At 71.9% G+C, this 57,050-nt stretch carries 49 protein-coding genes and 4 pseudogenes (1 of these 53 running past the window's edge); 30 read left to right on the top strand and 23 right to left on the bottom strand.

What is annotated here, in order from left to right; translation table 11 throughout:
• Positions 1-235, top strand: the end of a protein-coding gene (locus tag RM590_RS31630) for an SAM-dependent methyltransferase (protein WP_311708221.1). Its footprint begins 578 nt before the window's first position; the window shows 235 of its 813 coding nt (coding positions 579-813); its start codon lies beyond the left edge, outside the window; it ends in the stop codon at positions 233-235.
• Between the two features lie 49 nt (positions 236-284).
• Here RM590_RS31630 and RM590_RS31625 read toward each other — a convergent pair whose 3' ends face one another.
• Positions 285-3,215, bottom strand: coding sequence for a glycoside hydrolase family 2 TIM barrel-domain containing protein (locus tag RM590_RS31625; protein WP_311708220.1), 2,931 nt, complete (start codon positions 3,213-3,215; stop codon positions 285-287).
• Positions 3,216-3,492: 277 nt separating this feature from the next.
• Between RM590_RS31625 and RM590_RS31620 the strand changes: the two genes are divergently transcribed.
• On the top strand, positions 3,493-4,302 hold the full coding sequence (locus RM590_RS31620) for an SGNH/GDSL hydrolase family protein (protein WP_311708219.1): 810 nt from the start codon (positions 3,493-3,495) through the stop codon (positions 4,300-4,302).
• Between the two features lie 15 nt (positions 4,303-4,317).
• On the opposite strand, the gene RM590_RS31615 is transcribed toward RM590_RS31620, so the two are convergent.
• Together RM590_RS31615 and RM590_RS31610 are read right to left on the bottom strand one after the other, a co-directional pair.
• A complete protein-coding gene (locus RM590_RS31615; protein WP_311708218.1) occupies positions 4,318-5,586 on the bottom strand; it encodes an SWIM zinc finger family protein in 1,269 nt (422 codons plus the stop codon).
• Positions 5,583-8,474, bottom strand: a complete 2,892-nt coding sequence (locus tag RM590_RS31610; RefSeq protein ID WP_311708217.1) for a DEAD/DEAH box helicase — start codon at positions 8,472-8,474, stop codon at positions 5,583-5,585. Before RM590_RS31610 ends, RM590_RS31615 begins: the two co-directional genes overlap by 4 nt.
• 218 nt (positions 8,475-8,692) lie before the next feature.
• On the opposite strand from RM590_RS31610, the gene RM590_RS31605 reads away from it, so the two are divergent.
• The 4 genes from RM590_RS31605 to RM590_RS31590 all read left to right on the top strand — a co-directional run bounded on the left by RM590_RS31605 (position 8,693) and on the right by RM590_RS31590 (position 11,533).
• Complete coding sequence (locus RM590_RS31605) at positions 8,693-9,754, top strand: fatty acid desaturase family protein (RefSeq protein ID WP_311708216.1); 1,062 nt, start codon at positions 8,693-8,695, stop codon at positions 9,752-9,754.
• A gap of 91 nt (positions 9,755-9,845) precedes the next feature.
• On the top strand, positions 9,846-10,028 hold the full coding sequence (locus RM590_RS31600) for a hypothetical protein (protein WP_311708215.1): 183 nt from the start codon (positions 9,846-9,848) through the stop codon (positions 10,026-10,028).
• 233 nt (positions 10,029-10,261) lie between these two features.
• Entirely contained in the window at positions 10,262-10,654 is a 393-nt protein-coding gene (locus tag RM590_RS31595) for a roadblock/LC7 domain-containing protein (protein ID WP_311708214.1), read from the top strand.
• Between the two features lie 102 nt (positions 10,655-10,756).
• Entirely contained in the window at positions 10,757-11,533 is a 777-nt protein-coding gene (locus RM590_RS31590; RefSeq protein WP_311708213.1) for a DUF6397 family protein, read from the top strand.
• On the opposite strand, the gene RM590_RS31585 is transcribed toward RM590_RS31590, so the two are convergent.
• Positions 11,530-14,043 (bottom strand): DEAD/DEAH box helicase, encoded by a 2,514-nt coding sequence (locus tag RM590_RS31585; RefSeq protein WP_311708212.1) that lies wholly within the window; start codon positions 14,041-14,043, stop codon positions 11,530-11,532. The genes RM590_RS31590 and RM590_RS31585 overlap by 4 nt on opposite strands.
• Before the next feature lie 121 nt (positions 14,044-14,164).
• Between RM590_RS31585 and RM590_RS31580 the strand changes: the two genes are divergently transcribed.
• The 4 genes from RM590_RS31580 to RM590_RS31565 all read left to right on the top strand — a co-directional run bounded on the left by RM590_RS31580 (position 14,165) and on the right by RM590_RS31565 (position 17,694).
• The gene (locus RM590_RS31580; protein ID WP_311708211.1) at positions 14,165-14,953 is read left to right on the top strand and encodes a metal-dependent hydrolase; all 789 of its coding nucleotides are present in this window, start codon (positions 14,165-14,167) and stop codon (positions 14,951-14,953) included.
• Between the two features lie 200 nt (positions 14,954-15,153).
• A complete protein-coding gene (locus RM590_RS31575) occupies positions 15,154-15,312 on the top strand; it encodes a hypothetical protein (RefSeq protein ID WP_311708210.1) in 159 nt (52 codons plus the stop codon).
• A gap of 520 nt (positions 15,313-15,832) precedes the next feature.
• On the top strand, positions 15,833-16,885 hold the full coding sequence (locus tag RM590_RS31570; protein WP_311708209.1) for a DUF6192 family protein: 1,053 nt from the start codon (positions 15,833-15,835) through the stop codon (positions 16,883-16,885).
• A 383-nt stretch (positions 16,886-17,268) separates the two neighbouring features.
• Positions 17,269-17,694, top strand: coding sequence for a transposase (locus RM590_RS31565; RefSeq protein ID WP_311708208.1), 426 nt, complete (start codon positions 17,269-17,271; stop codon positions 17,692-17,694).
• On the opposite strand, the pseudogene RM590_RS31560 reads toward RM590_RS31565, so the two are convergent.
• From RM590_RS31560 to RM590_RS31530, 7 genes and pseudogenes are all read right to left on the bottom strand, one after another.
• Positions 17,695-17,916, bottom strand: a pseudogene (locus RM590_RS31560) (hypothetical protein); the annotation flags it as partial.
• 78 nt (positions 17,917-17,994) lie between these two features.
• Positions 17,995-18,192, bottom strand: a pseudogene (locus RM590_RS31555) (response regulator transcription factor); the annotation flags it as partial.
• Positions 18,193-18,246: 54 nt separating this feature from the next.
• A complete protein-coding gene (locus tag RM590_RS31550; protein ID WP_311708207.1) occupies positions 18,247-18,978 on the bottom strand; it encodes a hypothetical protein in 732 nt (243 codons plus the stop codon).
• A gap of 121 nt (positions 18,979-19,099) precedes the next feature.
• Positions 19,100-19,564 (bottom strand): hypothetical protein, encoded by a 465-nt coding sequence (locus RM590_RS31545; RefSeq protein ID WP_311708206.1) that lies wholly within the window; start codon positions 19,562-19,564, stop codon positions 19,100-19,102.
• 16 nt (positions 19,565-19,580) lie between these two features.
• Entirely contained in the window at positions 19,581-21,023 is a 1,443-nt protein-coding gene (locus RM590_RS31540; protein WP_311708205.1) for an NF041680 family putative transposase, read from the bottom strand.
• A gap of 583 nt (positions 21,024-21,606) precedes the next feature.
• Positions 21,607-23,388: an ABC transporter ATP-binding protein gene (locus RM590_RS31535; protein ID WP_311708204.1), complete on the bottom strand. Its 1,782-nt coding sequence runs from the start codon at positions 23,386-23,388 to the stop codon at positions 21,607-21,609.
• Positions 23,385-25,157, bottom strand: a complete 1,773-nt coding sequence (locus tag RM590_RS31530) for an ABC transporter ATP-binding protein (RefSeq protein WP_311708203.1) — start codon at positions 25,155-25,157, stop codon at positions 23,385-23,387. The genes RM590_RS31535 and RM590_RS31530 overlap by 4 nt, the downstream gene beginning before the upstream one ends.
• Positions 25,158-25,392: 235 nt before the next feature.
• On the opposite strand from RM590_RS31530, the gene RM590_RS31525 reads away from it, so the two are divergent.
• The 7 genes from RM590_RS31525 (at position 25,393) to RM590_RS31495 (ending at position 31,476) form a co-directional block, all read left to right on the top strand.
• On the top strand, positions 25,393-25,710 hold the full coding sequence (locus tag RM590_RS31525) for a hypothetical protein (RefSeq protein WP_311708202.1): 318 nt from the start codon (positions 25,393-25,395) through the stop codon (positions 25,708-25,710).
• 388 nt (positions 25,711-26,098) lie between these two features.
• Positions 26,099-26,614 (top strand): DinB family protein, encoded by a 516-nt coding sequence (locus tag RM590_RS31520; RefSeq protein WP_311708201.1) that lies wholly within the window; start codon positions 26,099-26,101, stop codon positions 26,612-26,614.
• 232 nt (positions 26,615-26,846) lie between these two features.
• On the top strand, positions 26,847-27,203 hold the full coding sequence (locus RM590_RS31515; RefSeq protein ID WP_311708200.1) for an ArsR/SmtB family transcription factor: 357 nt from the start codon (positions 26,847-26,849) through the stop codon (positions 27,201-27,203).
• A 147-nt stretch (positions 27,204-27,350) separates the two neighbouring features.
• On the top strand, positions 27,351-27,908 hold the full coding sequence (locus tag RM590_RS31510; protein WP_311708199.1) for a DUF6886 family protein: 558 nt from the start codon (positions 27,351-27,353) through the stop codon (positions 27,906-27,908).
• Positions 27,909-28,196: 288 nt separating this feature from the next.
• Positions 28,197-28,424: a hypothetical protein gene (locus tag RM590_RS31505; RefSeq protein WP_311708198.1), complete on the top strand. Its 228-nt coding sequence runs from the start codon at positions 28,197-28,199 to the stop codon at positions 28,422-28,424.
• 542 nt (positions 28,425-28,966) lie between these two features.
• Positions 28,967-30,886, top strand: coding sequence for a glycoside hydrolase family 9 protein (locus RM590_RS31500; protein ID WP_311708197.1), 1,920 nt, complete (start codon positions 28,967-28,969; stop codon positions 30,884-30,886).
• Positions 30,883-31,476: a hypothetical protein gene (locus RM590_RS31495; RefSeq protein WP_311708196.1), complete on the top strand. Its 594-nt coding sequence runs from the start codon at positions 30,883-30,885 to the stop codon at positions 31,474-31,476. Before RM590_RS31500 ends, RM590_RS31495 begins: the two co-directional genes overlap by 4 nt.
• A 71-nt stretch (positions 31,477-31,547) precedes the next feature.
• Here the strand turns inward: RM590_RS31495 and RM590_RS31490 are convergent, their stop codons facing one another.
• A complete protein-coding gene (locus tag RM590_RS31490; protein ID WP_311708195.1) occupies positions 31,548-32,141 on the bottom strand; it encodes a lytic polysaccharide monooxygenase auxiliary activity family 9 protein in 594 nt (197 codons plus the stop codon).
• Between the two features lie 270 nt (positions 32,142-32,411).
• Between RM590_RS31490 and RM590_RS31485 the strand changes: the two genes are divergently transcribed.
• From RM590_RS31485 to RM590_RS31475, 3 genes are all read left to right on the top strand, one after another.
• Entirely contained in the window at positions 32,412-33,482 is a 1,071-nt protein-coding gene (locus tag RM590_RS31485) for a LacI family DNA-binding transcriptional regulator (RefSeq protein WP_311708194.1), read from the top strand.
• Positions 33,483-33,531: 49 nt separating this feature from the next.
• Complete coding sequence (locus RM590_RS31480) at positions 33,532-34,203, top strand: class I SAM-dependent methyltransferase (protein WP_311708193.1); 672 nt, start codon at positions 33,532-33,534, stop codon at positions 34,201-34,203.
• Between the two features lie 281 nt (positions 34,204-34,484).
• Positions 34,485-34,685, top strand: coding sequence for a hypothetical protein (locus RM590_RS31475; RefSeq protein WP_311708192.1), 201 nt, complete (start codon positions 34,485-34,487; stop codon positions 34,683-34,685).
• A 92-nt stretch (positions 34,686-34,777) separates the two neighbouring features.
• Here the strand turns inward: RM590_RS31475 and RM590_RS31470 are convergent, their stop codons facing one another.
• The gene (locus tag RM590_RS31470) at positions 34,778-35,887 is read right to left on the bottom strand and encodes a DUF4037 domain-containing protein (RefSeq protein ID WP_311708191.1); all 1,110 of its coding nucleotides are present in this window, start codon (positions 35,885-35,887) and stop codon (positions 34,778-34,780) included.
• 80 nt (positions 35,888-35,967) lie between these two features.
• On the opposite strand from RM590_RS31470, the gene RM590_RS31465 reads away from it, so the two are divergent.
• Entirely contained in the window at positions 35,968-36,543 is a 576-nt protein-coding gene (locus RM590_RS31465) for a uridine kinase family protein (RefSeq protein ID WP_311708190.1), read from the top strand.
• 28 nt (positions 36,544-36,571) lie between these two features.
• Here RM590_RS31465 and RM590_RS31460 read toward each other — a convergent pair whose 3' ends face one another.
• Positions 36,572-37,621 (bottom strand): LacI family DNA-binding transcriptional regulator, encoded by a 1,050-nt coding sequence (locus RM590_RS31460; protein ID WP_311708189.1) that lies wholly within the window; start codon positions 37,619-37,621, stop codon positions 36,572-36,574.
• Between the two features lie 214 nt (positions 37,622-37,835).
• On the opposite strand from RM590_RS31460, the gene RM590_RS31455 reads away from it, so the two are divergent.
• Positions 37,836-39,857 carry a glycoside hydrolase family 127 protein gene (locus RM590_RS31455; protein ID WP_311708188.1) on the top strand — a complete coding sequence of 674 codons (2,022 nt, stop codon included), beginning with the start codon at positions 37,836-37,838 and terminating at the stop codon, positions 39,855-39,857.
• Between the two features lie 98 nt (positions 39,858-39,955).
• On the opposite strand, the gene RM590_RS31450 is transcribed toward RM590_RS31455, so the two are convergent.
• From RM590_RS31450 to RM590_RS31435, 4 genes are all read right to left on the bottom strand, one after another.
• Positions 39,956-41,536 carry an aldehyde dehydrogenase family protein gene (locus RM590_RS31450; protein WP_311708187.1) on the bottom strand — a complete coding sequence of 527 codons (1,581 nt, stop codon included), beginning with the start codon at positions 41,534-41,536 and terminating at the stop codon, positions 39,956-39,958.
• Between the two features lie 5 nt (positions 41,537-41,541).
• On the bottom strand, positions 41,542-42,873 hold the full coding sequence (locus RM590_RS31445; RefSeq protein WP_311708186.1) for a TrpB-like pyridoxal phosphate-dependent enzyme: 1,332 nt from the start codon (positions 42,871-42,873) through the stop codon (positions 41,542-41,544).
• Positions 42,874-43,113: 240 nt separating this feature from the next.
• Positions 43,114-43,797 (bottom strand): transglycosylase SLT domain-containing protein, encoded by a 684-nt coding sequence (locus RM590_RS31440; protein WP_311708185.1) that lies wholly within the window; start codon positions 43,795-43,797, stop codon positions 43,114-43,116.
• A gap of 329 nt (positions 43,798-44,126) precedes the next feature.
• Positions 44,127-44,927 (bottom strand): SAM-dependent methyltransferase, encoded by an 801-nt coding sequence (locus tag RM590_RS31435; protein WP_311708184.1) that lies wholly within the window; start codon positions 44,925-44,927, stop codon positions 44,127-44,129.
• Between the two features lie 364 nt (positions 44,928-45,291).
• Here RM590_RS31435 and RM590_RS31430 point away from each other — a divergent pair, with 364 nt between their 5' ends.
• Complete coding sequence (locus tag RM590_RS31430) at positions 45,292-45,810, top strand: NlpC/P60 family protein (protein WP_311708183.1); 519 nt, start codon at positions 45,292-45,294, stop codon at positions 45,808-45,810.
• A gap of 83 nt (positions 45,811-45,893) precedes the next feature.
• Here the strand turns inward: RM590_RS31430 and RM590_RS31425 are convergent, their stop codons facing one another.
• Both RM590_RS31425 and RM590_RS31420 read right to left on the bottom strand, forming a co-directional pair.
• Positions 45,894-46,670, bottom strand: a complete 777-nt coding sequence (locus RM590_RS31425; RefSeq protein ID WP_311708182.1) for an SAM-dependent methyltransferase — start codon at positions 46,668-46,670, stop codon at positions 45,894-45,896.
• Between the two features lie 120 nt (positions 46,671-46,790).
• On the bottom strand, positions 46,791-47,399 hold the full coding sequence (locus RM590_RS31420; RefSeq protein ID WP_311708250.1) for a maleylpyruvate isomerase N-terminal domain-containing protein: 609 nt from the start codon (positions 47,397-47,399) through the stop codon (positions 46,791-46,793).
• Between RM590_RS31420 and RM590_RS31415 the strand changes: the two genes are divergently transcribed.
• Positions 47,336-47,968 carry a MerR family transcriptional regulator gene (locus RM590_RS31415; protein ID WP_394814010.1) on the top strand — a complete coding sequence of 211 codons (633 nt, stop codon included), beginning with the start codon at positions 47,336-47,338 and terminating at the stop codon, positions 47,966-47,968. The two genes, RM590_RS31420 and RM590_RS31415, sit on opposite strands and share 64 nt — an antisense overlap.
• A 25-nt stretch (positions 47,969-47,993) precedes the next feature.
• Here RM590_RS31415 and RM590_RS31410 read toward each other — a convergent pair whose 3' ends face one another.
• Positions 47,994-49,211: a hypothetical protein gene (locus tag RM590_RS31410; RefSeq protein WP_311708180.1), complete on the bottom strand. Its 1,218-nt coding sequence runs from the start codon at positions 49,209-49,211 to the stop codon at positions 47,994-47,996.
• Between the two features lie 110 nt (positions 49,212-49,321).
• Positions 49,322-49,492: pseudogene (locus tag RM590_RS31405) on the bottom strand (AfsR/SARP family transcriptional regulator); the annotation flags it as partial.
• A 141-nt stretch (positions 49,493-49,633) separates the two neighbouring features.
• Here RM590_RS31405 and RM590_RS31400 point away from each other — a divergent pair.
• The 4 genes and pseudogenes from RM590_RS31400 (at position 49,634) to RM590_RS31385 (ending at position 53,466) form a co-directional block, all read left to right on the top strand.
• Positions 49,634-50,661: pseudogene (locus RM590_RS31400) on the top strand (NADP-dependent oxidoreductase).
• A 3-nt stretch (positions 50,662-50,664) separates the two neighbouring features.
• A complete protein-coding gene (locus RM590_RS31395) occupies positions 50,665-51,273 on the top strand; it encodes an NAD(P)H oxidoreductase (protein WP_311708178.1) in 609 nt (202 codons plus the stop codon).
• A 45-nt stretch (positions 51,274-51,318) separates the two neighbouring features.
• On the top strand, positions 51,319-51,972 hold the full coding sequence (locus RM590_RS31390; protein WP_311708177.1) for an ABC transporter ATP-binding protein: 654 nt from the start codon (positions 51,319-51,321) through the stop codon (positions 51,970-51,972).
• 3 nt (positions 51,973-51,975) lie between these two features.
• Positions 51,976-53,466: a hypothetical protein gene (locus tag RM590_RS31385; RefSeq protein ID WP_311708176.1), complete on the top strand. Its 1,491-nt coding sequence runs from the start codon at positions 51,976-51,978 to the stop codon at positions 53,464-53,466.
• A 55-nt stretch (positions 53,467-53,521) separates the two neighbouring features.
• Here RM590_RS31385 and RM590_RS31380 read toward each other — a convergent pair whose 3' ends face one another.
• Complete coding sequence (locus RM590_RS31380; RefSeq protein WP_311708175.1) at positions 53,522-54,592, bottom strand: cellulose binding domain-containing protein; 1,071 nt, start codon at positions 54,590-54,592, stop codon at positions 53,522-53,524.
• Between the two features lie 584 nt (positions 54,593-55,176).
• Between RM590_RS31380 and RM590_RS31375 the strand changes: the two genes are divergently transcribed.
• Both RM590_RS31375 and RM590_RS31365 read left to right on the top strand, forming a co-directional pair.
• The gene (locus RM590_RS31375; protein ID WP_311708174.1) at positions 55,177-55,734 is read left to right on the top strand and encodes an RNA polymerase sigma factor; all 558 of its coding nucleotides are present in this window, start codon (positions 55,177-55,179) and stop codon (positions 55,732-55,734) included.
• 555 nt (positions 55,735-56,289) lie between these two features.
• Positions 56,290-56,676, top strand: coding sequence for a hypothetical protein (locus RM590_RS31365; RefSeq protein WP_311708172.1), 387 nt, complete (start codon positions 56,290-56,292; stop codon positions 56,674-56,676).
• The last annotated feature ends 374 nt before the right edge of the window (positions 56,677-57,050 follow it).

The following is a 57,050-nucleotide window of genomic DNA, read 5'->3' as shown; positions in this document are numbered from 1 at the left end:
CCTCGACTTTCACCGCGCCGACCAGATCGCGGCGGTGCGCGAGGTGTACCGGGGCGCGACAGCCACGCTCAACCTGCGGCCGCGCGACCAGGTCATGGCGTTCTTCGAGGGGTTCGACCTGATCGACCCGCCGGGGCTGGTCCAGCCGCCGTTCTGGGCCCCGGAGGCGCCGGTGCCCGACGACCCCATGCTGCACGGACTCGGCTTCTACTGCGGAGTCGGCGTCAAGCGCTGAGGCCGCACCGGGCGGTGGGGACGCGGCTCCCCACCGCCCGGGAGCGCCCTCAGGAGCCGGTCACCTCGCGGAAGGCGAGGGAGAACTCGGCGGCAGCCACGTTCAGTACATACTGCGGCAGCGGGCCGGGTCCGCACGACTGGCTGCCGATGCCGTGCTGGGCGTGGTCGATGTTCACCCACACCGTGTCGCCCGGCACTAGATCGGTGGTGTGCTCGGCGGCGTCGAGCTCGGCGCTGGTCCACCGGCGCGCGGTGAACCAGAACGGCGCCGAACCCGCCGTGACCCGCAGCCCCCCGCCGTCGTCGGCGCGCAGCTCGGCCCAGCGCACATCGGACCGGGCGCCGTTCTCCTGTGGCCGCACATACGGCGTCTGCAACGCGTCGACCGGCATCGCGTAGCGGCCGAGGCGGGAGGCGGCCCGGGTGTCGGGGTACGCCTCGCCGGGGCCGCCGCCATACCAGGACGCCTGCCCGAAGGCGGCCGGAAGCCCGAGGCGGATGCCCAGCCGGGGCAGCGGGCAGGACCACTCGCCCTCCGGGGTGACCGTCACCGTCAGCCGCAGCTCGTCTTCGCTCGCCGTCCACCGGTAGTCGGCGCGCAGGCCCAGATTTGAGGCGGCCGGCGCGACCCTCGTCCGCACGGTGAGCGCGTCGCCGTCCGTGGCGACGCCGTCGATCCGGTGCCGCATCCGGTGCAGGCCCAGCTCGGCCCAGCGCGGGCCGTACCGCAAGTCGGCCTGCCAGGCCGCGCCCATGTCGTTGTCCGTCGGGGCGCGCCAGACGTCCAGGCGCACCGGCTCGTCGAGCGTGATCCCGCCCAGCCTGACCAGCGCCCCGCTGGCCGGGTCGAAGAGGCCGCGGCCGAGCGCGATGCCGTCGGCGCCGCGACTCGGGGCCACGGCACCGCCGGCGGGTGCCGGCCGGGGCGCGGCCTTGACGGCCGACTGGCCCCAGGCCACGACGTGTCCGGCGGCCGCCCACGGGGTGTCGTGGGCAAGGACGGCACGCACCGTCCAGACGGCCTCGCCCTCGCCCCCGGCGGCGGGCGGAGCGGGCAGCTTCACCTCGGCGGACGCGCCCGGAGCCAGCGCGGGAACGGTCAGCGGACCGCTCGCCACCGCCTCGCCGTCGATCTCGTGGACCCACTCGAAGGCGAGGTGCGACAGGTCGGCGAAGTCGTGCCCGTTGGTGATGGTGACGGTGCCCGCGGCCGGGTCGCCGGTGATGCGGACCGGCTCGATGACCTTCTTGTACTCGATCAGGCCGGGCGAGGGGGTGCGGTCGGGGAAGAGCAGGCCGTCGCAGACGAAGTTCCCGTCGTGCAGCTCCTCGCCGAAGTCGCCGCCGTAGCCGAAGTAGACGCGCCCGTCCGGCGTCCGCCGCGGCAGGCCGTGGTCGATCCACTCCCAGACGAAGCCGCCCTGGAGGCGCTCGTAGGTCTCGAACAGCCGCTGGTACTCGGAGAGTCCGCCCGGGCCGTTGCCCATCGCGTGGGCGTACTCGCACAGGATGAACGGCAGCGAGCGCCGGTGCGCGTCCAGCTCCGGGTCGGCCAGCGGCTCCTCCTCGCGGCGGCCGATCAGCTCCACCTCGGCGTGGGGCGCGTACATCCGGGAGTAGAAGTCGCTGTCGGGGTAGTCGTAGTCGTTCTCGTAGTGCACCGCGCGCGACGGGTCGCGGTCGCGGATCCAAGCGGCCATGGCCGAGAGACCGGCGCCGGCGCCGCACTCGTTGCCCAGCGACCAGATGACCACCGACGGGCGGTTCTTGTCGCGCTCGACCATGCGCTGCGCGCGGTCGACCAGGGCGGGGGTGAAGCGCTCGTCGGCGACCGGGTTGCCGCGCCAGTCCTCGAAGAAGCAGAAGCCGTGGGTCTCCAGGTCGCACTCGTCGATGACCCACAGACCCAGCTCGTCGCACAGGTCGAGGAACGCCGGGTGCGGCGGGTAGTGGCTGGTGCGGACGGCGTTGATGTTGTGCCGCTTCATCAGCAGGATGTCCTCGCGCATGGTGTCGAGGTCCAACGCCCGCCCGGTCTCCGGGTGGAACTCGTGCCGGTTCACTCCGCGGAACAGGATCGGCCGCCCGTTCGCCTTGAACACCCCGTCCTCGACGCCGACGGTGCGGAAGCCTATGCGGAGCGGTATCCGCTCGCCCTCGGTGTCCAGTTCGCCGTCGTAGAGGCGGGGCGTTTCGGCCGTCCACGGCTCGACCGGGGCGGTGGCCTCCTCGCCGGTGGCCAGGTCCAGGCCGAGTTCGGGCACGGTGACGCGGCCGGGCACGTCGCAGTCCACGCGCAGGGTGCCGGTGCCGGTGGTGTGGTCGTAGCCGGCGTGCACGAAGAAGTCGGCGGGCGAGTGCTCGGGACGGTGCAGCAGGGTGACGTCCCGGAAGATGCCGGGCAGCCACCACATGTCCTGGTCCTCCAGGTAGGACCCGGCCGACCACTGGTGCACGCGCACGGCCAGCACGTTGCCGCGCTCCCGCAGCAGATGGCCCACGGCGAACTCGTGCGGCAGGCGGCTGCCCTGGAAGGTGCCCAGCTCCTGCCCGTTCAGCCACACCCGGGCCGCGGACTCCACGCCGTCGAAACGCAGCACGCACTCGCCGGCGGCCGGCCAGTCGGCGGGCAGGTCGAAGACGCGGCGGTGGTCGCCGGTCGGGTTCTCGGTAGGGACCCGCGGCGGGTCCACGGGGAAGGGGTAGTTCACGTTGGTGTAGGCCGGAGCGCCGTGGCCCTGGAGCACCCAGTGGCCGGGCACGGTCACCTCCTGCCAGCCGGCGGTGTCGGCGTCGTCCGCGGTGAAGCCGGTGTCCGCGCCCTCGGCGGTGCCCGAGAGGCGGAACGCCCAGGCACCGTTGAGAGACAGCCGGGCGGCATCGGACGCGGAGTACCAGGCGCGGGCGGGGAGCGCGCCGCTGCCGGGGGAGGGGTCCTCGTAGTAGGGGAGCCGCGCGTCCTCGGACCGGGTGTCCATGTGCCTCCTCTGACGTGCCGGCGCGGGCGCCGGATCGTGCCGTGGTGTGTTGATATCTGTTCTTCGTTGTTCGAACACGCTAGAGGTTGGGTCTGCTTCGGACAACCCCTGGGGAAAGTGGGTTGTCCGGATTTCGTCACCCCTCCCGCGTCACCTCCCGCGGTGGTCGGTCGTTCGTGTTCGTGAAGGCGTAACACCCTTGGCATGGACGCGACTTGGTGGGGGTAAGGCGCCCATGCGCCACTTGTCCCCCCACTGACCTTCCTTGGGAGGTTCCATGAAACCGCGCCGTCTTCTGACGGCGGTCGCCACCGCGGCCGTCGCCGTCGGCGTATCCGCGCTCGGCCCCGCCACGGCCGCGGCCACGGAGACCCCGTCCGCCGCCGTCGCCTATGTGGCCCTGGGCGATTCCTACTCCTCCGGCGTCGGCGCCGGAAGCTACGACAGCGCCAGCGGCGACTGCCGCCGCAGCACCGTCGCCTATCCGGAGCTGTGGGCCGACCGGAACGCCCCCACGTCGTTCGCGTTCACCGCCTGCTCCGGAGCCACGACCACCGACGTTCTCAACGATCAGTTGGGCCCGCTGGACGCCGGCACCACCCTGGTGACCATCAGCATCGGCGGCAACGACGCCGGCTTCGCGGACACGATGCAGACCTGTGTGCTCCAGGGCACCGACGCCTGTCTGTCCGCCGTGGCCACGGCCAACAGCTACATCACCAACACCCTGCCCGGCCGGCTCGACGCGACCTACGAGGCCATCCGCACCCGGGCGCCCAACGCGCAGGTGGTCGTGCTGGGTTACCCGCGCATGTACGAGCTCAACGGCAGTTGTGTCCTCGGCATCAGCGAGGAGTCCCGGGCCGCGATCAACGGCGCCGCGGACCACCTCAGCGAGGTGACCAGCAAGCGGGCGGCGGACCACGGCTTCGCCTACGGCGACGTGCGTCCGGCGTTCACCGGGCACGAGATCTGCTCGGGCGACGAGTGGCTGCACAGTGTCACCCTGCCCATCGAGGACTCCTACCACCCCACCGCCGCCGGCCAGTCCGGCGGTTACTACCCGGTGCTGGAGACCCTGGCCTGACGCCCGGCCCGCCGCTCAGTCCCGGCCGCCGCCCTCGTCGCCCCGCGCGGAGACCAGGGCGGCGGCCGGATCGCTCTCCGCCGGCCCGGCGGGCCACCAGCGGCCCCGCGACTTGCGGAACGGCCACCACCGGCCGTCGGGCCCGCACCGGATCTGCGTGTCCTCGCCCACCACGGTCCAGCGATTGCCCGAACCGCGCAGCGCGGGACGGGACTCCTCGTCCTCCCAGGCTGCGGCCAGCGCCTCCCGCGCCCGCCCGGGCACCGGGAGCTCCGCGTCCTCCAGTACGGCCAGCGCCGCACGCTCGCCGAACCGCCAGGCGCCGGCGGCCATTTCGAGCTCGCGAGCCGAGCGCGCACAACCGGCGGCCAGCCGCCCGGCAATGCGCGCCGGGGCTCCACCCGCCGCCATCCGGACCGCGTCCTCCCACTCGCTGAGCGGAGCGGGCGGCTCCTGCGCCGCGTGCCCGGGCGCCAGCGCGGCGGCGAGCAACCGCCGGGCCCGGGCGGCGGTGTTCGCCACCAGGAACTCCAGCGCCGTCACATCCAGGCCGGGCGCCGGCGGCGTACCGCCGCCCAGCGCTGGCCCGGCGCCCGGCTCCTCGACGAGCGGGGGCGGGGCGGGCAGCGCAAGGGGCGCCGTCGCGAACCGCGCGTACGCCTCGGCGGCCGGCACCCCAGCCGGGACGGGCGCGCGCGCCGGCTCCGCCCGCGCGGCACTGCGCCGTTGCAACTCCTCGATCAACTCCCGCTCCCCGCGCCCGCGCAGCAGCAACAGCACGAACGGGTCGGTGTCCAGCAGCCGCGCCACCTGGTAGCACAGGGCGGCGGTGTGCGCGCAGTGGTCCCATTCGCCGCACTCGCAGGAGGCCTCCAGGTCGCTGATGCCGGGCAGCAGGTCCACGCCCGCCGCCGCAGCGTCCTCCACGAGACGCGGCGGCATGTCCCGGTCGAGCAGCGCGGCGATGTGCCCGCCCTCGCTCGCCACGGTCTCCAGCAGCCGGTCCCACTCGGGCCCCGTCAGCCGGCGCAGCAGCACGTCGGCGCGGTGCTGCGTGCCGTCGGTGGCCCGCACGACGGCGGTCAGCCGCCCCGGCCGGACCGAGACCGCGCCGACGGCGCCGCCCCGCGCGTGGCGCCGGCCCTGCCGGAGCCGTTCGCCGTCCAGCGCGGTGTCCTCCAGCGCCTTGAGCCAGCTCTGGCCCCACCAGGTCACCGCGAAACCGCGCCCGCGCGCGGGCGGCAGCGCGTCGAAGACCAGTTCGTCGGAGGTCGCTCGGTTCATCGTTCTCTCCCCAGGCGCTCCGCCCCGCGCAGGGCCACGAGGTCGGCGAGTTCGGCGTCGGACAGTTCGGTCAGTGCGGCCTCGCCGGAGCCGAGCACCGCGTCGGCCAGCGCCCGTTTGCGCTCCAGCATGGCCGCGATGCGGTCCTCGATCGTGCCCTCGGCGATGAGCCGGTGGACCTGCACGGGGCGGTCCTGGCCGATCCGGTAGGCGCGGTCGGTGGCCTGCGACTCGACGGCCGGATTCCACCAGCGGTCGAAGTGCACCACGTGCTCGGCGCGGGTGAGGTTGAGCCCGGTGCCCGCCGCCTTGAGGGAAAGCAGGAAGACCGGTACCTCGCCGGCGGAGAAGCTGCGGACCATCTCCTCGCGCCGGGGCACCGGCGTCCCGCCGTGCAGCAGGAGGCTGCGCACGCCCCGTGCGGTCAGATGCGTCTCCAGCAGCCGCGCCATCCGCACGTACTGGGTGAACACCAGCACGCTCGCGCCCTCGGCCAGGATCGACTCCAGCAGTTCGTCGAACAGCTCCAGCTTTCCCGAACGGCCGGGCAGCCTCGGGCTGTCCTCCTTGAGGAACTGCGCGGGGTGGTTGCAGATCTGCTTGAGCGAGGTCAGCAGCTTCACCACCAGGCCGCGCCGGGCCAGGCCGTCCGCGTCCGACACGGCGGCCAGTCCCTCGCGGACCACGGCCTCGTACAGCCCCGCCTGCTCCGCGGTGAGCGCGACGGCGCGGTCCGTCTCGGTCTTGGGCGGCAGTTCGGGCGCGATGCCGGGATCGGACTTGCGGCGGCGCAGCAGGAACGGCCGGATCAGCCGCGCCAGCCGCTCGGCCGCCACGGGGTCGGCGCCGCTCTCCACCGCGTCCGCGTACCGCGTCCGGAAGGTGGCCAGCCGGCCGAGCAGGCCGGGAGTGGTCCAGTCGAGGACCGCCCACAGTTCGGAGAGGTTGTTCTCCACTGGGGTGCCGGTGAGTGCGACCCGGGCCCGGCCCGGGATGGCGCGCAGTTGGCGGGCGGTCGCGGAGTGGGGGTTCTTCACGTGCTGGGCCTCGTCCGCGACCACCAGGGACCAGTCGGCCGCCGCGGCCAGCGCGGCGGCGTCGCGGCGCATCGTGCCGTAGGTCGTCAGCACGAACTCGTCCCCGGCGAGATCCGAGAGGTCGCGGGCGGCGGCGTGATAGCGGCGCACCGGAGTGCCGGGCGCGAACGCCGCGATCTCCCGCTGCCAGTTGCCGAGCAGCGAGGCCGGGCAGACCACCAGAGTGGGGCCCGCCGTCCCGGGGGACGACTGCCGGTGCAGGTGGAGCCCGATCAGCGTGATCGTCTTGCCCAGTCCCATGTCGTCGGCCAGGCAGCCGCCGAGCCCCAGTGACGTCATCCGGTGCAGCCAGTTCAGGCCGCGCAACTGGTAGTCGCGCAACGTGGCGGCGAGCGCCGGGGGTTGTGCGACCGGCTCGGCGACGCGTTCGGGGTCGGACAACTGGTCGCGCACCGTCGCGAGCCAGCCGGTCGCCGTGACCTCGACCCGTTCCCCGGCGACCTCCGCGCTGCCGGTGAGCGCCGCGCCGAGCGCGTCCAGCGCGCCGATCTTGAGGTCCTGCCGCTCCTGGGCCCGGCGCATCTCCTCGGGGGCCACCAGCACCCACTGGTCACGCAGCCGCACCACGGGGCGGCCGGCCTCCGCGAGCCGGTCGAGCTCCTCGCGGGTCAGCTCGGTGCCGCCCACGGCGAACCGCCAGTCGAACGCGAGCAGGGCGCCGGGGGAGAGGAACGACGGCAGCGCCGACTCCGGCCGCTCCGGGCCCCCGTCGGCCTCGCCCGGCCCGACCATCGCGCGCGCCGTCAGGCCGCGCGCCAACTGCCGTGGCCAGTGCACCTCCAGACCCGCCGCCGTCAGCGCGCGGGCGACCGGCGCGCCCAGCAGTTCGCCGATCTCCTCGTCGGCCAGTTCGACCGCGTCCGGCACGGCCGCGGTGAGCAGCGGCGTCAGCGGCTCCCACGCGGCCGCCGCGCGGCGCAGGGTGAGGAGCGCGTCGGTGCGGGCGCGCGGCCCGAACGCGCCGGCCGCCGGGGACGTGCCCGCCCACACATCGGCGGCGTCGGCGACCGCGGTGGGATCGCTGAGACTGTGCAGTTGGAGCACCGCCCGGAACCGCGGCCCCGGCCCGAGCGCCGCCTCCGTAAGCCCTCGCACCTCCACGCGCAGCGACAGGCGGACCCCGGCGTCGTGCCCGGCCGCCACGCCCTCCGCCCAGGGGCGCTGTTCCGGCAGCCGGCGCGGGGGCCGGGCCGCGAACGCGGGCCCCCCGGTGGCGAGCGCGGCGGCCGGGGTGCGCGGCAGCGTGTCGGCGACCGCGTCGAGGAACGCCCGCAGCAGCGCCTCGGGGCGGGGCAGCAGCGGCCCGCCGTCGTCCGCGGTGTCCGGCAGCGGCACGGCGTGCGCGTGTGGCGGCATGGCGTCGGCCAGTGCCCGCAACCGGTCGGCGTCGGCGGCGTCCAGCGGGCCGAGCCGCCAGGCGTCGTGGTCGGTCGCGGTGAGACCGGGCAACAGACGGCCGCGCGCGGCGAGTTGAAGGGCCAGCACGGCGGCGGCGCCCCAGCATGCCGCGGCGCCGTCCGCGCCCGCCGTGGCCCTGGCCCGGGTCAGCACGGGCAGCGCCACGCCGATCGGCAGGACGACGGCCGGGAGGCTCTGGGTGCGCACCGAGCCGTCCGGGCCGGGCAGGGCGACGGTCAGCTCCTCGTCCGGCTCCTCGCCGGGCACCGGGGACTCGCCGTCCGGGCGCCAGAAGGCGACCCGCGAGGCGCGCGGCGGGTCGGCGGGCAGGAAGACGGCCGCGCAGGCGGTCAGGGCGGAGATCTGGGCGGGGGTGGCCGGGCTCGTTGTCACGCGCTGACGCACTCCTCAAATTTGACTAGTCGTGTTGCGACGGCGAGGGTACCTCAACCCCGCCCCGTTCCGGAAACGATGACTGCAAAGCGGGGCGAACCCACCCATGGATAGGGGGGTTGAGTACACCCCCGGCCCGGGGGCTGCGGCCATGGTGCTCACCGGCCGGTCATTCCAGGGTTGGACGCAGAACTTCATCCATCAGCCCCGGAGACGACATGCCCCAGGCTCCCGCCGCCCCAGCCCCACCGCGCCTCAGGACCAAACCGGCGGAGGAATTCTCCCCGCTGCTGCGGCAGATAAAGGGGCAGGAACTGCTCGGCCGGCGCACCGGCTGGTACGCGGCGGGCCTCACCGTCAACTTCGCCGTGCTCGCCGCGCTGGTCTCCGGTGTGCTGCTGGTGGGCGACTCCTGGTGGACACTGCTGCTGGCCGTGCCGCTCGCGCTCTTCTCCACCCGCACCGCGTTCTACGGCCATGACGCCGGACACTCGCAGATAGCCTCCTCCCGCCGGATCAACCGCGGGCTCGGGCTGTTCCTGGGCAACCTGCTGCTGGGCATGAGCTCGGCCTGGTGGAACGACAAGCACAACAAGCACCACGCCAACCCCAACCACCTCGACAAGGACCCCGACGTCGGGGAGGGCGTCCTGGTGTGGACCCAGGCCCAGGCGGCCAGGCGCGCCGGATTCAACCGCTGGCTCACCCGGAACCAGGCGTGGCTCTTCTTCCCGCTGCTGACGCTGGAGGGCATCGCGCTCAAGGTCGCCAGCGTGCGGATGGTGCTCTCCGCCGAGGGCTGGGAGCGCCAGGGCCGCGCCCGCGTCGTGGAGGGCCTGCTGCTGCTCGGCCACTACATCGGGTACGTCGCGTTGCTCGGCGCGGCCATGGGGCCGGGCAAGGCCGTGCTCTTCGCGCTGATCCACCAGGCCCTCTTCGGCCTCCACCTGGGCTGCGTCTTCGCGCCCAATCACAAGGGCATGGAGATGCCCGACCCGGAGAGCGCCGAGCGCTGGGGCCACCTGCGCCGCCAGGTGCTCACCTCGCGCAACGTGCACGGCAGCCCGCTGACCGACTGGATGATGGGCGGCCTCAACTACCAGATCGAGCACCACCTCTTCCCCAGCATGCCCCGGCCGCACCTGCGGCTCGCCCAGCCCCTGGTCCGCGAGTACTGCCGGGAGATCGGGCTGTCGTACGCGGAGACCGACCTGATCGACTCCTACCGGCAGGCGCTGCGGCACATGCACGACGTCGGCGCCCCGCTCCGCCAGGGTTGACGCGGCCCGGGCGGTTCGTCCCGGAACGGTGGACACTGGAGATTCGTTCACTTATCGGGGCGGCGAGCGCCGCCGCGAAGGAGGTGTCCCGATGTCCCGTGGCGCGAAGATCGCGATCGGCGCGGTGGGCGTGGGCCTTGTGCTGTGGGCCCTGACCAACTTCTGGATCGCGGCGTTGGTGATGATCGGTGTCCCTGCCGCCGCCTTCCTGCTGCTCGACCCGGCGCAGCGGCGCCGGCTGCGGCGGGTCGGGCGCAAGGAGCTCGGCCGCTGACCGTCGTGGGGCCGGCCCCTCACCCCGCCGAAAGGGCGAGGTGAGGGGCCGGCCTCTTGCCGCTCCCTGTCTCCGTGTTCGGTTCTCGCCCGCTTATGCGACCCGGTGGCGGGGCTGACCAGAGGAAACGGTACGGTCCCTTCCGGATAGCGGTACCGCACGGGTGGTTGCCGACAGCCACTTACTGGGGAAGGCTGACACAGCAGTGGCCTTACGAGAAGGGGGAGCTGGGGATGGCACTGAGCACCACGCTTGACTGGCTGCTGGACGATCTGGCACAGCGGCTGCCGCACGTGCGGCACGTTCTGCTCCTGTCGAGCGACGGCCTGGTCACCTCGGTCAGCCGGGGGCTGAAGCGGAGCAGCGCCGAGCATCTGGCGGCCGTGGCCTCGGGGTTGCACAGTCTCGCCAAGGGCGTCGGAGAGCATTTCCGGTCCGGTGGGGTCCGCCAGACGATGATCGAGTTCGATGACGGTGTGCTGTTCGTGACCGCGGCGGGCGACGGTAGCTGCCTGTGCGTGCTCGCCGGGGCGGACGCGGACATCGGGCAGGTGGGGTACGAGATGACCCTCCTGGTGAACAAGGTGGGCGAGCACATGGGGCTGGCGGCGCGGGACCTGCTCTGATCGCGCTCGGCAGCCAATTCATTACTCAGAGTTGCCAAAGCGGGGGCTTCGCGGCTACGGTGATTACAGACAGTAATCGCCGCTGCTGTGAGGAGACCCATCATGCCCGTGCAGAACACCGAGGCCGCCCGGCGCCCCGACACCGTCGTCACCGCGCGCCGGGCCGCCAGGGAACTGGGCCTCGCGCCCGGCGAGTTCGACGCCGCGGTGCGGCTGGAGCAGATCCCCACGGTCGGCTCCGCCGTCCCCTGGCAGCGCAAGGTGCCGCGCGCCGAGCTCGACCGGCTCCGCACCGGCGCGTTCTCCTCCGCGGCGCTGCGTGAGCGGGCCCCGTTGGTCCATGCCGCCGGCGGCGCCGAACTGCTGGGCATCGGCCCGGCCCGCTTCGCCCGGCTCGCCCGCGCCGGATGTTTCAGCCCGGTCGACGTCCGGCTCAATCGCCATCGCGTGCTCGTCTGGCGCTACGCCGCGGCCGAGCTGCGGGCGTTCGGCGAGCGGTCCCCTGCACTGCTCGCCGGGCCACTTCCCGAGGAGCTGAGGCGCACCCTGCTCCGGTGCGAGGACCGGCGGCCGCGCCGCTGGCGGGCCCGCCGCACCACCCTGCTCGCACGGCAGGTCGCCGACCCGTGGCAGCGGGCCGCGGTGTCGGCGGCCGTCCTGGAGCCGCCCGCGCTGGAGGCCGAGGTGCCGGACCTCGGGGAGCGGGCCCGGCTGCAGCGGCTGCGCCCACCGCTGATCGCGCCCCGCCTGGTCGAGTACCAATGGGACATCGTGGGTCACCTGCTGACGGCCACGGAGCCCGAGGAGGTCCGCTGGTATCGCGCGGGCCTGGCCCGCGCCCTGCGCGCCGCACGCGAGACCGGCCCCAGTGACTCCTAGAACTGGCCGACGTCGATGACCTTGATCACGGCGCGTCCCTCCGCGTCCGAGGCGGTCAGATCCACCTCGGCCGAGATACCCCAGTCGTGGTCGCCGGCCGGGTCGGCGAACGTCTGGCGCACCCGCCACAGCCCGTCCTCGGGACGCTCCTCGATATGCAGCAGGCGTGGCCCCCGGGCGTCGGGCCCGGTGCCCAGCTCGTCGTACTCCTCCCAGTAGCCCTCCAGGGCGGTGGCCCACGCCTCGGCGTCCCAGCCGCCCTCGGCGTCCAGCTCGCCCAGTTCGTCGGTGCGGTCCAGTGCCGCCAGCTCCACCCGGCGGAACAGGGCGTTGCGCACCAGCACCCGGAAGGCCCGCGCGTTGGCGGTGACCGGCCGCACCTGGTCGGCGCGCTCCTGGGCCTCCGAGGCGTCCTCCGCCTCGGGGTTGGCGAGCTGCTCCCACTCGTCCAGCAGGCTGGAGTCCACCTGGCGGACCAGCTCCCCGAGCCAGGCGGTGATGTCCTGGAAGTCCTCGGACTTCAGGTCCTCCGGCACGGTGTGCTCCAGAGCCTTGTAGGCCCCGGCCAGATAGCGCAGCACGATGCCCTCGGTGCGCGCCAGCTCGTAGTACGAGACGAACTCGGAGAAAGTCATGGCCCGTTCGTACATGTCACGCACGACGGACTTCGGAGACAGCGGATGATCGCCGACCCATGGGTGGCTCTTGCGGTACAGACCGAAGGCGTGGAAGAGCAGCTCGTCCAGGGGCCGGGGGTGGCTGATGTCCATCAGCCGCTCCATCCGCTCCTCGTACTCGACGCCCTCGGCCTTCATCGCGGCGACGGCCTCCCCCCGCGCCTTGTTCTGCTGGGCGGCCAGGATCTGCCGGGGATCGTCCAGCGTGGACTCCACCACGGAGACCATGTCCAGCGCATAGGAAGGAGATTCGGGATCGAGCAGCTCGAACGCGGCCAGCGCGAACGTGGACAGCGGCTGGTTGAGCGCGAAGTCGGCCTGGAGGTCGACCGTCAGCCGCACGATGCGGCCCTGCGGGTCCGGCTCGTCCAGCCGCTCCACGATCCCGCCGTCCAGCAGCGAGCGGTAGATGGCGATGGCCCGCCGGATGTGCCGAAGCTGCTGCTTGCGGGGCTCGTGGTTGTCCTCCAGCAGCCTCCGCATCGCGTCGAAGGCGTTCCCCGGCCGCGCGATGACCGCCAGCAGCATCGCGTGCGTCACGCGGAACCGGGAGGTCAGCGGCTCCGGATCGGCGGCGATCAGCTTCTGGAAGGTGTCCTCGCTCCAGTTGACGAAGCCCTCGGGCGCCTTCTTGCGGACCACCTTGCGGCGCTTCTTCGGGTCGTCCCCGGCCTTGGCCAGGGCCTTCTCGTTCTCCACGACATGGTCGGGCGCCTGCGCCACCACGAACCCGGAGGTGTCGAAGCCCGCCCGCCCGGCACGCCCGGCGATCTGGTGGAACTCCCGGGCCCGCAGCACCCGGACCCGGGTGCCGTCGTACTTGGTGAGCGCCGTGAACAGCACCGTGCGGATCGGGACGTTGACGCCGACGCCGAGGGTGTCGGTGCCGCAGATCACCTTCAGCAGCCCCGCCTGCGCCAGCTTCTCCACCAGCCGCCGGTACTTCGGCAGCATCCCCGCGTGGTGCACGCCGATCCCGTGCCGTACATAGCGCGACAGGTTCCTGCCGAACTTCGTGGTGAACCGGAAGTTGCCGATCAGCGCGGCGATCTCGTCCTTCTCGGCGCGGGTGCACATGTTGATGCTCGTCAGCGCCTGTGCCCGCTCCACCGCCTGGGCCTGCGTGAAGTGCACGATGTAGACCGGTGCCTGATGGGTCTCCAGCAGCTCCGTCAGCGTCTCGGTCAGCGGCGTCGCGCGGTACTCGTAGCTCAGCGGCACGGGCCGGGTGGCCGAGCGCACCACGGCGGTCGGCCGTCCGGTGCGCCGCGTCAGATCCTCCTCGAAGCGGGACATGTCGCCGAGCGTCGCGGACATCAGGACGAACTGAGCCTGCGGCAGCTCCAGCAGCGGGATTTGCCACGCCCAGCCCCGGTCCGGCTCGGCGTAGAAGTGGAACTCGTCCATCACCACCTGGCCGACGTCGGCCTCCGCGCCGTCCCGCAGCGCGATCGAGGCCAGCACCTCGGCGGTGCAGCAGATCACCGGGGCGTCGGCGTTGACGGAGGCGTCGCCGGTGAGCATGCCGACGTTCTCGGTGCCGAAGAGCTTGCACAGGTCGAAGAACTTCTCGGAGACCAGGGCCTTGATCGGCGCCGTGTAGAACGTCACCTCGTCCCGGGCCAGGGCCGCGAAGTGGGCGCCGGCTGCCACGAGGGACTTGCCGGATCCGGTGGGCGTGGACAGGACGACGTTCGTCCCGGAGACCACTTCGATCAGCGCCTCCTCCTGCGCGGGATACAGCGAGATCCCGCGCTCGCCGGCCCACGACACGAAGGCGTCGAAAAGGGCGTCGGGGTCGCTGTCGGTCGGCATCTGATCGATAAGGGTCACCGCTCCATACTGCCCGCAACCGGCCCCGGATTGGGAACCGGCCCGTCGTCCGAAGATCGCGTGGCACTACGCTGTCCCGCCTACGGGGAAGTTGAGAACCGAAGAAGGGGCGGGCGCAGCCATGATGGGACCGGCGCACTCACTGTCGGGAGCGATGGCCTGGCTGGGGGTGGGCGCGGCGGCTGCGGCGGCGGACCACGCCATGCCCTGGCCCGTGCTCCTGGTGGGTACCTTGATCTGCGCGGGCGCCGCGCTCGCACCCGACCTGGACCAGAAGTCGGCGACCATTTCCCGAGCCTTCGGGCCCATATCGAAGATGCTGGCGGGCATCATCGACAAGCTCTCCGAGGCCGTCTACAACGCCACCCGGGGCAAGGGCGAGAGGCGCCGCACCGGGGGCCACCGCACCCTCACCCATACGTGGGTGTGGGCCGTGGCCATCGGCGCGGGCTTCTCCTTCGCGGCGATCACCTGGGGCCGCTGGGCCGTGCTGGTCACGCTCTTCATCCATGTGGTGCTCGCCGTGGAGGGGCTGCTGTGGCGAATGGCCCGGGTCTCCAGCGACGTCCTCGTCTGGCTCTTGGGCGCGACCAGCGCCTGGCTGTTGGCCGCGGTGCTCGATGAGCCGGGCAACGGCTCCGACTGGCTGTTCGAGAGCGAGCCCTATCTGTGGCTCGGGCTGCCCATCGTGCTCGGCTCGGTCGTGCACACACTGGGCGACGCGCTGACGATCTCCGGCTGCCCGATGCTGTGGCCGCTGCCCATCGCGGGCAAGCGCTGGTACTCGATCGGCACCCCGCGCTTCATGCGCTTCCGGGCCGGCGCCTGGGTGGAGAACAGGGTGCTGATGCCGGCATTCATGGTGATAGGCGCCGCCAGCGGCGTGGGGGCCGTCGTCCTGACGGCCTGAGAATGAGTGTTCACCACGGGTGCCCCGCCGTGATTCACCGTCACGCCTCCGGACGAGCGGGAGATCGCGGATCGGGGTCGCTGCGCTCCGGATTCCGGTCCGCGAGCGGCGTATCGGGTGACGAGTCGCGGCGTGAGCCGTCCTGCGCCCCGCGCCGAGCGTCCAGCTCGCGAGAAGGCTCATCGCCTCAGGTCACCGTCGTGGAGCCCGGCTACTTCCGCACCGACTTCCTCACCACGGACTCCCTCGCGCTGCCGGCCGAGACGACCGGCGGCTTCGCGGGCAGCCGGGAGATGACGCGCAACCATCCGGAGCCCCAGGGCAGCCAGCTCGGCGACCCTGTCAGTGCCCGTTTTTGAAGTCGCTGAAGTGATCTTCGGAGAGGGCTAGCCTTGCGGTGTGGCTGGAGGTGACGGGCCGTTGCCTGTCCGGTACTGCCCGGCCTGCGGCGGACGGCTTCGGTCTGATGTCGGCCCGAGGGCCCGGTTCTGTTCGGCGGTGTGTCGAGATCCAGGCAGTGGCATCGGGCCCGTCGGGTGCGAGCCCGGGTTGCGGCTTTGCGGGACGAGCGGGACGCGGCGGAGTGTCCGGTGTGCGGGACGTGTTGGACGCCGGGTCTGGAGCATCCGGCCGGGACGGTCTACTGCTCGGCCAGGTGCCGCACGAGGGCTTGGCGGCACCGACAGGAAGCGTTCAGAACAGCGTCTCAGTGACGATGATATGAACGGTCTGTTTATTCAGGTCCGACCGAGTTTGACCGAGTTGACGCCGTGTCTTGTTGACGATCTCGCGACGGGTGGACTCTCAGCTTGAGCAGGGGATCGGGTCCCCCTCGCGGCCCGGAGTGCCGCACCCAGTCCCCTCGGGATGGTGATCACCATGCCCACGAAGATCGGTCAGGTTACCCAGCAGCGTTATGACGAGATCATCGCCGGAGACCGTCAGCTGGTCGCCCAGATGGGGCGGGCCCAGTTCACCATTGGCGACCACGCACTGGAGACCGAGCCGATGCGGCCTCAAGGCGGCTCGACGGCTCGTGCCGACGAGTTGTTCGGGGTGAACACCTCGTTGCAGATCTATGCCGATGACATCGGGCTGTCGCTGAGCACGGTGCTCAACTACCGGTTCACGGCCCACCGCTGGCCGGCTGATCAGCGCCGCGAGGGCATATCCCACAAGGTCCACACGATCCTGGCGTCGATCCCGGACGCCGCCGAGCGGTTCGAGGCGATCGACCATCCGCCGGTGAACGACCTGACCGGGCTGCGGTGCTGGACGACGAACCTGGCCAAGAAGCACGTCGGCCGGCGCCCGGACAGGCCCGGGACGGTCCAGGAGAAAGTCGAGCGCATCCACGACCTGGCCGCCGACGAAGAGGTCGCGGTCCAAGTGACCACGGATGTCCTGCGCCGGCCGGCGGTGGTCGCGAAGGTCCTGGCCGACACCACCACACGCCAGGCGGTCAACCAGGCCCAGACCACCGAACACCGCACCGAGGTCATGCACAGCCTGGTCCAGGACGATGCGGTCGCGGCGAAGGTGGCTTCCGATGTCCTGAGGCGGCCGGAGGTCGCCGCCCGGGTCGCGGCGGACGACACCGCACGTCACATGGTCAACCGCGCGCAGGCCGACCGCTCCCGCCAGCAGGCCGATGCCTTCCGCCGGGAGTCGCCCGTCGCGCCGACGATCCGGCAGATCGAGCGGACCGAGGAGTTCGTGGACCTGCTCGGCGTCGCCTTCCACCGGTTCGTCCGCGAGGCCGGCAAGGCGGTGCCGAAGATGCGCGACCGCAGCTGGTCCGGCGATGAACGCGAGGTGCTGCTGTCCAACATCGCACGCACCCGCGCAACGCTGGACTGGATCGAAACTGCGGTGGAGACCGGCCAGGTCGACATGGACGAGGAACTGGCCCGCATCCTGCGGGGTGAATAGCGGTGCGCAAACGCTCCCCGACCGCGGAGCGTCACGCCGAACTGATCCGCCTCGCCCTCTTGGAGGCAGCCCCGGCAGGGCTCCCGCTCAAACGCCTGATGGGGGCGTGTGGGCTGAGTGCGTTGTGGCAAACCGGATCTTGTTCGAGCAGCAGTGGGTGATCATCTGGACGGAGGTTCGGGTGTGGTCGCGGACATGAGAGAACGGGCCCCTTGGTAGTGACGCGGTTACGACACCAGCACGACCAAGGAAGCCCGTTGCCTGATCAGTTGAGCAGTATCTCTGCGTATGCGTCCACCGCGGCCACCCCTGGGTGTGACTGCTACGTCCACAGGTTCGGTTCGATCGCTCCGGGACAGCGGGCACGGTGCTATCCGAGTGACATGACGGATGCGGAGTGGGCCGAGGTCCGCGCCGCGATGCCGGTGCCGGCCTGGCTGCTCAAGCAGGGCGGGCGTCCGGAGGCGTACTGCCACCGAGAGATGCTCGACGCTGTGCGCTACCTGGTCGACAACGGCGTGAAGTGGATGGCCATGCCGTTCGACTTCCCGTACTGGCGGGCGGTCTACGACTTCTTCCGCCGCTGGCGGATCTGCGACTACGTGCGTGAACTGCACGAACGCCTCCGCCGCACGGCGAGGGAACGCTCAGGCCGCAGCACCGAGCCCAGTGCGGGAGTCATCGACAGCCACCAGCACTCCGAAACGCTGATCACGTGGGCTGCGATCACGCTCATGACCTGCCGCCTCACCCGGCGCCGCCCAGCCAAGCCGCCGATGACGCCGGGCGACCTCGCGCAAGCGGCCTGATCACATCCCATGGACCGTCGCCGTCAGACGCCGCCGCCCCGGCGTGACAGACCGGCGGCTCAGCCGACGCCGTGGACGACATCGCCGTTCCGCACGGGCCCAGATCTCGACGGCTTCGACGACGTCGTGGCCCAGGTCGGTGAGTTCGAGCTGGTGGCCTCGACTCGCGCGGACCAGCAGAGGGCCGCCCAGGTCCGACTCCAGGCGTTTGAGCTGCATGGTGAGCGTGGAGGGGTGGTTGCCGTGGGTCTACCGACCGCAGGTCGTAGGTGGTGAATTCGAAGAGATCCAGTGGGCGCGTCAGGTGTGGCGTGGAGTTCCCCGGCCCGATTCGTAGGTGAGGACCACGAGTTGAGCGCGGTCCCGGGCGTGGACCTTGGCCATGGCCCGGTTGACGTGCGTCTTCGCGGTCAGTGAGCTGATCACCATGCGGTCCGCGATCTGGTCGTTGGCCAGGCCCTGCGCGACCAGGGCGACGGCCTCGCGTTCGCGTTCAGTAGGGTCGGGGACTGGGAACGGAGCGGAAGCCACCACGCCAGTCCCCGACCCTACTCAGCTACTCTCCGCCAGCGCGGCCACCATGGCGGCGTGGATTTGCGGAAGGTAGGTATCGGCGACCCACGTCGCTAGCTCCTCGTCCGTGAAGGGATAGACCTGCTCCTGCTGGTCCTGGGCCCACGCCACCGGGTCGGCGTCGTAGATGATCTCGCATGAGACCGACCACGAGTCGTCGAACACCTTGCCGATCACGATGCGGTCGCCGAGGTACTCGTCGGGGGCGTCGCTCCCCAGGAAGAGCGAGCCCTCGTCCCAGTCGCCTTCCAGGGTCCGCTCGTCCACCACGTGGCGCCCCTGGACCGTGGTGCTGCCCTCCGCCCATTCGTTGTGGGCGTTCTGGTAAGCCCCGGCGAAGGTTTCCTGCGTTTCGTAGTAGTTCACGCGCAGGTACATGTAGCCGGCGAGGTGGTCATCGGTCACCGACTCGCCCAGGACGTTCGTGTACTCCCACAGCGGCATGTCGAATTCGGTGACGTCGCAGTTCACCACGTTGGTGCTGAAGCCGCCGCCCGCCTCGCCCGCGCCCGGCTCGACCCCGAACGCCCGGATGCCCATGAACTGCCTGATGGCCTCCACGTCGTGCACCGCGCAGGCGTTGTCCCACGCGGAGATGATCCCGCTCGCCGAGGGGGGCAGGGGCGAGGCGTCGTCGCCTGTGCCCCCGGCCGAGCCGCCCGAATCGTCGGACCCGCACGCGGTGATTCCGAAGAGCAACGCGGTGGCCACCGCCCCGGCGAACTTCCCCTGAAACACTCTATGACGACTCGATGCCATTCCTTGCACTCCCTGCACAACTACCGATGTAGGTACTGAGAGCGAGTCTGGCCAGGGCGCTTTCACGGCCCTTTCATGTGCCCGTTGGGCTGTAGAGATCAGCCGGGAAGATGAGCGCCATGTCGGGCGACGTGTCGGCCTCGGACCGGAGGCCCTCCGCGGAGCCGGTGTCGCTGAAGCACAGCAGGCGGGCAGCTTCAGCGCCATGGCGGCCCTGGTGGGTGAGGACGTCGCAGATGTGGCGGAGGCGGTCGAGGTGGGGGATGCCCATCGTCTCGCGCCACTTGGCCTCGCCGATGGCCAGGAGCGACTGGCGGTTGTCGTCGTCGAGGCCAAAGACGCTGGCTACAGGGCGGCGAGGCATCGCCGCCGTCGCGAACGCCGCCACGGCGGACCGCCTCCCGTTCTCGTGAACATCGACATCCCGCTGCGCGGGGTGCCTCACGAAGTCGTGAAGAACTGACTTCACGAGTCGTGGAGAAAGCCAGTCGCCCCACGATCCTATGCCGACCTGGGCTTTCACTTCGAAAACAGGCACTCAGCTTGTTCTTTATCTACCAAGATCTTCCGGGCTTGCCGATGGCCTTGAGGGTTTCGGGGCGTTTGACGGTCTTGCCGACGTCGTAGCGGGGAGCCCGGTGTTTGTTCTTGGCGCCGGGTGGCCGTCCGGGGCCAGTGCCTCGGGGTTGGGGAACACGGGCCGGGCAGGCGAGGTGAGCGCGGATGTTCCTGAACCCCCGGCGGACCCGGGCCGGAGTGAGCCGGTCGGATGTGGTGGGTTTCTCCCAGGGGCGGCGGAGGTCCGCGGCGAGGGGACGGGCGAGCCGGAGCTGGGTGTGAGCGACGATCAGGATCCAGGTCCAGCGGTCCGCGGCCTCGGGAGTACGGAGTTTCGGGGTGGTCCAGCCGAGGGTCTGCTTCGCGAAGCGGAAGGTGTGCTCCAGATCGAAGCGGCGGAGAAATGCCTGCCAGAAGCGGTCCACATCGTCCGGGGTGGCGCCGGTCTTCGAGGACCATAACCACACTGGCGGGGCATTCCGTTCCTTCGACAGATGCTCGACCTTCAACCGCATCAACGTGCCCTCCACCAAGGGGAGTTCACCGTCGTGGTCGAGCCAGGAGGAGCGGTGGGTGAGCCGAGGGTGGACCCGGTCCCACGCCTGAGTTTCGGCCTTGCCGTAGTTGATGGTGTCCGTGACCGTGGTGATTGCGGGCTCGGGCCAGGTCTCCGGCTTGGCAAAGCGGAATTCCGGACCGTGCTTGGGCGGCCGGCCGTTGGTCCCGGGCAGCCGCGGCGGCTTCGGCAGCCGCATCACGCGGTCGGAGCGGACCCTGCCGACCATCTCGACCGGCAGATCGCGCAGGACCCAGGCCAGGCGGGTGACGTCGTAGCCGGCATCGCTCACGATCACGATGGCGGGGTCCCCGGCCTGCCACTGGCCCGCGGCGATGAGCCGCTCGACCACTCCTCGGAGCTGGGCGGCGGTGATCGCGGTCGCGTCGTCCGCTGGTCCAAGCCGTACCGCGTCCAGGATCGCGGTCCAGGACGTGGCCCCGGGCTCCAGCACGGCGACGAAGGAGTAGGGCCAGCCCGGAATGAACTGTGATGCCGTCTTCGCCCGGCCGTAGACATGGCAGAACAGGCGCTCCGCCGAGCACGGCGCGTCCGAGCGAAGCCACGGCGACACATCGACCGCCAGGACCAGGCGCCCGCCGTCGAACCGCGGCAGGGACAGCCCGGCCAACGCCGCCCGCAGCCGGTCGGTGTCGATCCGGCCGTGGTTCAGACCGCCGTACATCGCTCCGTGCCCACGACGATGCTCGGGCAGCAGCGTCAAGTCCACCGGGGACTTCACCGCACCGTCCGCACACAGCACCGCGTCCACCAGCTCGAACAACTCGTCGCGCCGGGCGGTCAGACACTCGTGGAACTTTCCCCGGAAGCGTGACGCTTCCGCGAACGCTTCCCTCTGGACAGCATCAGGCAGCAGACTCACCTCACGGCCTTCGTCGTGGTCACGTGCACCTTGGTCGGAGCACATGATCAGACGAAGGCCGCCCCCATGTCCGGCGAACCCTCAGGTGAGCGACCCAGTTCGAGACACCATTCGAGGCCGGAAGATAAAGAACAAGCTCAGGGGCGCCGCCGCCAGCGCCGCCCTCGTCGAGACGGGCGACGGACCGCACTGCACCAACTCCTCGGCTCGGACTTCTACGCGTACGCCACCTCGAGGGCGAACGCCTCGCGGAGGCCAACGAGGCGGGTCGCGAACTGGCGCACTCGACCGACTTCCCGCAGGCAGCCTGACGCCCCACCACCGATGCGCCACTCATCCGCCCGAGCGCTCGATCCGGAGGACGCGGGTCGCCGCCGCCCCTCCGGGCTCGCTCCCACCAGGCCACCACGCCGCGCGACCGACTGCTTGAACTGCTCGCAGCGGCCTCCCCGTTGGGCAGCCTGACACGGCAGGAGCGGCGCACCCGCGCGGACCGCTCCCTCGCCGGAAAGCACGCCCCGACGCGCGTCGCCCGCCCCCTGCCGGGGACGGGCGACACGTCACGGCCTGACGGAGGCTCCGCTCAGCCGTGCCAGGACTGCCACAGCGCCGCGTACGCGCCCCCGGCCGCCACCAGTTCGTCGTGGCTGCCCAGTTCGCTGATGCGCCCGTCCTCGACCACGGCGATGACATCCGCGTCGTGCGCCGTGTGCAGCCGGTGCGCGATCGCGATCACCGTGCGCCCCTCCAGCACGCGCGCCAGCGACCGTTCCAGATGCCGCGCCGCCCGCGGATCCAGCAGCGATGTCGCCTCGTCGAGCACCAGCGTGTGCGGGTCCGCCAGCACCAGCCGGGCCAGCGCGATCTGCTGCGCCTGCGCCGGGGCGACGCTGAACGCGCCCGAGCCGACCTCGGTGTCCAGCCCGTCGGGCAGCTCCCGCGCCCAGTCGTCCGCGTCCACCGCGGCCAGCGCGGCCCACAGCTCGGCGTCCGAGGCGTCGGTGCGCGCCAGCAGCAGGTTGTCGCGCAGCGGACCGACGAAGACGTGGTGCTCCTGGTTGACCAGGGCCACCTGCTCACGGACGCGTTCGGCCGTCATGTCGGACAACTGCGCGCCGCCGAGCGTGACATCACCGGTGCGCGGCGCGTAGATCCCGGCCAGCAGCCGGCCCAGCGTGGACTTCCCCGCACCCGACGGGCCGACCAGCGCCATCCGGGTCCCCGGCGGAACGGCGAGCGACACCTCGTGCAGCACGTCGGTGCCCGCCAGATACCCGAAACGCACCCGCTCGGCGTTGAGGTGCCGGCCGTCCGGCACCACCGACGCGTCGCCCTCGTCGTCCTCCACCTCGTGCACGCCCACCAGCCGCGCCAGGGACACCTGGGCGACCTGGAGCTCGTCCAGCCAGCGCAGGATCATCCCGACCGGCTCGATCATCATCTGGGCCAGCAGCGCGCCGGTCGTCAACTGCCCGACGCTCAGCCAGTCCTCCAGCACGAACGTGCCGCCGAGAAGCAGCACCCCGCCCAGGATCATCGCGTGGTAGACGTTGATCGCCGGGATCAGGACCGACCGCAGCCAGAGCGTGTACCGCTCCCAGGACGTCCACTCCCCGACCCGCCGCTCCGACAGCTCCACCCGCATGCGCTCCAGCCGGTGCGCCTCGATGGTCCGGCCGGCGTCCACCGTCTCCGCCAGCGCCCCCGCGACCGCGGCATAGCCGGCCGCCTCCGACCGGTAACCCGAGGGCGCCCGCCGGAAGTACCACACGCACGCGGCCAGCAGCACCGGCGCGGCCAGCAGCACGGCCAGCCCGAGCGGCGGCGCCGTCGCCACGATGCCGCCCAGGAGCAGCCCCGCCCACACCACCGCGATAGACATCTGCGGCACGGCCTCGCGCATGGCCTTCGACAGGCGGTCCACATCGGTGTTGATCCGGGCCAGCAGGTCGCCCGTCCCGGCCCGTTCCAGCACCCCCGGCGGCAGGCCGACGGAGCGGACCAGGAAGTCCTCCCGCAGGTCGGCCAGCATCCGCTCGCCCAGCACCGCGCCGCGCAGCCGCACCATGCGCACGAAGAACGCCTGAACCGCCAGGGCGACGGCGAACAGCGCGATCGTCCGCCCCAGATGCAACTGCCGCTCGCCGTTGGCCAGATCCTGGACGACCCGGCCCAGCAGGTAGGGCCCCACCATGGAGGCCACCACGGCGACGGTGTTGACCCCCACCAGTATCAGGAACGCCCGCCGGTGCCGGCGCAGCAACTCCCGTACGTAGCCGCGCACCGTCTCCCGGCCGGCCACCGGCAGCGTCGTCGCGTGTTCGTTGGACGCAGGGTCGTACTCCGGCGGTCGCACGCCGATCATGCGGTCTCCTCGGCAAGTTGGGCGGGTTCGGGCTCGCGCGTGACGACCGCGCGGTACTCGGGCGTGGTCCGCAGCAGTTCCCGGTGCGGTCCGGAGGCGGCGACCGCGCCGTCGTGGACGAAGACCACTCGGTCGGCGCGGTCGAGCAGCAGCGGGCTGGAGGTGAACACCACGGTGGTGGTCCCCGAGCGCAGCGCCCGCAGCCCCTCCGCGATCCGGGCCTCGGTGTGGGAGTCCACCGCGGAGGTCGGCTCGTCGAGCACCAGGACCTCGGGGTCGGCGATCAGCGAACGCGCCAGCGCCAGCCGCTGCCGCTGGCCGCCGGAGAGCGACCGGCCCCGTTCGGTGATGCGGGACCGCATCGGGTCGCCGCTGCCGTCGGTGGACGCCTGCGCCAGGGCCGTGAGCACGTCGTGGCACTGGGCCGTGCGCAGCGCGTCGCCCGCGGCCACCCGGCCGGAGGCGGGCACCGCCAGCAGTTCCCGCAAGGTGCCGGACAGCAGCACCGGGTCCTTGTCCTGCACCAGCACCGCGGCGCGCGCGGCGGCGAGCGGCACCTCGTTCAGCGGAACGCCACCGAGTTGCGCCGACGGCTCGCCGTCGTCGTGCACCGGGTGGCCGCCCAGCCGCTCGGCCAGCCGCTCGGCGACGTTCGGGTTGCCGCAGACGACCGCCGTCAGCCGGCCTGCCGGGGCGAGCAGCCCGGTGGCCGGGTCCCACACGTCCCCGGACAGCGGCTGGTCCAGCGCGGTGGTCGGGGCCGCGTCCGGCACCTCCCGGCGCAGCCCCAGCACCCGGACGGCGCGTTTGGCCGACGGCCGGGAGAAGGTGAACGCCATCGCCGCCTCCTGGAACAGCCGGAGGGGGAACATCAGGAAGCTCACCGCGCCGTAGATGGTGACCAGTTCGCCCGCGGTCAGGCGGCCGTCCAGCGCGAGCCGGGCGCCCTGCCAGACCACGGCGATCAGCAGCAGTCCGGGCATCACGACCTGGACGGCGTCGATGAGGGACCACATGCGCGCGTTGTGCACCGAGGCGGCGCGCACCTCCTGGGAGGCGCGGCGGTAGCGGTTGAGGAACAGCTCCTCGCCGCCGATCCCGCGCAGCACCCGCAGCCCGGCCACGGTGTCGGAGGCCAGTTCCGTGGCCCGCCCCGACTTGCCGCGCTCCCGGTCGGCGCGGCGGGTCGCCGCCGGCAGCAGCGGCCAGGCGCTCAGCGCCACGGCCGTGATCCCGCCGAGCACGAGCAGACCGAGCTGCGGCTCGTACACGATCAGTCCGGTGCACACGGCGAGCGTGACCACGACGGCGGCCGCGAACCGCGAGAACGACTCGACGAACCAGCCGATTTTCTCCACGTCGCCCGTGGAGACCTTGACGACCTCGCCCGCGGCGACGCGGCGGGTGAGGACCCCGCCGAGCTCGGCGGTGCGCCGGGCGAGGATCTGCTGCACGCGGGCTGCGGCGGTGATCCAGTTGGTCACCGCGCTGCGGTGCAGCATGGTGTCGGCGAAGGCCATGACGACGGTGATGCCGAGCATCAGGAGGCCGGTGAGGGCCAGCCGGCGACCCGAGTCGTCCACCACGGCCTCGATGGCCATGCCCATCGTGACGGGCAGGACGGCGACGGCCGCCATGTGCAGGGTGCCCCAGCACATCGCTTTGATCTGGCCGCCGAGCTGGCGGCGGAAGAGCCAGACCAGGAACCGGAATCCGGACCGGACATCCGGATCGCCGGGATCGGTATGCGGAAGATCACGAATCTGCATGACATCCCAGGAGTTGGTGCGGGGAGGGAAGTGGACAACCTGCAAAGGGTCACGGTCCCCGGTGCCGAAAATCAACGGGTTTTCCCCCCGCCCGCACGGTTTCCGTCATGTCCCGGGATGCACCCATGACGTGCTGATTGTATGAACTTCGCGGGCGGGAGTCCGCCGCGGCATGCCCGTCCGGAAATCATCGGCAAGAGTTTCAGCAAGAGCGCGCAATTCATTGCCGGGCACCGTGAACGTGCGGCCGCCGGCGGCGAGGGCCGGACCGGTCCCGACGCCCGGCGGGAGATCACCGGCATGGCCGAACTCCGCAAACGTCCGGGGCGCCGAGTCCGCCCACCGGTCGGCAGGCGAGGGCGCCGTCTCCTTCGGCCGTGGCGACTCCGGCTTCCTGATCGCCAACACCGGCGGCGAACTCGGCCGCTCGTTCACCACCTGTCCGTCGCCCGGCACCCACCGCGACGTCACCCGCGCCCCGGCCGAGGATCACGGGGACCACACCGTCGAGGCCGCCGCCAACGGCACCTTCCAGGCCACCGCGCCGACCTGAGCGCCCCGCCCCCCGCACACCGCCGCCACGGTCGGATCACCCGACGCTTGGCTCTTTCCCTCAGGCGTGCCCCGGGGGAGTGGAGAGGACCACGCGCGCTCCCGAAGCAGCCGCAGGCCGCCCGGCACGTCGATCACCGCCGGAATGGCGTCCAACCGGGCCCGGACCGTCGTGCCCCATCGCCACGCCGCTGTGCGCGGCGGTCGGCGTCGGCGCGTCGTTCACCCGTCCCCCACCGCGGGAACCCGGTGGCCACCGGCCGCCAAGTCCGTCACGGCGGCCGCCTTCTTCTCCGGCAGCAGCGCCGGCGCGCCCCCCGTCAGAAGCTGTTTCCGATCAGCGAGGCATGCGTGTAAGGTGCGGCCGGGCAGGCCGTAGGGGGTATGAAGTGCGAACCGAACCGGGCAGGTGGCAAGACCTGACCCTCCGTCTTTTTCGCCGGATCCGCAGCGACCTCGTCGCAGCGATCGACGGCGCTCCGACTGCCGAGTTGAACCAGCGACTGCTTCCCGCAACCAACAGCATCGGCTGGCTGGCCTGGCACATCGGCAGGGGACAGGATCGGAATCTGTCCGAGATCATCGGCAGCCCGCAGATCTGGCTCTCTGACGGCTGGGCCGCCCGTTTCGGCCGTCCCGCGGATCCCGGCGACACCGGCTTCGGTCATTCGCCTGCCGAGGCTGCGGATTTTCGGAGTCCGTCCGTGGGCCTGCTGCTCGCCTACCAGGCCGCCGCGCAGGAAATCGCAGAGCGCTACTTGACGACGGCGCCGGATGGCGACCTCAGCCGAATCGTTGTCAGTCCCACGCTCGGCAACCGGCATACCGTGGAGGAGCGGTTGAGCGGGCTGCTCCGGGATTGTTTCGCGCACACAGGGCAGATCGCTCTCCTGCGAGGTTGCTGAAGAGCCGGGCTCAGGCCGCCGGCGCCGGATGCGGGCCGCCGGTTGTGTGGTTGCGTTTCGGCGACCCCAGCGGCGGGACAGGACGACGAAGCCGACCGCGTTTTTGCCGCCGAATCCGCACCGGCTCCGGGAAGACCCCCGAAGCCGTGGCCCCAGCTTCCGGCAGCGCGGTCACGACGGCACACAAGTGAATAGCCTTTCACGTATCGCCGGGTGCCGTACCATGCCCGTCATGGGACACGGGGCGGACAACAAGGGGGCTCCGGCGGCCAAACTGGACGCCGAGCGCGCCATCTCCGTCGCCGCCACGCTCCAGGCGCTCGCGACGCCCTCCCGGCTGCTGATCCTCGCCAGGCTGCGCGAGGGACCGCTCCCGGTCACCGAACTCGCCGGCGCGGTTGGCATGGAACAGTCCGCCGTCTCCCACCAGTTGCGGCTGCTGCGCACCCTCGGCCTGGTCAGCGGCACCCGCCAGGGCCGCAGAATCGTCTACAGCCTCCACGACAACCACGTCGCGCAGCTGCTCGACGAGGCCGTCTACCACATCGAGCACCTGCAACTGGGCGTGCGCGACGAGACCTCCGGCTGAGGCCGGCAGACCCACCGCGTTCCCCGCGCCGCCCACCACCAAGTCCCCAATATCGCCCATGAGTTCGGGTGAACCACCGGTGTCATCGGCATCCCGCCCGGGCGGAAAACGAACCACCACCGGCGGAACATGCGATAAGAACGGCCCATGCGTCCAAGCTCCGGTGAAGTCCTCCATTTCTCCGAAGACCCCACCATCACCCTGTTCCGGCCCCACGTAGCCGCCACCGCGCGTCAGTCCACTGCCTACGTCTGGGCCGTCGACGCCGACCGGGCGCCCGCCTACTGGTTCCCGCGCCAGTGCCCGCGCGCCATGGCCTGGACCGTTCCCGGGACGGCCGACGACGACCGGTGGCGGATCCTCGGCCCGGGCGGCGGAGTCCGCGTCCACGCGATCGAATACCCCTGGCTGGATCGCATGCGCACCACCCGGCTGTTCGCCTACCGGCTCCCCGCCGCCCCGTTCCGGCCGATCGGCGAGCCGGAGCCGCACGCGATGGTGGCCACGGAAAACGTTGCTCCACTCGGTCCCCCCGAGCCCGTCGGCGACCTCCTGGAGCTCCACCACGCCGCCGGAATCCAGCTCCGGGTGCTGGGCAGCCTCTGGGAGTTCTGGGACGCGGTCGTCGCCGGCACCCTCGGCTTCAGCGGCATCCGGCTGCGGAACGCGGCACCCCGCCCGGAGCGTCCGCCGATCTCCCGCTGAGGGACCGCGACTTCAAGATTCGAAGCCGGGGGGCGCTCCGGCGGGGCCGGACAACGCCCATCTGACACATGCTCGTTCACTTCCCTGTAGGTGGTTGGACCAGTGGGGGCCTCCTGACGGATTCTTTGTTTGAAAAAGGAATGCGCCGGGTGTTGACGGAACCGTTACGCGCTCCCACTATGAGGGGCATTACTGCTGAGTGGGAGCGCTCCCATTGATCGCGCGGGTTCGGTACCGCTCGGTGGTGGTTCTCGTACCGATGACCAAGGATCGAGAAGGGCCGCCAACATGCCACCCCCCAAAGGCATACCCGCCCTACGCCAGGTCCCCTGGCGCGGCGGACGGTCGCCCGGCAGCGACGGCCGGGCCGGACCGGACGAGGAGCAGTCCCCGGAGCCGTGCGCGGTGCCGGAGGGCCCGCGCGGCGAGGACCGCCGCCCGCTGCTCCGGAAGTGGATTCAGGAAGTGAACGACCTCAGCGCGTTCAACCGGCGCAGCCGGGGAGCGGGTCTGTGAACCGGCGGCACGGCCTGCCGCCCGGTGTCTGACATCGTCAACTGATCGCGTCTCCCGCTTCCCGCCGAGGTGTTAGCCGCTCCGGGCCCCCTGCGGGAGGGGTGTCCGGTGGGCAGCGGGTGCCGCCCGCTTCCGCTCTGTCAGGGACGGACAGGGCCGAAGCGGACCCCCGCCCCGGATGACCGTGCCGACGGGTCATGAAGTCATCCGGGGCGGGTGCGGCGACTTCGGGCGTTATTTGTTTGAAGTCGAAACCGATCAAACTATTGACGAGGTCATGGCGATTCCGGACCATGAAGGCTGCCGTCGCCGGGTGGGAGCGCTCCCAGTCCGACTGCCGACCATCCATCCGGGGTGTGAGGCAGTCACCACCCGGCGGCGGTTCTTTGCATGACGGACAAGCATGAGAAGGGCCTGACATGTCACCCCCCACCACCGCTCACCACCCACCCCCACCCCTGAGACAGCCGCGCCGCGGCCGTCGCCGTACCTCTCTCCTCGCCTCGGCCCTCGCCGCCTCCGCTCTCTTGGGCGGTCTGCTGGTGCCGGCGACGAGTGGCGACGCCCAGGCGCAGCCCCAGGCCGCGGCGTCCGCGTTCAACTACGCGGAGGCGCTCCAGAAGTCGATGTTCTTCTACGAGGCACAGCGCTCCGGGCCGCTGCCCGGGGACAACCGTGTGAGCTGGCGCGGGGACTCGGCTCTCGACGACGGCGCCGATGTCGGTCTGGACCTGACCGGAGGCTGGTACGACGCCGGCGACCACGTGAAGTTCGGTCTGCCGATGGCGGCTTCCGCCACCATGCTGGCCTGGGGCGGCCTCGCCGCGGGAGAGGGCTACGAACAGTCCGGCCAGCTCGGGTACTTGAAGGACAACCTGCGCTGGGTCAACGACTACTTCATCCGGGCGCACCCCGAGCCGAACGTGCTGTACGCGCAGGTCGGGGACGGCAACGAGGACCATCGCTGGTGGGGCCCGGCCGAAGTGATGCAGATGGAGCGGCCCGCCTACCGCGTGCACCCGGGCTGTCCCGGATCGGACGTCGCGGCCGAGACCGCCGCCGCCATGGCCTCCTCCTCGCTGCTGTTCGCGGAGGACGACCCGGCGTACGCGGCGACCCTCGTCGGGCACGCCGAGGAGCTGTACAACTTCGCCGACACATACCGCGGCAAGTACTCCGACTGTGTGCCGGCCGGCGACTTCTACCGTTCCTGGTCGGGCTACCAGGACGAACTGGTCTGGGGCGCCTACTGGTTGTACAAGGCCACGGGCGACGCCTCGTATCTCGCCAAGGCGGAGAGCGAGTACGACCGCCTGGGCACGGAACCGCAGACGTCCACGCGCAGTTACCGCTGGACGATCGCCTGGGACAACAAGCAGTACGGCACCTACGCGCTGCTGGCCATGGAGACGGGCGACGACAAGTACGTGCAGGACGCCAACCGGTGGCTGGATTACTGGACCACGGGCGTGAACGGGCAGCGCGTCGCCTATTCACCCGGCGGCCAGGCCGTGCTGGACACCTGGGGGTCGCTGCGTTACGCGGCCAACACCTCGTTCGTCGCCCTGGTGTACTCCGACTGGCTGGAGGGCACGGACGCCGCGCGCGCCGCTCGGTACCGGGAGTTCGGCGAGGGGCAGATCAACTACGCCCTCGGCGGCAACCCGCGCGGCTCCAGTTATGTGATCGGCTTCGGCGAGAACCCGCCGCGGAACCCGCACCACCGGACGGCGCACGGGTCGTGGACCGACCAGATCACGGCTCCCGCGGAGACCCGGCACACGCTGTACGGCGCGCTGGTGGGCGGCCCGGGCTCGGCCAACGACCAGTACACCGACAGCCGTCAGGACTACGTGGCGAACGAGGTCGCCACCGACTACAACGCGGGCTTCTCCGGTGCCCTCGCGTATCTGACCGGCCGGTACGGCGGGACCCCGCTGGCCGACTTCCCCCCGGCCGAGGTGCCCGACGACGCGGAGATGTACATCGACGGCTCGCGCAACGCCACCGGTTCGACGTTCACCGAGATCAAGGCGACCGTCCGCAACCAGTCGGCGTGGCCCGCGCGGGCGCTGGACACCGCGACGTTCCGCTACTGGTTCACGCTCGACCCGGGCGTCGCCCCCGCGTCGATCTCCGTGACCAGCAACTACTCCGAATGCCCCAGCCCGGTTGCGGGAGTTCACCAGGCGGCGGGCGATCTGTACTACGCGGAGCTCGACTGCTCCGGGAAGCTCATCTACCCGGGCGGCCAGTCGCAGCACCGCGCCGAGGTCCAGTTCCGCGTCACGGGCGGTGCGGGGTGGGACCCGTCCAACGACTGGTCCTACCAGGACATCGGTCAGGAGTCCGCGAGAGCCGACTACATCACGCTTTACGACGACGGTGAGCTGGTCTGGGGCACCGAACCCCCGGCAGTGGCCGACCGCTGCATGGCCACGACAGAGGGAGCGGACCAATGAATGCTCAGAAGTCCTCGGTGAAAACGGGCCAGCGGCCCACCGTCCGCACGACGGAACTGACCCCGGTCCCGCCGGGGAACGCGGCCAGGGCCCTCGCCCTGCTGCGGATAGCCACGGGCGCCATCTTCCTGTGGGCATTCCTCGACAAGACCTTCGGGCTCGGCTACACCACCCCCTCGGAGCGGGCCTGGGTGAACGGCGGTTCGCCCGCCGGCGGTTACCTCTCGGGTGTCACCGTGGGGCCGCTGGAGTCCACGTTCAACTCGTGGGCCGGTGACGTGTGGGTGGACTGGCTGTACATGGCCGGCATGGGCGGCGTGGGGGTGGCGCTCGTCGCGGGCGTCGCCCTGCGGTTCACGGCCGTGGCGGGCACGCTCATGATGACGTTCCTGTGGCTGAGCCAGTTCCCGCCGGCCCGGCATCTGTCCGACGGCTCCGAGAGCGGGTCGACCAACCCGCTGGTGGACCAGCACGTGGTCTATGCCGCCTCCATGATCGTTCTGGCGCTCTGCTCGGCCGGCCGGGTCTGGGGCCTGGGCCGGGTGTGGGAGCGGCTGCCGATCGTGGGCCGCTTCTCCTGGCTGCGCTAGCCGGGGCACCTGGACCGCGGGTGCGCGGGGGGTGGGTGATGGCCTCCCCGCGCACCCGCATTCAACCTGGCTCAGAACTGCACGTCGGAGCAGGCGTAGAAGGCGTTGCCGGTGTCGTGGACGTTCCAGACGGCGAGGATCAGATGTCGCCCGGACTTCTGGGTGGGCACGGTGCCCTGGTGGGCCTCCGTCTGGCCCGGCTGACGGCCGCCCATCGGCACCGTCATGAACGGCTGCGGCTCAAGGTCGGCGCGGGTGAGCGGCTGGCGGGGATCGTAGCCGTCCCTGGTGATGAAGTACTGGAAGTCGGTGGTGCTGTGCCTCGCGGTGAACGTCCAGCGGAAGGTGTAGCCCTGGCCCGCGGTCAGGTTCGTGGCCGGCCACGAACCGCCGCGCGGATCGTCGAGCTGGGCGAATCGCTGATTGCCGCCCGAGCAGATCTGCCCGTCGGGCGGTCCCGCCTGGGGGAACCCCTTGGGGCCCTCCACGCTCTGCGGCTCCCAGACGATCGAGCCGCAGTCGGCGACCGCGCCCTGGGCGCAGAACGACTGGCGGCTCGTCGGGGCCGTGCTGTAGCCGTGGGCCTGGGCGGTCCCGCTGGTGCCGAGCACCGAGACCATCGCCAGGCCGGCGCCGATGGCGGCGGCTGAGATCTTTCTGCCCATGCTTCGCTCCGGAAGGTGGTGGGGGGTGAGAGCTCCTTGCCGTGCTGCGGTCTAGACCAAGTGCGACGGTACTGCCGAGTTGATGGACATGTCCATACCAATGACCGTGCTCGTCGGTCGCCCCATATGGGCCACCCTCGGGGGAAACGTTCTCTGTCGCCTTGATCGACAAAGGGTCCGCCAGCCCGGCGCCCTCGGGCAGCTCGGGAGCGCTTCCACTGCCATTACACTGCCCGGGATGACGACAGACGCTTTCTACGGATTCCCCGCATGACCAGCGGTGACGGCGGGCCGGCGACGCTGCGTGACGTCGCGGAGATGGCCGGAGTGTCCATGGCGACCGTGTCCCGGGTCATCGCCGACAACTACCCGGTGGCCCAGCGCACCCGCCAGCGCGTGCTGCGCGCCATCCGCGAGCTGGACTATGTGGCCAACACCCACGCCCGCGCGCTGCGCGGCCGGGGTACTCCCACGGTCGCGTTCGTGCTCAACGACGTGCGCGGCCCCTCGTTCGCGCAGGTCGCCCACGGGGTCGAGGAGGAGGCGGCGCGGCGGGGCCGGATCTGCCTGATCTGCACCACCCAGGGCGACCCCGACCGGGAACTCGCCGTGGTGCGGACCATGCGCGAACAGGGCGCCGGAGCCGTCATCCTCATCGGCGGAGTCGTTGACGACGCCGCCTACCGGGAGCAGATGACCGCCATCGCGCATTCCCTGGACGCCTCCGGATCGCGGCTGGTCCTGTGCGGGCGTCCGCCGCTGGGCGAGGGCGTCCCCGCGACCGTCGTCGAGTACGACAACGAGGGCGGCGCGTACGCGATCGTCAGCCGGCTGCTCTCCCAGGGGCACCGCAGAATCCTCTTCCTGGGCGCCGACGTCAACAACGCCACCACGGCCGCCGGCCGGCTCGCCGGATACCGCCGGGCGCTGGCCGACTTCGACGCGCCGGTCGAGGACGGGCTCGTGCAGGAGTGCGACTTCGGCCGCGCCGGAGCCTACGAGAACCTGATGGCGCGCCTGCGCCGCGGCCGCGACTTCACCGCAGTCTTCGCCGTCACCGACTCCGCCGCCGCGGGCGCCCTCGCCGCGCTGACCGACTCCGGGATCCGCGTTCCCGACGAGATGTCCCTCGTCGGCTACGACGACGTGGACCCCGCCACCGACCTGCGCCCCCGCCTGACCACGGTGCACGTGCCCTACGCCGAACTGGGCCGGACCGCCGTCCGCCTGGCCCTCGGGCTGCGGGACGGCGAGGCGTCCTCCGCCGAGCAGCACGCCATGCTCGGCACCCACGTCGTGGTCAGGGACTCCACGGCACCGCCGCCGCGCCCCGGCGCGTGACCGGATAATTGGGTGGCCCCTCCTGGGCGTGCTCGTTAGCTTCGTGCCGGTGATCCATGAGCATCCGCTGGCCTATGTGCTCGGTCTCGAAGGCATCGCCCTGCTGCGTTCGTTCACCGGGGAGTTCGGCCCCGAGTTCGTCGACGCGCGCATCGCCGAGATCCGCACACTCCTCGACGACCCGTCGCTGGCGAACGCCGCCGTGGACGTCGCCCGTGTGGACACGGTCGAGGGCTACCGGATCTGGTCGCAGACGTATGACGGCCCCAACTCGGCGTTCGACTTCGACGGGCCCGTGGTCCGGGAGATCGTCGCCGCGCTGCCGACCGGTGTCGCCCTGGACGCCGCCTGCGGCACGGGACGGTTCGCGGCCTGGCTGGCGGAGCGGGGGCATCGCGTTCTCGGCGTGGACAGTTCGCCCGCCATGCTCGCCCGGGCCCGCGACCGGGTGCCGCGGGGCGAGTTCCACCTCGGTGACCTGCGTCGCCTGCCGGTGGCCGACGAGGCGGTGGATCTGGTCGTCTGCACCCTGGCGCTGACGCACGTTCCCGAACTGGGGCCGGTACTGGCGGAGTTCGCCCGCGTGCTGCGACCGGGCAGGCATCTGGTGATCTCCGACATCCATCCCGAGCGGGTGGCGCGAGGCGGGGTGCCGCCTGTGCGCCGACCCGACGGGCAACCGGGACGGGTGGCCACCCACCGCCACTCGACGGGCGCCTAGGGCCTGTATCGAGTTCCCGGTCGGATCAGCCCGCGGCGTCAGACGCGGTGCCCCCCCAGGCCCTTGGGGGCCTGGGAGGTACCCCCAGCAAGGCACCGGATCGCAGCTCATACCCGGCCGTATTCGCGCGATTCGGCTGGGGGCACCTCCCAGACGGAGTCTGGGGGAGCGGCGAGGTGCCGTGACTGGCGTCGCGGGCCCGGGCGGGAACTCGATACAGGCCCTAGCTGCGCGCCGCGCTCGCCGCGGGACTGGGTGTTCGCCGCTGCGAGGAACCACTCGTGCCCGCCGAGCGGACCCCGCCGGGGGAGACCCCGACGGCGCCCGCGGCGGTGGGCCCCTGGGAGACCTGGCCATGGTGCCTGAACGACCTGGCACCCGAGGCGGCGAGAGCGGCCAACGCCGGAGTACCGGCCGTGATCATCTGGCACTTCCAGCGGGCCGGGACACGGGAGGACGACCGCCCGGCGCGGGCCCGCTGACCGCCGAGCGGTGGGGGATGCGGCCGGACCCGCGCCGCCGCGGATGATCGTTCCCCCGGGTACGACGACCGGCCCCGGAGCGCCACCACCACTCATTCGGGCAGCGCCGGCACAGCGGCACGCGCCGGGGCGTGCCGGCTGAGGAAGTCCGTGCTGTCGGCCCACTGATCCACACCGCCGGTCAGCGGCAGGACCCGCAGTTCCGGATCGGTGACCGTGTCCGCGAGCGCCCGCGCGAAGCGCTCGGCGTGCAGCACCAGGAACGGCCGGCTGTGATACGTCCGGCGCCCCGGGTCCACGGGTTCGGCGAGCCCGGTCTCGTTCTGCAGCGTCGCCAGCGCCTCATAGGCGTCGCACAGATGCCGCTCCCGCTCCGGGTACTCCGTCGCGGCCAGCGCGCCCCGCAGCGACGGAGTGAGCGAGCCGGCCTCCGCCAACTGCCCGAAGGCGCTGCCCAGCCACTTGCTGTACGGCGCGTACCGCCGCCGCAGCAACAGGCACAGCCGCATCAGATCCCGCACCAGCCGTCCGGCGACAACGGCCGAACCGAGGTCGTCCCCGACTTCCGCGCAGCGCCCGACGAACGCCTCCTCCTGGGAGATCCGCTGCCACTGACAGGCGAGCAGATACCGCCACACCTGGTCGGGATACCACTCCAGCCGCCGCCGCGCCGCGGTCAGCGTGCCGAGCCCGTCGTGGAACACCGCGCCGCACGTCACCTCGGCCAGCCGCTGCTGCGGCATCGTCAGCCAGTCCCGGTGGGTGAGCGCCGCCGCGACGGGATCGACGCCGAGCCGCTCCTCCAGCCAGCCGCCCACCTCGTACACCGACACCCGGTGATCGACCGGCCCCTCGGTGAGCTCCATGTGCCCGGAGACCGGGTCCAGCGGATTGTCCCGCCGCTGGAAGTGCGTGGGCCAGCCCCGCACCTGCTTCGGCAGCCGCTCACCGAGGAGCCGGCGCATCTCCTCCGCCCGCCCGGCCGCTTCCCCGGGCGGCAGGAACAGCTCCAGCCGGGGCCCCCACTCGTGGTCGGCCGACCGCGCCGTGTCGAAGCCGAGGACCTCCGACCCCGTGCCGACCCGCGCGGCGGTGTGCCGCAGACCCGGGAACATCTCGTCCAGGATGGGGCGTACCGCCTCCTCGTAGAGGATCCGGGACAGTTCGAGCCCGGGAAGGAACGCGGCACCATGTGTCGTCATGCGGCCACTGTGCTGCGGGTGAGGACCGCACACCACCCAATATCCTGCTCCCTTCCGGACAGTGAGCGAGGGACGCGGACATGACGACGCACATCGGCGAGGCCATACTCCGGCAGGCCCGGGCCCGGAGCACCGGAACGACGCTGGTGGCCGTGGACGGCGCGGGCGGATCCGGCAAGAGCACCCTCGCCGCCACGCTGGCCCGGCAGTTGGGGGACTGCGCCGTCGTGCACGGAGACGACTTCTACCGCCCGATGCCCGACGCCGAACGCGAGCGGCTCAACCCCGAGCAGGGCTACCGCCGTTACTTCGACTGGGAGCGGCTCGCCGACCAGGTGCTGCGTCCCCTCCGGGCCGGGGAGGCGGCCCGTTACCAGAAGTACGACTGGGCCACCGGCCGCCTCGGCGCCTGGGAGACGGTCGCCCGCGGCGGGGTGGTCCTGGTCGAGGGCGTCTACACCGCGCGCCCCGAGCTCGCGGACTTCTACGACCTGACTGTCTTCGTCGACACCCCGCGCGAGACCTGCCTGGACCGGCTGCGCGCACGCGGCGAGAACTCGGCGGAGTGGATAACGCGCTGGCGGGCCGCCGAGGACCACTACCTGCGCACCACCCGCCCCGCCGAACGCGCCACTCTGGTCGTCGCGGGCGCCTGAGCCACCGCCCGCCGTGCGCCGCGGTCGGTCAGCCGCGCGAGGCGGCGGCCGGAACGGCGGTGGACTCCCGGATGACCAGGCGGCAGGGCAACGTCTCGGTGCCGCGCGCCCGGCGGCCGTCGATGGCCTCCATCAGCCGCAACGCCGCCGTGCGGCCCAGCTCGGCGAGATTCATGTCGACGGTCGTCACGGGCGGCCGGGACGCCTCGGCCATGATCTCCCAGTTGTCGAAACCGGCCAGGGCGATGTCGTCCGGCACCCGGCGGCCCGACTCGCGCAACGCGTCGGCCGCGCCGCGCGCGATCTGGTCGCTGCCGCAGAACAGCGCGTCCAGGGACGGATCCGCACGCAGCGCCAGGTGCACCGCCTGACGCCCCCAGGACTCGCTCCACTCGCCGAAGTACACCGGCGGGGCCGACGCCGCCGCACCGGCCTCCCGCACCGCGCGCACCGTGTGCTCGGCCCGCACCGCGGCGGACGCGTGGTGCGCCGGGCCGGTGATGTGCGCGATGCGCCGGCGGCCGGTGGCCAGCAGGTGCTCCACAACCAGGCGGGCGCCGCCGGCGTCGTCGGGGACCAGGGAGATGTCGTCGGGATCGGTGGAGGGGCCGAGCGCGTAGACGACGGGCACCGGCGAGGGAAGGGACAGCGGAGGCCGCGGGTCGGTGCGGTGTCCGGTGATGATCAGCCCGTCGATGCGCCGGTCCAACAGGGTTTGCACATAGTGCTGTTCACGGATCTGGTCACCCCGGGTGTCGCACAGGAACACCAGGATGCGGCCCGCGCCCAGCGCGTCCTCGGCGCCGAGCAGCACCGGCAGGCTGAAACGGCCGATGCTGTCGGTGGTGATCAGGCCCACCGTGAAGGTGCGGCCGGACAGCAGGCTCTGGGCCATCGCGTTCGGCCGGAAGCTCAGCTTGCGCGCCGCCTCCAGCACGCGCTCGCGGGTCTCGGCACGCAGCCTGCCGCGCCCGTTGAGCGCCTTGGAGACGGTGCCCGGTGACACTCCGGCGAGCGCCGCCACGTCGTGGATCGTGGCGGCCCGTCCCGACGCGTCCCCGCGTGGCGTCACACTCATGGGAAATCCTTTGCCTCCTGCTGGCAGCGGGGAGCCGGATGTCTCTCCCAGACGACCATGATGCCACGCCCACCAGCGACCGTCATCGCGGAGGAACGCGGCCATCGAGGCGGATCCCTTGACGCCGACCAAGGCCACTCCTAGCATCCTTCAGCGGGAAAAGGGTTTCCCAGTTTTCCAAGGCTGCGAGTCCAGAGCTGCAAGGGAGCCGTGCATGACCGCCGTCCCGTCCACACCCCCCTCCGTCGCCGGACACCCCGGCCCGATACGCCTGGGCCCGGACGCCCACGCGGCCCTGCGGCCCGCCGACCGGGCCACCGTCACCGGTGGCTTCTGGGCCGAACGCCGCAGGGTCAACAGCGAGGTGAGCATCCCGCAGGGGCCCGACCGGCTCGCCGCGGCGGGCAACCTGGAAAACCTGCGACGGGCCGCCGACCGCGAGTCGAGCGGCTTCCGGGGCGGGTTTCCGTTCCAGGACTCCGACGTCCACAAATGGCTGGAGGCCGCCGCCTGGCAGCTCGGTGAGCCCGGCCCCGACCCGGAGCGGCACACCGCCCTGGAGGAGCAGGTCGGCGAGTTCATCGACCTGCTCGCCCGGGCCCAGGAGGACTCCGGCTACCTCAACAGCTACTACCAGGTCGCCAAGCGCGACGTCCCCCACTTCACCGAGCTGCGCTGGGGCCACGAGCTCTACACCGCGGGCCACCTGATCCAGGCCGCCGTGGCCCACCACCGCACCACCGGCCGCCGCGAACTCCTCGACATCGCCATGTGGTTCGCCGACCACCTCGCCGACAACTTCGGCCCCGAGGGCTCGGGCAAGCCCGTGGACAGCATCGACGGCCACGCCGAGATCCAGACCGCCCTCGTCGAACTGGCCCGGGAGACGGGGGAGAGCCGCTACACCGCGCTCGCCGGGTACTTCGTCGACCGGCACGGCGGCGCGCTGCCCGAGACCAAACGCACCGGCCTCGGCCGCCCCGGCTACTTCCAGGACCACACCCCCGTGCGCGACGCCCCCGCCGTGACGGGCCACGCCGTCCGCCAGCTCTACCTGCTCACCGGCGCCGCCGATGTGGCCACCGAGACCGGAGAGGCGGAACTGCGCGCCGCGCTGGAGCGGTTGTGGGCCGACATGACCGCCCGCCAGACCTATGTGACCGGCGGCATCGGCGCGCACCACTCGGACGAGGGCTTCGGCCAGCCCTACGAGCTGCCCAACGACCGCGCCTACTGCGAAACGTGCGCCGCGATCGCCTCCGTCCACTTCAGTTGGCGCATGGCACTGCTCACCGGCCGGGCCAAATACTCCGACCTCATCGAACGCACCCTCTACAACGGGGTGTTGTGCGGAGTGTCCCTCAGCGGCGACCGTTACCTCTACGACAACCCGCTGCACGTCCGGGACGGCCACGCCGACCAGGAGGGCGTCGGCCCCCGCCGCGTGCCGTGGTTCGACTGCGCCTGCTGCCCGCCGAACCTGATGCGGCTGCTCGCCTCCCTGCCGCACTACCTCGCCGCCGCCTCCGCCGACGGCACGGCCATGCACGTCCACCAGTACGCCACCGGCACGCTTGAGGCCGAACTCGCGGGCGGACCCGTCGCGTTGCGCGTGGAGACCGACTATCCCTGGCAGGGCCGCATCGCCCTGACCGTCGAGGACACCGCCGCCGGGCCCTGGACCCTGGCCCTGCGGATTCCCCACTGGTCGGCCGGGAACTGGAACGTCACCGTGGGCGGCACCCCGGCGCCGGCCGGGGAGTGGACGCTTGAGGACGGCTGGCTGCGGCTGACCCGCGACTGGGCACCGGGCGAAACGGTGGAACTCGACCTGGACATGGCCCCCCGGTTCACGCTGGCCGACCCGCGGGTGGACGCAGCACGCGGCTGCGCCGCGATTGAACGCGGCCCCCTCGTCTACTGCGTGGAGAGCGAGGACCAGCCCCCGCTCCCGGCCGGCAGCGGCCTGGACGACCTCGTCGTCGACACCTCCGCCGGTCTCACCTCCGGCTGGCGGCCCGAACTGCTCGGCGGCGTCGCGACCGTCACCGCCACCGCACGCGTGCGGCCCCGCCCCGAATCCGGGGGCGACGGCGACTGGTGGCCCTACCGGCCCGCCGCCGTGGGCATTCCGGCACCCGCGGACGAGCCGGTGAACCTGACCGCCATCCCCTATTACGCGTGGGCGAACCGCGCGGACGGGGCCATGCGCGTCTGGCTGCCCGCCGACGCCTGAGCCCGACGGGCCGTTCGCGGCGGCGCGAAGGCGAACTCCCCGGCGCGGTGACGTCCCCGAGCAGGGACGCCACCGCGCCGCGGCCTTTCCTGGCACCGCTACACGACGGCATGGGCCTGAGTGATGCCCTGGAGATGCGTGGTGGACAGGTGCGGGTAGTTGAGCTGCCCATGGGGACCGCCGGTCCGGCCGGTGCCGCCATGCGTGGAGAGGTACGGACTGAAGGCGATGTGTGAGGTGTTGATCTTGAGATGGCCGGCGTTGGTGGTGCGCTGGGTGAACGTTTCGATGATGCCCGGGTCGCTGGTCCACAGGGAGTTGCGGAGCCCGTAGGGGTTGTCGTTGAGGAAGGAGATGACCGCGCTGAGAAGGTCCGGGGCGGCGTCGTCGGGACCCGGGACGATGACGGGCATCAGGGGGTAGAACGTTTCCTCGGTGACGGCGGGGATGGTCGTGGCGTGCCGCAGTCCGGGCACGCGGAGCAGGGTGGGCTCAAGGAACGGGCCCGTGGCGCTGGGACTTCCGTCGATGTCGACGCGCTGCCCGCCGCACAGCAGCCCGCAGCCGTTCGCCCGGGCGTGGGTCAGCGTTTCGTAGAAGCGGTCGATCTTGAGCACCGGCGTGAGGAGCGTGCCCGGATCGGCGGCATAGCCCGGCCGGAGCGTCGCGCAGTGCCGGATGAGCTTGTCGATGAGCCGGTCGGCGATGGCCGGGTGGGCGATGGCGTACTTGGGGACCATGCAGATCTGGCCCGAGCCGTAGAAGCACTCGGCGATGGCGTGGGTGGCCCGGTCGAGGTCGGCGTCGTGCCAGATCACCACGCCGTCGTTGCCGGCCAGTTCGAGGATGGGCTTCTTGCCGTGCGCGGTGGCCTGGGCGCCCAGTTGCAGTCCGGTGTCGCTGTCGCCGAAGTACATGATGTCGTTGACATGCGGGCTGGCGATCCACTGCCGGAGGATCGGCTGGGTGGGACCGGAGACGATGTTGAGCGTGCCGGGAGGCGCGCCGAGCGCGTCGAGGATGGGCGCGATGAGGTCCCGGTAGAGATAGGCGACGCCCAGGGGAGAGGTGCGGGGAGCCTTGACGACGAGAGTGTTCCCCGCGGCCAGGGCGCCGATGCCGAGGGCCGAGTTGGACGTGGAGGCGTTCTGCGGCGGGCTGAGGCACACGACGCCGTCCGGTTTGCGGATGAGCGTGATGGTGTGGTCCGCCGTGTGGAAGTGCTGGTGGGCCTGGGCGCGGTAGTAGGACGTGATCTCCGGCCCGGAGCCGGTCAGCATGCCGTCGATCTCCCAGGACGCGAGACGGCGGGGATGCCCCTCGGACATGAGGATGTCCAGCAGCTCGTCACGGTGTTCACCGAGGACCCGGTGCGTGCGGTTGAGCAGCTCGATCCGGGTGTCCAGCCCGATGGCGGCCCATGGCTCGCGGGCCCGGTGGGCCGCCGCGAGCGCGTCCTCGATGTCCTCGGGAGCGGAAAGGGCGACGCGCCCGGTGATGCCGCGGGCGTCCTCGCCGGTGGGGAGCGCGGTGTCGGCCGGGGACGTGGCGCGCTCCAGCCGGCGCTTGCGCCGGAAGACGGCGCGCGGGTCCGCGAGGAAGGCGTCGGCGTCGGCGGTGTAGGTCCAGCCGGTGCCGGTGCGGTCCGCGCCGTTGATGTACTGCGGATAGGAGCGCATGCCGGTCACCGGACCGCCGCGTGCGGAACCGGTTCTTCTTCGACCATGGGGTCGGTGTGGTGACTGTGGTACGCGGGCAGGTCCAGCAGGCCGTGGCCGCTGTAGCAGAAGACGATCGTGGCCGGGTGCCGCCGCTCGCGGCACTGGTGGGCGGTGTCGATGACGGCCCGGATGGCGTGCGCGGTCTCCGGGGCAGGCAGCAGGCCGTGGAGGCGCGCGAAGAGCGTGCCCGCCTCGAAGACCTCGTGCTGGGGATAGGCGCGCGCCTCCAGCAGACCCTCGTGCCGGACGAGGCCGACCAGCGGCGCGGCGCCGTGGTAGCGCAGCCCGCCGGCATGGATGGGCGGGGGAACGAAGGCGTGCCCGAGCGTATAGGTCCGGGCCAGAGGGCCCAGCCGCCCGCTGTCGGCGTAGTCGTAGCGGTACTCGCCGGCGGTCAGGGTCGGACAGGCGGCGGGCTCGGCGGCCAGGACGGTCATCTCAGCGCCGGCGAGCTTGTCGGCGAGGAAGGGGAAGGCGAACCCCGCGAGGTTGCTGCCGCAGCCGACCGAGGCGACGAGATAGTCGGGCACCGCGCCGATGCTCTGGAGCTGCTCGCGCGTCTCCAGCCCGATGACCGTCTGGTGGAGCAGGACATGGTTGGCGAACGCGCCCATCGACAGCCGGCTCCCCGGGTGGGCGCGCACGGTCTCCAGCGCCTCCGAGACCGCCGTCGCCTCCGAACCGGGGTGATCGGGGCGGGCCGCCAGCAGGTCGCGCCCGTACGCGGTGTGCGGGCCGGGGCTGGGCAGCACCTGCTGACCATAGGTCTCGATGAACTGCCGCCGCGCCGGCTTGGTTTTGTAGCTGGTGCGCACCATGTAGACCAGCGCGTCGACGCCGAACCGGGCACCCGCCACGGCCAGCGCGCTGCCCCACTGCCCGGCCCCGGTGTCGGTCACGAGCCGCTCCACGCCCTCCAGCCGTGCGTAATAGGCCTGGGCCAGCGCGGAGTTGAGCTTGTGGGAGCCGGACGGGCTGGAGCCCTCGTACTTGAAGTAGATCCGCGCGGGGGTGTCCAGATGACGCTCCAGGGCGAGGGCGCGGTACAGCGGGGTCGGGCGCCACAGCCGGTAGGCGTCACGGACTTCCTGGGGGATGGCGATCCACCGCTCCAGCGAGGTCTCCTGGGCGATCAGCGCCCTGGGCAGCAGGGTTTCCAAATACTGGGGCCCGACCGGCTCGCGGGTGACCGGATCGAGGTAGTCGTCCGGCAGCTCGGGCAGGTCGGGCACCACGTTGTACCAGCGCCGGGGGATTGCGGAGACGGGCAGGTCGAAACGTTCCAGTGCGTTCACCGAATGATCCCTCGCGTTCGTCGTATGGGAGGCGGCCGGCGAGGGCCGCGCCGGAGGGCAGGGGAGCACCCGTACAACTACCCAACGCTTTCAGGCGCATACATTCGGTGAAGGTTTCGCGGAGGCGTGAAATCGGCGCGCAGCGCGTCCCGCGCCCCCGGCGCGGGATCGCGACGTCACGCCGCGTTCTGCCCACGGCCCGCCCCCCGGTGGGGGAGCGGGCCGTGGGGCGGCGCGCGGTCAGTACGCGCTGTAGACGTTGTCCATGGAGCCGTAGCGGTCGGCGGCGTAGTTGCAGGCCGCGACGATGTTGGCGACCGGGTCGTAGAGGTCGTACGCGGTGCCCTCGACGTGGTAGGCGTCGAAGGTGGGCTGGATGACCTGGAGGAGTCCCTTGGACGGCGTGCCGTTGATGGCGTTGATGTCCCAGGTGTTGATGGCGTTGGGGTCGCCGCTGGACTCGCGCATGATGTTGCGGTGGATGCCCTCGTAGCTGCCCGGGATGCCGTGCTCGTCCATGATGGCGAGGGCCTCGCGGATCCAGCCGTCGAGGTTGTCCGGATACTCGGGCTCGTCGGCCTTCTCGTCCTCGGTCTTCTCGTCCTCGGTCTTCTCGTCCTCGGTCTTCTCGTCTTCCCCCTTCTCGTCCTCGGCCTTCTCGTCCGCGGGCGTCTCGGCGGCGGGAGCGTCCTCGGTGGCGACGCCATAGCGGAACGTCGCGATGCCGTTGCCCGGGGCGTCGAGCGTGAACGCCATCGGGGCGGCGGTGTCCGAGGCTATGGGGTCGATGGCGGCCGGCTCCGCGGCCGCCGCGTTCGGGGCGAGCGAGACGGCCACGGCGGCGGCGCCCGCGGCGGCGACGCCGGCGATCGAGACCCGGCGGGTCCTGGTCGGGCGGGGGCCGGTGGTGCTGGTCGCGGGCATGGGTGCTTACCTCGTTCAATGGGGGGAAAGCGCCACGAATGTGGACGACGGCCATTGTTATCGGCCATTCCGGCGACCGGCAAAGGTGTGCTCTACGGTGCGGGCTCGTAGCGGCCGCGGCGGTGCCCGGCGCGGGGCGGCCCGCGGCGGGGCCGCACTGGACGGCGCGTTCTGCTATTCCGCCTCGTAGGTGAGCGTGGTCACGTGCCGGGGCTCACAGCGCGGCGGCATCGCCCTCGCGGAGCGTCACCGCGGAGACGCACATCGCCGGCGGCCGACCCCGGCCGCGGGAAGGGAGGGGAAACGGCGCCCGGCGCCCCGGCCCGGTGTCACGGCTTGCGCGCCACGCCTCCGTGCGCGTCCACCGCGGTGGTCGGGCGGCCGACGTCGAGGCGTTCGGGGCGCCACTGGCTCAGCTCGGTGATCCCGGGCGGAACGAGCGCCAGCCGGTCGAAGTAACCGGCGATCTGCCCGGGGGAGCGGGAGACATAGGGGATGCCGCCCTGCTGGTTGTAGAAGTTGTTGGCCCGGACGTACAACTCGGTGTCGATGCCGTCGTAGAGGGCCAGGAAGCTGCCGGAGGGCAGGCCGTCCATCAGGGCGTTCACGATGGAGCGGGCCTCGTCGTAGTCCTCGATGTGCCCCAGGACGCCGACGAGCATGAGCGCGACGGGCCGCGTGAGGTCGAGGGTCCGGGCGGCGCCCTCCAGGATCTTCTCCGGCTCCCGCAGGTCGGCGTGGACGAACGCGGCGGCGCCCTCGGGCGTACTGGTCAGCAGGCCCCGGGCGTGAGCGAGGACGAGCGGATCGTGGTCGACATAGACGATGCGGGCCCCGGGGGTGATCCGCTGGGCGATCTCGTGGGTGTTGTCCGCGGCGGGCAGGCCGGAGCCCACGTCGAGGAACTGGACGCCCCCCGCCTCACCGGCCAGGTAACGCACCGTGCGTTCCAGCCAGTACCGGGAGACGAGCGCGATGTCCACGATCCCCGGGAATATCTCGGCGTAGGCGTCGGCGGCCGCTCGGTCGACGGTGTAGTTGTCCTTGCCGCCCAGCCAGTAGTTCCACACCCGCGCCGAACGCGGCACGGAGGTGTCGATCCCCTGGATCGGGGATGCGTCGTCGCTCATGCCGGGAACCTTCTCATCTCGCTTGTCACCACGCGTAGTTGACCTAGGGTAAACATAGCGGCCGGCCGATGGCGCCGGCCGGTGCGTCCCGGGGTGTCACAGCCGGGGGCAGGTGTCGAGTCGCGCCCGGAGGGGAACGTGCGGCTGCCGGTCACCCGCCACGCGGTCTTGCGCACGGTGTCCGGGACGACGCGCATGCCGGCACGGGAACAGGCCGGTGCCGTCGGGCCGTTGACCCCGGCCGCCACGCGCCGGCCCTGCAGATGGTCGGTAGGTCCCCGGTCCGGCATGGAAAACCTGTGCTGGCGCGCACTTGCTCGACGCTACGCTTCGTGGCCGCCCAATCGATCACCAAGGGAACCGCATGGAACACGACTGGCAGACCTATGCCGACAACGCCATCACCTGGGCCCGGGGACATCTGGGTTCGACCGCCTACACCTCACGCTGTCTGGCCTTCGTGGAGGACGCCTACGAGAGACCCAACCACCGGGAGATCTTCGGCGGCGACTTCGCCCGCGAGTCCGCCGAGCTGTACGCCGTCCAGGACAACACCGGGGTGCCTCCGACCGGTGCCTTCGTCTTCTACGACGCCAGCGGCGAACTCTTCGGCCAACGGCGGAACTGGGGCCATGTGGGGCTGTGCGTCGGTGACGGCCAGGTCGTCCACGCCTGGAACCAGGTCAGGATCGACCACTACCTGGGGATCGAGAACCTGGCGGGCCCTCCCGGCTGGGACGCCCTCCGGTGGCTCGGGTGGGCGCCGATCGAGCGGATCTTCCGGGGCAGCCGGCCGAAGGACTGGACGGCGACGGGCGACGCGGCCACCGCCGCCCGGCGTGCGGCAATGGCCCGGTTCGGGACCGGGGCGGAGTCGGCCTGAACAGTGGGGAGGGCGGTCGGTCCCGGCAACAGCCGGGACCCGCGCACCGATCCGCCGGCCCCGCGTTCTCGTCCGTACGGTGATTACGGCTTGATGGCCAGCCCGCACACGCAGTCCACCGGCGGCCCCTCCTCCAGAAGGGGGAAATCGGGCCGCCAGCTCTCCACGGTCGTCACGCCCGGCTCCAGGAGTTGCAGGCCCTCGAAGAACTCGGCGATCTCCGCCGGGCTGCGCAGCGTATAGGCGCCGGCCAGACGCGCGTTGTAGTTCGTGGTCGCGCTGTTGAGGGTGGCGTTGGTGTTGGTGCCGTCACTGATCGCCAGATAGCTGCCCGACGGCATCGCGTCCATCAGCCGGCGCACGATCTCACCCGGCCGGTCCTCGTCCGGGAGGTGTCCGAGAATGCCGAGCATGGTCACGGCGACGGGCCGGGAGAAGTCCAGTACCCCGGCCGCCTCTTCGAGGATGCGCTCGGTGCCCCGCACATCGGCGTCGACGTACGCGGTCATTCCCTCGGGGCTGCTGGTGAGCAGGGCGCGGGCGTGGGCCAGCACGAGGGGGTCGTTGTCGACGTAGACGACCCGGGACTCGGGCGCGACGCGCTGGGCGATCTCGTGCGTGTTGTCCACCGTCGGCAGCCCTGTCCCGAGGTCCAGGAACTGCCGTATCCCCGCCTCTTCGGCCAGGTAACGCACCGCGCGGGCCAGGAACATCCGCTGGATCCGCGCCGTGCGCACGATGCCCGGGTAGACCTGGGTGACTTGTTCACCGGCGATCTTGTCGGCCTCGTACCAGTCCTTGCCGCCCAGCCAGTAATTCCACACCCGGGCCGAATGGGCCCGCGACGTATCGATGTTCATCCGAAACCTCCCACTGGCATGGCACTTGGTGCACCGAAGCGTAGCCACGTCCCGCCGCCGCGGTGGCACGGGAGTCGCAGACTGGCCGGGGACCGGGTCGACGCGCGGACAACCCGCCCGTCAGAGCGCTGTGTTCGCCAGCCAGTGGTCCAGGAGGGCGTGGTCACCGCCGACCGTCGGCCCGGGACCGTCGGCCGGCAGCCGGCGGGTGACCAGCAGCAGGAGCTCCCGCTCGGTTCCCCGCACCACCACGTCGGCTCCGCCCGTCCGGCGCTCCCGCGTTGTTCCGCGCGGCGTGCGCGTGATCAGCCACCCCGCCTGCGATTCCTCCCGCGGACCGAACTGAAGCGTCTCGCCGTGGCCGCGCACCCGGGCCAGGTGGGGCTTGAGCGTCTCCGGGCCCGGCGTGGACAGCCGTTCCCGGGATTCGCTGATCGCATCGGCGGCGAGTTCCGGGGCGACGCGGAACTCGGTGCCGGAGACGAGTTCCGCGTCGCGCGGATCCGGTATGGCATCGGGTTCGCCGGTCCGCACGATCTCCGCCGCCCACCGGTGCGCCTGGCCGATGTGCCCGACGAGACCGCGCAGCCGCCACTCCGGGCAGGTGGGGACGTGCGTGTCCCGGGCCGGCCCCGCCACCGCGCCGGCGAAGGCACCCGTCTGCGATCCGCTTCCACTGCGATGAGGGCATGCTGGAGTTCCGGCGCGGCGCGGGCGGGCACCGCAGATTCGGCCCGGCGGCGGTCGGCCGGCTTCGCCTCCTCCGCGGGCTGTGCGGCCTGGGGCTGAGCCTGCCCGCGATCGACGGGGTCCTCGCCGGCCGGCTCCCCCTCGTCGAGGCGGGCGCCGCCGAACGCGCCGAGCTGGAGACGCTTGCCTGGCGGCGTGCCACGCTGCGCGCCGTCGAGGAGGCCGACCCGGCCGAACGGGCCGCCCGCCTGGAACTGCTCGCCTCGGTGCCCGGCGGGCGCGCCGCGCGGGACGGTTTCGTCGCCTTCTGGCGGCGGCTGATCTCGACACCCCTGCCGGCGGAGATGTTCGACATGTTCCTCGCCGTGGGCGTTCCCAGCCCGCCCCCGGACCCGACCCCCGAACAGGCCGTCGCCTACGCCGGGTTGCTCTCCCTGGTCGAGGACCGGTCCCTGGAGCGGAAGCTGCTGGCCCGCGCCAGGGCCAACTGGGAGGTGATCCCCGAGGAAGTCGCCCTGCTGACGGGGGGCGGCGAGGCGTGGGGCATGGTCAGGCCCCTGCTGCTCGCGGGGCGGCGGCCGGAACCGGGCCCCGCGCTCGAACGGTAGACGGCCGAGTGCGACGCCGCGCGGGTCAGCGCGCCGCGCCGCTCTCGCGGAATGCGGCGGTGAGCGCGTCCTCGCCCAGTGCCGCCCTGACCCGGGCCGAGATCCGGTCCACATCGCCGCGCTCGGCCGGCGGCAGTGGTGTTCCCAGCGAAGCCCGGAGCGCCCCGGCCGTCTCCAGCAGGTGCGCCGCCTCCCGGAAATCACCGGCGAGCGCCGCGGCTCCGGCCAGCCCCTCCTGGGCCAGCGCGATGGCGCGCGGATCACCCATCTCGCGGGCCGCGGCCAGGCCCTGACAGTGGAGGGCCCGGGCCGACTCGGCGTCGCCGCGCTGCTCGGCGAGGAAGCCAAGCTCGGCCAGGAGCAGCGTCAGGCCGTAGAACGGCGCCCCGTAGTCGGTGTGCAGGCGCCGGTCCCAGGCGAGCGCGGCACGGAAGTGCGCCTCCGCCCTGTCGAACTCCCCGGTCCGCCTGGCCACGAGATCCAGCCCGACGCGCGCGAACTGCTCCGCGAACGCGTTCGCCTGCTCGGCCGCCAGCCGCATCCCCCGCTCGTGGAACTCAGCCGACCGGGCGAAGTCGCCGGTCAGCAGCGCGATGCGGCCGAAGCTCGACAGACGGTAGGACACGTCGGTCCACAGCCGCAGGCCCTCGGCCGTGCGCAGCCCCTCGCGGTGCAGGCGGACGGCCCGGTCGTAGTCGCCGTTGATCTCGGCCAGGTGGCCGAGCATGTCGGAGGCCTGGAGCCGCCCCCAGCCGTCGCCGAGGGTGGTGAACAGCGCGAGGCTGTCCGCGCCGCTGCGCTCTGCGGTGGCGAAGTCCCCCTGGAACGTCGCCTGTTTGGCCCGGCTGCTCAGCGCCGCCGCCTCACCCCAGCGGTCACCGAGGGCGCGGAACGCGGCCAGCGCCCGGTCGTTGAGCTCCTTGCCGGTGGCGACATCCCCGAAGTGCAGATGCGCGAACGCCAGAAACCACCGCGAGCGGGCGTCGTGCGGCCCGAGGCCGCCCAGCGCGGCGCGCCCGCGCTCCCGCAGACCGGTGCCGCCGCCGGTCAGCATCGCGAACCCGGCCTCCCACGCGGCCGTTGTCGGACTCGACCCGCCGGACAGCCCCAGCGCCAGGGCGAGCGAACGGTGACCCTCCCGGTGCCGCCCGCGCAGATACCAGAACCAGGCAAGGCTGTTGACCAGGCGCAACGCCAGCGGCGAATCGCCGCGTTGGACGCTTCCCTCCACGGCCGCGCGCATGTTCAGCGTCCAGGCGCTCCAGCCACGGCCGCTGCTGCTGGCCGTACAGATGGGGCTCGGCGCGTTCCGCCAACTCCGCGTAATAGGCGTCATGGCGCCGCCGGACCTGGTCCATCTCGCCCGCCGCCCCACAGATCGTCGGCGAGGCGATCCGGCGACACCGGCCGCCCCTCGTGGACCAGCAGGTCCGCGAGCAGCGCCCGGACCTTCAGCTCGGGAACCCGCACGGGCCGCCCGTCGGCCGTCCACACGGCCAGCGGCCCCAGTACTCCGAACTCCACCCGGTCACGTTAGTCCACCGCCCCCCAGCGGACCGTCGGCGAACCCCCAGCGGATCGTGCGCGGGCGGCGGCAGGGTGAACCCGGTCGTGCTCCGCACGCCCTCCCGCTGTCCCCGGCTCCATCGAAACGGAGAAAACAGCATGTCCGGCCAGAACCTCACCAGCCGCGAGATTCGCCTGGCGGCCCGCCCCGTCGGCGAACCCGGCCCCGCCAACTTCGAACTCGCCCGCACCGACGTCCCCGCGCCCGCCGAACTCGCCGACGGGCAGATCCTGGTGCGCAACACCTAAATGTCCGTGGACCCGTACATGCGGGGCCGGATGGACGACGCGGAGTCGTACATCCCCCGTTCCGGCTGGGCGCGCCGCCGGAGGGCGCGGCGGTCGGCGAGGTCGTGGCCTCCCGCTCCGACGCGGTGGCCGTGGGCGCCACCGTCACCCACTTCCTGGGATGGCGCGAATACGCCGTCCTGGACGCCGCCGCCGCGACCGTCGTCGACACCGCGCTCGCGCCGGCGGAGGCCTACCTGGGAGCGCTGGGCGCCCCAGGGCTCACCGCCTACGCCGCGCTCACCGAGGTGGCCCCCGTGCGGGAGGGCGACGTCGTCTTCGTGTCCGCGGCGGCCGGAGCCGTCGGCAGCGTCGCCGGACAGCTCGCCCGCAAACTGGGAGCCGCCAGGGTGATCGGCTCGGCCGGCGGCCCGCACAAGGCCGAGCGGCTGCTGACCGCGTTCGGATTCGACGCCGCGATCGACTACCGGACCGGCTCCGTCGCGGAACAGCTCACCGCGGCCGCCCCCGAGGGCATCGACGTCTACGTCGACCACGTCGGCGGCGACCACCTCGTGGCGGCCATCGACGCGCTGCGGCCCGGCGGCCGGATCGCGATGGTCGGCGCGATCAGCGCCTACAACGCCACCGCACCCGTTCCCGGCCCCGGCAATCTGTTCCGGCTCGCGGCCAAGGACGCCACGCTCCGCGGCATGCTCGTCACCTCCTGCACCTCGCTCCTCCCCGAGTGGGTCGGAAAGGCCGCGGGCTGGCTGGCCGACGGCTCCCTGCACGCCGAAACCACCGTGGTCGACGGCCTCGAACAAGCCCCCGCCGCCTTCCTGGACATGATGCGCGGCGCCAACATCGGCAAGATGCTCGTCCGGCTCGGAGGCTGAACGATGCCCGCACGCAACGCACTTCTGGTGGTCGCCCATCCCCGCCCCGACTCCCTCACGGCACGGATCGCCGACCGCGCCCGCGAACGACTGGCGGACGACGGATTCACCGTCGACGTACTCGACCTGCACGCCGAGGAATTCGACCCGAGGATGACAACGGAGGACGAACCCGACTGGACCGACCGCGACAAGACGTACTCCGCCACGACCGAGGCACACATGCGCCGCCTGGCGGCGGCCGACACGATCGTCGTCGTCTTCCCCGTCTGGTGGATGGGCCTGCCCGCCATCCTCAAGGGCTGGATCGACCGGGTCTGGAACTACGGCTTCGCATACGGCCGCGGCCGGCCCCGCCTGCACGGCAAGCGCATCCTCTGGTTCGGCCTGGCCGGCTACTCCGAGGACGACTTCACCTCTCCCGGCTGGGACGAGCTGCTGAAACGCCAACTCACCGAGGGAATCTCCCGGTTCTGCGGCATCGACGACGCCACCGTGCACCTGCTGTACGGCACCGTCCCCAACGGCACCCCGGCGGCCCGCCACATCGCGGCCCTCCTCACCACCGCCGACGCCGACCTGACCACCCTCCTGACGAAGAGCACCACATGAACCCGCCGCGGTGGCGCCGGCGGCGCGTGTGTTCTGATGGGCGCCATGGAGATCCTGCGGCTGGTCGATGTCCACCACGACTACGGTGAACGACCGGTCCTCGCCGGGGTCGACCTGGGCGTCCGCGCCGCCGAATGCGTCGCACTCCTCGGCGACAACGGAGCGGGGAAATCCACCCTCCTGCGCATAGCCGCGGGCCGCGAACTCCCGGTCCGCGGCGACGCGTTCTACCGCGACAGCCCCGCCGACGAGAACCAGCCGCACGTCAGGACCGGCATCGCGGCCGTCCTCGAAGCCGGGGCCTGCTACCCCGACCTCACCGTCCGCGAACACCTGATGCTGGTCGCCCTCGCCCACGGCGGGGGCGAGGAGTCGCAGGCCACCGTCGACCGGGCCCTGGCCCGGCACCGGCTCGCCGACCACGCCGATGTCCTGCCCTCCGGCCTCTCCTCCGGACTGACCCAGCTCCTCGCGCTGGCCACCGCCTGGGTCCGCCCCTACGACCTGCTGATACTCGACGAGCCCGAGCAGCGCCTCGACGCCCGCGCCCGCACCGAACTCGCCGAACGCCTGCGGGCGGCCAAGCACAACGGTGCCGCCCTTCTCATCGCCACCCACGACCCCGGACTCGCGGCCGAGGTGAGCGACCACACGTTCACCCTGGACGACGGACAACTCCGCACCCTCACCGCACCCTGACCCGTGTCCGACACCACCCACGACGCCCTGGCCCACCTCCGCCGCCTCCGCGCCGGCAAGCGCCGCGCCGACCGCAGGAACGCCATGTACACCGCGTACTGCGTCCTGCTGCTCACCGCCATCTGGGGCGTCCCCTACCTCGCCGCCCTCGGCCGAGCGGCGGACCGCGGCGACTGGCATGGCCAAACCGCCGACCGCGCCCTGGACTTCCTGCCGCCCATCGCCCCCGCGCTGTTCGCCCTGGTCCCGCTCGCGGCGGCACTGCGCGCCCGCTGGCGCGGCCCGGTCCTGCTGGACGCCCCCACCGTGGCCTGGCTGCTGCCGCACCCGGTACCCCGCGGGCCCCTGCTACTGCCGCGCTTCCACCGCTCGGCCGCGCTGGCCGCCCTCGCGGGCACCGCGGCCGGAGCCGTCGCCGGGCTGCTGGTGCACGCCCTCGGCGCCGGCACCTGGTGGACGGCCGTCCTCGCCGGAGCCGGCGGAGGCAGCGCGGCCGGCTGTCTCGGCACCGCAGCCGGGGTCCTGGTCCAGCGTCACGGCACGCTACGAATCGCCCTCACCGCACCGCTGCCCATCGCCGCCCTGGCGGCGGTCCCGCTGCTGGCCGCCGCGGGCCGGGCACCCGGCTGGGCCGGCGCGGCCGCCGCCGCGCTGACCGCCGCCGGCACCGCGGCCCTTCTCCCGGTCGCGCGCGGGGTCGTGCCCGCGATACCCGCCCGCGTCCTGCGCGAGCAGGCCGCCGTCGCCCTCCGGCTGACCGCCGCGCTCTACGCCTGGGACCCCCGGCAGGCCCGCGCCACCGTGCGCGCCGCCACCGGCCGCCGCCCTCGCGTCGCGGTCCGGCTGCCCCTCCCACGGCACCGCCCGCTGCTGGTGCCATGGCGGGACGCGACCGGGCTGCTGCGCTCGCGCGGGCGCCTCGCCTGGGCCACGTTCTGGTGGGCTCTCGCGCTGCTCTGCGTATGGACCGGACACCGCTACGCCGTCCTCGCGGCCCTGCCCGCCGGCTACCTCGCCGCCGCCCAACTCGTCGAGCCGGCCCGGCTGGAGCGCGACGACACCCGCCGCGCGGCCCAACTGCCGTGGCCCGCGGGCACACTCGCTCTGTGGCACGGGCTGCTCCCGGCGGTCCTGCTGCTGGCCACCGGCGTCGTTCCGGTCGCCCTGTGGCGGGACTCCGCCCCGCTGCTCCTGCTCGCCAGCGTTCCCGCGCTGGTCGGCGCCGCCCTGGTCAGTGCGTATCGCGGCGTCATGCCCGGCCATCTGCTGCTGGGCACCGAGAGCCCGCTGGGCGGCACCGGGCCCGTTCAGGCGCTGCTGTGGCACGTCCGGGGACCGCTCGTGGTGCTCACCGTCCTGGGCGTGGCCCAGGTCCAGGCCGCCAACGACCGGTGGGGGAGCGTCACTTGGGTCTGGGTGCTGGCGGCCGGCCTCTGCGCGGCGGCCTGGGCCCGGAGGGTGGCCGGGCCCGCCATCCTCCGGGGCGGGGGATAGGCGAATCCGGGGATGCGGCCCGGAAGGGGCGGGAGATCCCCTTCCGGGTGACGCCTCACGCCGTGGTGCAGGCCGAGTTGTTGAGGGTGAAGGCGGTGGGGGCGGACGCGTTGCCCGTGTGGGTGGCCTGGAAGCCGATGCCGACGCTGGCGCTCGGTGCGATCGTGGCGTTGTAGGCGGCGTTGACGGCGGTGACCGTCCCCGTGCGGGTGCTGAAGGTGGCGTTCCAACTCGAGGTGATGGTCTGGCCGTCGGGGAGGGTGAAGCCCAGGGACCAGCCGTTCACGGGCGTCGTCCCGGTGTTCGTGACGGTGATGGAGGCGGTCAGGCCGGTGTTCCAGCTATTGGTGGTGACGGCGACACGGCAGGCGCCCGTTCCCGGGTCGGGGTCCGGGTTGCTGCCGTCGCCGAGCGCGGCGGTCAGGGCCGGGTACCAGCGGCTCTCCAGCTTCTGGATCCCGGTCGTCTCGTTGGGGTGCACGCCGTCGGTGGTGTCCGTCGCGGTGTCGAAGCCCGTCCACTGATCGACCACGGTGACCGGCGACTGCTCCGTGCTGTGCGTGGCGGCCCAGCCGGGAATGGCGTTGTTCAAGTTGACCACGCCCTGGGCGCAGTCGGTGCAGCCGCTGGGATTCATCGGCGGAATCTGCGCGACGATGAGCTTGACGTCCGGGTTCTCGGCGCGCATCTGCCCCAGCAGCGTGGTGTAGGCGTCCAGGATCGTGGACGTGGGCAGGTGGCTCCACACGTCGTTGGTGCCGAGCATCATCATCACGACGTCCGGCCCGGTGGCGGACAGCCAGCCGGGAAGCTGGTTGTCGTTGGCGATCCCGGTGGCGAGGAAGCCGCCGTGCCCCTCGTTGTCGATGTCGAAGGAACCCTGACAGTAGGGGTTCTGCTGGGTGCCGACGAAGTCGACGTCGGTGTGGCCGGTGGCCTGCAGGTGCTGCCACAGCAGCGCCCGCCAGCAGCCGTTGTTCCCGGTGATGGAGTCACCCAGCAGCATGACCCGGGCGGGGGTGGCCGCCGCGGCCGGCTGCGCCGCGAGGCTGGTGCCGGCCGCGGCCAGCAGGGTGACCAGCAGTATCAGGAGCCGGCTGAGCCGGCGTTGTCTTGAGGCGGGCATGAACGCTCCTCAGGATCGGGGGCGGGTGGCGGGCATACGGACGGACCGGTGCGGCGAAACTGGGAGCGCTCCCAAAGCGAACTATCGGGGTGTCAGTGACTGTCGTCAATCCCCGCGACAAGCATCACGCACCGCCCCCGCCGGGCTACACGCCGCCGCCCCGCGCCACGGGCGGAACGAGACGCAGGAGCATCGCACCCCGTCCGCCAACAGCCCCCGCGGGAAGGCTCGTTCCCCGGGCCCATTTCCCCCGCAAAGGTGGCGTTGCGGTCGGCGCGTCGTGCCGACTCCTGGGGCTTCCGTGAAGCGGGATGAAGTGCGGCTCGTCATTCTCGTTTGTTCGGATGAACCAAGCGCTGTCGCCGACCCAGCGTGGGGTGGTCGCCCGACCGTCCGCCCTGGCCCGCAAGAGCCTGTGCGGATTCTGAATCCTTCTGCCAGCTGGTTGCTCTTATGGGTGTGTGTGGGTTTTGGGGCCCGCACGGCGAAGGAGGGTCTGATGGCCGTTGTTGTCGGTGCCGTGGTGGTCGCGGCCGTGCTGGTGTGTAGCTGCGTGCTGTTCTTGCGGAGGAGGGCGCGTTCGCGTGGCTAGCTTCGGGAGGTCTTCGTGGCCGGGTGACCAGCTCGTTGCCGCGGCGCAGCGGGGGGACGAGGCGTCGATCGCCGCTTTGGTCTCGGGCGCGCATCCGCATCTGCGGCGTTTCGCGTTCTCGTTGTGTGCGAGCAGCCAGGACGCCGAAGACGCGGCGCAGGAGGCGGTGATCGTTCTCTTTCGCAAGATCGGAACGCTGCGGGCAGCGGGTGCTCTGGCCTCGTGGATGTTCCAGGTCGTGCGTCACGAGTGTCTGCGGCGCGCGCGGGCGATGCGGCACCGGGAGGGACCGGTGGCCGAGGTGGTCGTCCCGTCGGCGGAGGAGGAGGTCCTGGGCCGGCTGGAGATTGAACGCGTGGCCGCGGCCATTGCTTCGTTGCCCATCGATCAACGTCGTGTGCTGATCATGCGAGATGTCCAGGGGCTGCCGGGAAGCGTCGTGGCCAGGTCTGTGGGGCTGAGCACGGCGGCGATGAAGTCCCGGCTGCATCGTGCCCGCGCCGCTGTGCGCGCCGCCTTGGATGTCCGGAGTGGGGGAGCGGTGGCATGAAGAATCCGGTCGTTCGGAGTGGGAGATCGTTCGCCAGTAGGTCCGTGCCCGTCCATCTGGCGCGAGGAATTGTCGGGTTCGGGCTGCTGGCCGGATCGGTTGCGCTGGTTCCGGACCTTGGCCTGGGCGGGTTGCTGCTGTTGCCGGCGGGTGTCGTGGCGCTGCGCGGTTGTCCCGCCTGCTGGGTGATCGGCTTGGCGCAGACGATGTCGCGCGGGCGCCTGGAGCGCTCGTGCGCCGATGGTGGCTGCCGGGTGGGCCTCCGGGGCTCGGGTGGGTCGGTTTCGGTAGGCCGGCTGGAGAGTTCACCCTCGCACGGAGATTCCTGAACTGGCGTCGGACTCGTGCGCCGACCCGAGGATGACGACCGGTCCTGGTGCCCGCTGGCAGGCCCACGTGGTGGGGCGGGGCCTGCCTCCATTCCTGTTCATGTGCTCCAGGCTGCTTGCCGCGCCGTGTCGGGTCGCGGGTGCCCGTACGAGGCCGGGCCCCGGATATCGTGGGCGTTCAACGCGGCGGAGCAGCCCGGGCGTTGGCGGACCGGGAGGGGGCGGCATGGCAGTGGTGACGCGTTTGGTCACTCACGTTGAACTGGACGACGGTGCCACGGACGCTCGGGAGATCTCGGTGGCGGCACGCCTCGAGGCCGTTCTCGCGGACGGTCGCGGTCTGGTGCTGCTCGACGACCGCGGCTGGAGCTTCTCGGGCGGAGCCGACATCTGGACGCGGATCTCGGCCGAGGATGTCCGGAGGACGGCCCGGATGGTGGTCGGGCCGGACGAGCCGTTCGGCGGCAGGACGCGTGAGCAGATGACTGCGGATCACTGGGGTTGCCTGGCCGGTGTTCTCGGGCGGCAGGGTGTGGGCGTGGACGCGCGCTTGCTGGAGCGGCTGCCGCATGACGTCGTGCTCGGGGAACGCCTTCGAGCGCGGTTTGCCTGAGCGGCCGAAGCTGGGTGCGGCCGGGCGTCCCCCGCCCGGGCAGGCGTGATGCGTGCTTATCTCGTGAGACTCAGCTCGCGTAGGGCGTCGGCGGGGTGGTTACGGTAGTGGTCGTGGGCGGCGGTGTTGTTGGTCCATCCGGCGAGGTGGGCGAGGCTGATCGCCAGGCTGCGGAAGGTCGCGAGGGCCCGGGGCAGGCTGCCGGTGCGGGCTCGGCTGGCGTCCTCGCCTAGTGCTACAGGGCTAGCCCTGGGTATTCAGCGGAACTGGGCGGCCTGACGCCCCGATAGCAGAAAGGCGCCGTTGACCTGCGAGGATGCGAGTGTCTACGTCGTATCCGCTGCAGAGAGCAAGGCACCTTTCCGGTGGTTGAG

The sequence above is a fragment of the Streptomyces litchfieldiae genome (assembly GCF_031845365.1).
In the GTDB taxonomy this organism is placed as follows: Bacteria; Actinomycetota; Actinomycetes; order Streptomycetales; family Streptomycetaceae; genus Streptomyces; species Streptomyces litchfieldiae.
Note: the sequence above shows the minus strand (reverse complement) of the source record. Positions and strands in the feature narration are given on the sequence as shown.

Bases quoted from the DNA above. Each gene is read 5' to 3' on its own strand.
- RM590_RS31625 (WP_311708220.1), bottom strand. From the start codon at position 3,215: ATGGACACCCGGTCCGAGGACGCGCGGCTCCCCTACTACGAGGACCCC.
- RM590_RS31620 (WP_311708219.1), top strand. From the start codon at position 3,493: ATGAAACCGCGCCGTCTTCTGACGGCGGTCGCCACCGCGGCCGTCGCC.
- RM590_RS31615 (WP_311708218.1), bottom strand. From the start codon at position 5,586: ATGAACCGAGCGACCTCCGACGAACTGGTCTTCGACGCGCTGCCGCCC.
- RM590_RS31605 (WP_311708216.1), top strand. From the start codon at position 8,693: ATGCCCCAGGCTCCCGCCGCCCCAGCCCCACCGCGCCTCAGGACCAAA.
- RM590_RS31600 (WP_311708215.1), top strand. From the start codon at position 9,846: ATGTCCCGTGGCGCGAAGATCGCGATCGGCGCGGTGGGCGTGGGCCTT.
- RM590_RS31595 (WP_311708214.1), top strand. From the start codon at position 10,262: ATGGCACTGAGCACCACGCTTGACTGGCTGCTGGACGATCTGGCACAG.
- RM590_RS31590 (WP_311708213.1), top strand. From the start codon at position 10,757: ATGCCCGTGCAGAACACCGAGGCCGCCCGGCGCCCCGACACCGTCGTC.
- RM590_RS31580 (WP_311708211.1), top strand. From the start codon at position 14,165: ATGATGGGACCGGCGCACTCACTGTCGGGAGCGATGGCCTGGCTGGGG.
- RM590_RS31570 (WP_311708209.1), top strand. From the start codon at position 15,833: ATGCCCACGAAGATCGGTCAGGTTACCCAGCAGCGTTATGACGAGATC.
- RM590_RS31565 (WP_311708208.1), top strand. From the start codon at position 17,269: ATGACGGATGCGGAGTGGGCCGAGGTCCGCGCCGCGATGCCGGTGCCG.
- RM590_RS31535 (WP_311708204.1), bottom strand. From the start codon at position 23,388: ATGATCGGCGTGCGACCGCCGGAGTACGACCCTGCGTCCAACGAACAC.
- RM590_RS31530 (WP_311708203.1), bottom strand. From the start codon at position 25,157: ATGCAGATTCGTGATCTTCCGCATACCGATCCCGGCGATCCGGATGTC.
- RM590_RS31515 (WP_311708200.1), top strand. From the start codon at position 26,847: ATGGGACACGGGGCGGACAACAAGGGGGCTCCGGCGGCCAAACTGGAC.
- RM590_RS31510 (WP_311708199.1), top strand. From the start codon at position 27,351: ATGCGTCCAAGCTCCGGTGAAGTCCTCCATTTCTCCGAAGACCCCACC.
- RM590_RS31505 (WP_311708198.1), top strand. From the start codon at position 28,197: ATGCCACCCCCCAAAGGCATACCCGCCCTACGCCAGGTCCCCTGGCGC.
- RM590_RS31495 (WP_311708196.1), top strand. From the start codon at position 30,883: ATGAATGCTCAGAAGTCCTCGGTGAAAACGGGCCAGCGGCCCACCGTC.
- RM590_RS31490 (WP_311708195.1), bottom strand. From the start codon at position 32,141: ATGGGCAGAAAGATCTCAGCCGCCGCCATCGGCGCCGGCCTGGCGATG.
- RM590_RS31485 (WP_311708194.1), top strand. From the start codon at position 32,412: ATGACCAGCGGTGACGGCGGGCCGGCGACGCTGCGTGACGTCGCGGAG.
- RM590_RS31470 (WP_311708191.1), bottom strand. From the start codon at position 35,887: ATGACGACACATGGTGCCGCGTTCCTTCCCGGGCTCGAACTGTCCCGG.
- RM590_RS31465 (WP_311708190.1), top strand. From the start codon at position 35,968: ATGACGACGCACATCGGCGAGGCCATACTCCGGCAGGCCCGGGCCCGG.
- RM590_RS31460 (WP_311708189.1), bottom strand. From the start codon at position 37,621: ATGAGTGTGACGCCACGCGGGGACGCGTCGGGACGGGCCGCCACGATC.
- RM590_RS31455 (WP_311708188.1), top strand. From the start codon at position 37,836: ATGACCGCCGTCCCGTCCACACCCCCCTCCGTCGCCGGACACCCCGGC.
- RM590_RS31450 (WP_311708187.1), bottom strand. From the start codon at position 41,536: ATGCGCTCCTATCCGCAGTACATCAACGGCGCGGACCGCACCGGCACC.
- RM590_RS31440 (WP_311708185.1), bottom strand. From the start codon at position 43,797: ATGCCCGCGACCAGCACCACCGGCCCCCGCCCGACCAGGACCCGCCGG.
- RM590_RS31435 (WP_311708184.1), bottom strand. From the start codon at position 44,927: ATGAGCGACGACGCATCCCCGATCCAGGGGATCGACACCTCCGTGCCG.
- RM590_RS31430 (WP_311708183.1), top strand. From the start codon at position 45,292: ATGGAACACGACTGGCAGACCTATGCCGACAACGCCATCACCTGGGCC.
- RM590_RS31425 (WP_311708182.1), bottom strand. From the start codon at position 46,670: ATGAACATCGATACGTCGCGGGCCCATTCGGCCCGGGTGTGGAATTAC.
- RM590_RS31410 (WP_311708180.1), bottom strand. From the start codon at position 49,211: ATGCGCGCGGCCGTGGAGGGAAGCGTCCAACGCGGCGATTCGCCGCTG.
- RM590_RS31395 (WP_311708178.1), top strand. From the start codon at position 50,665: ATGCCCGCACGCAACGCACTTCTGGTGGTCGCCCATCCCCGCCCCGAC.
- RM590_RS31390 (WP_311708177.1), top strand. From the start codon at position 51,319: ATGGAGATCCTGCGGCTGGTCGATGTCCACCACGACTACGGTGAACGA.
- RM590_RS31380 (WP_311708175.1), bottom strand. From the start codon at position 54,592: ATGCCCGCCTCAAGACAACGCCGGCTCAGCCGGCTCCTGATACTGCTG.
- RM590_RS31365 (WP_311708172.1), top strand. From the start codon at position 56,290: ATGGCAGTGGTGACGCGTTTGGTCACTCACGTTGAACTGGACGACGGT.